General features: G+C 65.1%; 41 protein-coding genes. 24 read left to right on the forward strand and 17 right to left on the reverse strand.

Annotated features, from left to right (window positions below):
• The 14 genes from ACH2AT_RS04760 to ACH2AT_RS04825 form a co-directional block, all read right to left on the reverse strand.
• Positions 1–306: Gfo/Idh/MocA family oxidoreductase (locus ACH2AT_RS04760; protein ID WP_394964055.1), on the reverse strand; the 306-nt coding region annotated here is incomplete at its 3' end.
• A 31-nt stretch (positions 307–337) separates the two neighbouring features.
• Complete coding sequence (gene neuC / locus ACH2AT_RS04765) at positions 338–1519, reverse strand: UDP-N-acetylglucosamine 2-epimerase (protein WP_394964056.1); 1182 nt, start codon at positions 1517–1519, stop codon at positions 338–340.
• Between the two features lie 19 nt (positions 1520–1538).
• Positions 1539–2537 (reverse strand): N-acetylneuraminate synthase, encoded by a 999-nt coding sequence (gene neuB / locus ACH2AT_RS04770; protein WP_394964057.1) that lies wholly within the window; start codon positions 2535–2537, stop codon positions 1539–1541.
• Positions 2538–2541: 4 nt separating this feature from the next.
• Positions 2542–5031, reverse strand: a complete 2490-nt coding sequence (locus ACH2AT_RS04775) for a YfhO family protein (protein WP_394964058.1) — start codon at positions 5029–5031, stop codon at positions 2542–2544.
• A 25-nt stretch (positions 5032–5056) separates the two neighbouring features.
• Positions 5057–5668, reverse strand: a complete 612-nt coding sequence (locus ACH2AT_RS04780) for a hypothetical protein (protein ID WP_394964059.1) — start codon at positions 5666–5668, stop codon at positions 5057–5059.
• Entirely contained in the window at positions 5665–7629 is a 1965-nt protein-coding gene (locus ACH2AT_RS04785; protein ID WP_394964060.1) for a hypothetical protein, read from the reverse strand. Before ACH2AT_RS04785 ends, ACH2AT_RS04780 begins: the two co-directional genes overlap by 4 nt.
• Before the next feature lie 19 nt (positions 7630–7648).
• Positions 7649–8698 carry a sugar phosphate nucleotidyltransferase gene (locus tag ACH2AT_RS04790; protein WP_394964061.1) on the reverse strand — a complete coding sequence of 350 codons (1050 nt, stop codon included), beginning with the start codon at positions 8696–8698 and terminating at the stop codon, positions 7649–7651.
• Complete coding sequence (locus ACH2AT_RS04795) at positions 8695–9312, reverse strand: hypothetical protein (RefSeq protein WP_394964062.1); 618 nt, start codon at positions 9310–9312, stop codon at positions 8695–8697. Before ACH2AT_RS04795 ends, ACH2AT_RS04790 begins: the two co-directional genes overlap by 4 nt.
• Entirely contained in the window at positions 9309–11303 is a 1995-nt protein-coding gene (locus tag ACH2AT_RS04800; protein ID WP_394964063.1) for a hypothetical protein, read from the reverse strand. Before ACH2AT_RS04800 ends, ACH2AT_RS04795 begins: the two co-directional genes overlap by 4 nt.
• Positions 11304–11333: 30 nt before the next feature.
• Positions 11334–12491, reverse strand: a complete 1158-nt coding sequence (locus tag ACH2AT_RS04805; protein WP_394964064.1) for a LegC family aminotransferase — start codon at positions 12489–12491, stop codon at positions 11334–11336.
• Positions 12484–13128: a hypothetical protein gene (locus ACH2AT_RS04810; RefSeq protein ID WP_394964065.1), complete on the reverse strand. Its 645-nt coding sequence runs from the start codon at positions 13126–13128 to the stop codon at positions 12484–12486. Before ACH2AT_RS04810 ends, ACH2AT_RS04805 begins: the two co-directional genes overlap by 8 nt.
• On the reverse strand, positions 13125–15137 hold the full coding sequence (locus tag ACH2AT_RS04815; protein ID WP_394964066.1) for a hypothetical protein: 2013 nt from the start codon (positions 15135–15137) through the stop codon (positions 13125–13127). The genes ACH2AT_RS04810 and ACH2AT_RS04815 overlap by 4 nt, the downstream gene beginning before the upstream one ends.
• Positions 15138–15164: 27 nt before the next feature.
• Entirely contained in the window at positions 15165–16826 is a 1662-nt protein-coding gene (locus ACH2AT_RS04820) for a DUF2142 domain-containing protein (protein ID WP_394964067.1), read from the reverse strand.
• A 130-nt stretch (positions 16827–16956) separates the two neighbouring features.
• Positions 16957–17940 (reverse strand): NAD-dependent 4,6-dehydratase LegB, encoded by a 984-nt coding sequence (locus ACH2AT_RS04825; protein WP_394964068.1) that lies wholly within the window; start codon positions 17938–17940, stop codon positions 16957–16959.
• A gap of 175 nt (positions 17941–18115) precedes the next feature.
• On the opposite strand from ACH2AT_RS04825, the gene ACH2AT_RS04830 reads away from it, so the two are divergent.
• The 10 genes from ACH2AT_RS04830 (at position 18116) to ACH2AT_RS04875 (ending at position 29246) form a co-directional block, all read left to right on the forward strand.
• On the forward strand, positions 18116–19666 hold the full coding sequence (locus ACH2AT_RS04830) for an MBOAT family O-acyltransferase (protein WP_394964069.1): 1551 nt from the start codon (positions 18116–18118) through the stop codon (positions 19664–19666).
• 25 nt (positions 19667–19691) lie between these two features.
• A complete protein-coding gene (locus ACH2AT_RS04835) occupies positions 19692–20642 on the forward strand; it encodes a hypothetical protein (RefSeq protein WP_394964070.1) in 951 nt (316 codons plus the stop codon).
• Positions 20643–20666: 24 nt separating this feature from the next.
• Positions 20667–21980, forward strand: coding sequence for a surface carbohydrate biosynthesis protein (locus tag ACH2AT_RS04840; RefSeq protein ID WP_394964071.1), 1314 nt, complete (start codon positions 20667–20669; stop codon positions 21978–21980).
• Between the two features lie 13 nt (positions 21981–21993).
• A complete protein-coding gene (locus ACH2AT_RS04845) occupies positions 21994–23220 on the forward strand; it encodes a lipopolysaccharide biosynthesis protein (protein WP_394964072.1) in 1227 nt (408 codons plus the stop codon).
• Positions 23221–23302: 82 nt separating this feature from the next.
• Positions 23303–24421 carry an N-acetyl sugar amidotransferase gene (locus ACH2AT_RS04850; protein WP_394964073.1) on the forward strand — a complete coding sequence of 373 codons (1119 nt, stop codon included), beginning with the start codon at positions 23303–23305 and terminating at the stop codon, positions 24419–24421.
• Positions 24422–24526: 105 nt separating this feature from the next.
• On the forward strand, positions 24527–25564 hold the full coding sequence (locus tag ACH2AT_RS04855) for an acyltransferase family protein (RefSeq protein ID WP_394964074.1): 1038 nt from the start codon (positions 24527–24529) through the stop codon (positions 25562–25564).
• A 94-nt stretch (positions 25565–25658) separates the two neighbouring features.
• Positions 25659–26522, forward strand: coding sequence for a hypothetical protein (locus tag ACH2AT_RS04860; RefSeq protein WP_394964075.1), 864 nt, complete (start codon positions 25659–25661; stop codon positions 26520–26522).
• 392 nt (positions 26523–26914) lie between these two features.
• Positions 26915–27655 carry a methionine ABC transporter ATP-binding protein gene (locus tag ACH2AT_RS04865; protein WP_394964076.1) on the forward strand — a complete coding sequence of 247 codons (741 nt, stop codon included), beginning with the start codon at positions 26915–26917 and terminating at the stop codon, positions 27653–27655.
• Between the two features lie 5 nt (positions 27656–27660).
• On the forward strand, positions 27661–28329 hold the full coding sequence (locus ACH2AT_RS04870) for a methionine ABC transporter permease (RefSeq protein WP_394964077.1): 669 nt from the start codon (positions 27661–27663) through the stop codon (positions 28327–28329).
• A gap of 83 nt (positions 28330–28412) precedes the next feature.
• Complete coding sequence (locus ACH2AT_RS04875) at positions 28413–29246, forward strand: MetQ/NlpA family ABC transporter substrate-binding protein (protein WP_394964078.1); 834 nt, start codon at positions 28413–28415, stop codon at positions 29244–29246.
• A gap of 50 nt (positions 29247–29296) precedes the next feature.
• On the opposite strand, the gene ACH2AT_RS04880 is transcribed toward ACH2AT_RS04875, so the two are convergent.
• Positions 29297–29848 (reverse strand): hypothetical protein, encoded by a 552-nt coding sequence (locus tag ACH2AT_RS04880; protein WP_394964079.1) that lies wholly within the window; start codon positions 29846–29848, stop codon positions 29297–29299.
• Positions 29849–30008: 160 nt separating this feature from the next.
• Here ACH2AT_RS04880 and ACH2AT_RS04885 point away from each other — a divergent pair, with 160 nt between their 5' ends.
• From ACH2AT_RS04885 to ACH2AT_RS04920, 8 genes are all read left to right on the forward strand, one after another.
• A complete protein-coding gene (locus tag ACH2AT_RS04885) occupies positions 30009–30611 on the forward strand; it encodes a GNAT family N-acetyltransferase (protein ID WP_394964080.1) in 603 nt (200 codons plus the stop codon).
• 4 nt (positions 30612–30615) lie between these two features.
• Positions 30616–31875 carry a GTPase HflX gene (gene hflX, locus ACH2AT_RS04890; protein ID WP_394964081.1) on the forward strand — a complete coding sequence of 420 codons (1260 nt, stop codon included), beginning with the start codon at positions 30616–30618 and terminating at the stop codon, positions 31873–31875.
• 359 nt (positions 31876–32234) lie between these two features.
• Positions 32235–32681: an Lrp/AsnC family transcriptional regulator gene (locus tag ACH2AT_RS04895; RefSeq protein ID WP_394964082.1), complete on the forward strand. Its 447-nt coding sequence runs from the start codon at positions 32235–32237 to the stop codon at positions 32679–32681.
• A 73-nt stretch (positions 32682–32754) separates the two neighbouring features.
• Positions 32755–33300 carry a DUF4358 domain-containing protein gene (locus ACH2AT_RS04900; protein ID WP_394964083.1) on the forward strand — a complete coding sequence of 182 codons (546 nt, stop codon included), beginning with the start codon at positions 32755–32757 and terminating at the stop codon, positions 33298–33300.
• A gap of 109 nt (positions 33301–33409) precedes the next feature.
• Positions 33410–34399 (forward strand): glycosyltransferase family 2 protein, encoded by a 990-nt coding sequence (locus tag ACH2AT_RS04905; protein ID WP_394964084.1) that lies wholly within the window; start codon positions 33410–33412, stop codon positions 34397–34399.
• 225 nt (positions 34400–34624) lie between these two features.
• Complete coding sequence (locus ACH2AT_RS04910) at positions 34625–34831, forward strand: helix-turn-helix transcriptional regulator (RefSeq protein WP_394964094.1); 207 nt, start codon at positions 34625–34627, stop codon at positions 34829–34831.
• On the forward strand, positions 34828–35598 hold the full coding sequence (locus ACH2AT_RS04915) for a DUF3169 family protein (RefSeq protein ID WP_394964085.1): 771 nt from the start codon (positions 34828–34830) through the stop codon (positions 35596–35598). The genes ACH2AT_RS04910 and ACH2AT_RS04915 overlap by 4 nt, the downstream gene beginning before the upstream one ends.
• Before the next feature lie 18 nt (positions 35599–35616).
• Positions 35617–36729 (forward strand): CPBP family intramembrane glutamic endopeptidase, encoded by a 1113-nt coding sequence (locus ACH2AT_RS04920; RefSeq protein ID WP_394964086.1) that lies wholly within the window; start codon positions 35617–35619, stop codon positions 36727–36729.
• A 44-nt stretch (positions 36730–36773) separates the two neighbouring features.
• Here the strand turns inward: ACH2AT_RS04920 and ACH2AT_RS04925 are convergent, their stop codons facing one another.
• The gene (locus tag ACH2AT_RS04925; protein WP_394964087.1) at positions 36774–38069 is read right to left on the reverse strand and encodes an adenylosuccinate synthase; all 1296 of its coding nucleotides are present in this window, start codon (positions 38067–38069) and stop codon (positions 36774–36776) included.
• Positions 38070–38242: 173 nt separating this feature from the next.
• A complete protein-coding gene (locus ACH2AT_RS04930) occupies positions 38243–38923 on the reverse strand; it encodes a Crp/Fnr family transcriptional regulator (RefSeq protein ID WP_394964088.1) in 681 nt (226 codons plus the stop codon).
• Positions 38924–39147: 224 nt separating this feature from the next.
• Here ACH2AT_RS04930 and ACH2AT_RS04935 point away from each other — a divergent pair, with 224 nt between their 5' ends.
• The 6 genes from ACH2AT_RS04935 to ACH2AT_RS04960 form a co-directional block, all read left to right on the forward strand.
• The gene (locus ACH2AT_RS04935; protein WP_394964089.1) at positions 39148–39606 is read left to right on the forward strand and encodes a RidA family protein; all 459 of its coding nucleotides are present in this window, start codon (positions 39148–39150) and stop codon (positions 39604–39606) included.
• A 53-nt stretch (positions 39607–39659) separates the two neighbouring features.
• Positions 39660–40901: an aminotransferase class V-fold PLP-dependent enzyme gene (locus ACH2AT_RS04940; RefSeq protein WP_394964090.1), complete on the forward strand. Its 1242-nt coding sequence runs from the start codon at positions 39660–39662 to the stop codon at positions 40899–40901.
• Positions 40902–41179: 278 nt separating this feature from the next.
• Complete coding sequence (locus ACH2AT_RS04945) at positions 41180–42586, forward strand: Na+/H+ antiporter NhaC family protein (RefSeq protein WP_394964091.1); 1407 nt, start codon at positions 41180–41182, stop codon at positions 42584–42586.
• A 143-nt stretch (positions 42587–42729) separates the two neighbouring features.
• Positions 42730–43440 carry a hypothetical protein gene (locus tag ACH2AT_RS04950; protein WP_394964092.1) on the forward strand — a complete coding sequence of 237 codons (711 nt, stop codon included), beginning with the start codon at positions 42730–42732 and terminating at the stop codon, positions 43438–43440.
• A gap of 39 nt (positions 43441–43479) precedes the next feature.
• Positions 43480–43974, forward strand: coding sequence for a GNAT family N-acetyltransferase (locus ACH2AT_RS04955; protein ID WP_394964093.1), 495 nt, complete (start codon positions 43480–43482; stop codon positions 43972–43974).
• Positions 43975–44102: 128 nt separating this feature from the next.
• The coding region (locus tag ACH2AT_RS04960) for a sporulation transcriptional regulator SpoIIID (RefSeq protein WP_394964095.1) at positions 44103–44237 on the forward strand (135 nt) is incomplete at its 3' end.

Consider the following 44237-nt stretch of genomic DNA (forward strand, 5'->3'; position numbering starts at 1 on the left):
CATGTTCTCGGCGTAGCCGTCGCTGACCAGGTTCAGTTCGGTGAACACCGGCAGGCCCGCTGTGAGCAGCTGCCGGATGATGGCCGCATGGGAGAGAGGCGCGGTGCAGACCAGCGCGCCGTCGAATTTTTTCGCCGCCAGCGCCGCGTCGATGCTCTCAAAGCCTTCCACGCCCAGGGCCGCCGCCTCCTCCCGGCGGGAGGAGCTGGTGTCCACCCCAAAGAGGGCGATGTCCTTGTCGATGCCCTTCAAAAGCCGGGCGCGGCGCTTGCCCATGCTGCCCAGGCCCACGATGAGAAGTTCCATAGGTTCCACCTCGTTTGTATTGTTTGCGGCCTTACCGGCCGTCGTAAAACACTTTGGGCGCGCCGAAGTCCGGCCGGCGCACTTCCTTCAGAAGGATGTCCACGATCCTGCCGCTGGTGTCTCCCCCATTATAGGGGCTTTTCGCGCCCTTTGCAACGGCGGCGAAGGCCGGGCTGAGGGCCTTGCGCACCGCCGCGGCGACGGCATCTTTTTCCGCCGGGCAGCAGATCACGTTCGCGCACAGAGGGCGTCCCTCCTGCCGCCCGCCCACGTTCACCGCGGGCACCCCGAAGGTGGGGGTCTCCACCACGCCGCTGGAGGAATTGCCCAGCACCAGCGCCGCGGCGGCCATGGCGGAGAGATACCGCTTGACGCCAAGGCTGGCGCGCACCGCCGCCGTGTCCGGGTGCTGTTCGCCCCATTCGTCCCACATGGCGTTGATGGCAAGGCCGCCCGCGTCGGCGTTGGACTTGGTCACCAGCCAGACCAGGCCCTCGGTGCGGCTCACCTCGTCCATGGCGTTCAGCAAAGCGCGCATCTGGGCGGCCACATCCGCGCCGCCCGCCGTTTCGGGATGGAAGGTGACGAGGCCGAAGGGCCGCGTTAAATCAAAGCCCACGCTTTCGCTCAAAGCGGCGGGGGGCAGCTTTTCCATCGTGCGGATGTTCTCGTCCCCCAGGCCCCCCACGTTGAACACGGCGGCGGGCGCTTCGCCCATGCGGACGAGGCGGGCGGCGGACTCGGCGCAGCTGGGGAAGTGCAGATGGGCGATTTTGGTGATGCAGTGGCGGTACCAGTCGTCCTGCGCCCCCAGGGTCACGTCGCCGCCGCTGATATGGGCCACCGGCACGCCGGCGAAGGCCGCGCCTTGAGCGGCGGCCAGAATTTCGTATCGGTCGCCCAGCACAAGGCAGCAGGCGGGCTTGTTTTCTGCGAACCACTGGGAGAAGCCCCGGATGGCTTTTTCCACCGCCCTGGCGGTGGCCAGGGGCCCCTCGTCCTCCTCAAACAGGATGGGGATGCGGGCCGCGATGGGCATGCCGTCCGCTTCTATCTCGCTGACAGTGCCGCCGTATTTTTCCGAAAGGTGCGCGCCGGTGACCAGCAGGGCCAGCTTCGCGTGGGGCCGGGCAGCCAGCTTTTGCAAAACGGGGCGCAGCAGGCCGTACTCCGCCCGGGTGCCGGTGACGACGGCGATGAGGGGCTGTTCCATGGCCCTTCCCTCCTTTTCGTTACAATTCGATGGGCTCGTCCTCGGCGAAATCCCGCTTTGCGGCGCATCCCAGCACCTCGTGCCAGCGCATGGGGGACACGCCGTCGCCCGGGCGCTTGGTGGTGAGGTTTTCGGCGGTGAAAATTTCGCCCTGTTTGATGGCCTTCGCGGCCACGATGCTCTTGCGGGCCACGGGCTTGTTCTTGGCCTCGCTGGCACTCACCGCCTTGCGGCCGGTGCCGAGGGCGGCCTGGGTGCGGCGCACTGCCTGTATCATAGCGGCAAGCTCGGGCACGTCCAGGCTGGCCTTGTGGTCGGGGCCGGGCAGGGTCTTGTCCAGCGTGAAGTGCTTTTCGATGACCACCGCCCCCAGGGCCGCCGCGGCCACGTCGCACTCCCAGCCGGGGGTGTGGTCGGAAAGGCCCACCGGCACGCCGAACTGCTCCGCCAGTTCCAGCATGGCCAGCAGGTTCGCGTCCTCATAGGGGGTGGGGTACTCGGTGTTGCAGTGGAGCAGCGTCACCCCGGGGCAGCCGCCGTCCTCCAGAACGGAGAGGGCGTCCTCGATCTCCGGCAGGGTGCTCATGCCGGTGGAGAGCACCACCGGCTTTTGGGCCGCCGCCACCGCCTCAAGATAGGGCAGGTTGGTGATCTCGCCGCTGGGGATTTTAAAGAAGGGCAGGTCCAGCCCCTTCAAAAACTCCACGCTGGGCAGATCGAAAGCCGCCGAGAGGTACTGGATGCCGATGGAATCGCAGTATGCCTTCAGCTGCCGGTGGCCCTCAAAATCAAAGTGCAGCCGCCGGATCATCTCCAGCTGGCTCTCGCCGTCCCCCGTCCGGGCCTTCTGATACTCGGCCTTGGGCGCGAATTTCGACACCACCAATTCCGGCACGGCGGTCTGGTATTTCACTACGTCCGCCCCGGCGTTTTTGGCAGCCAGCGCCATCTGTTTTGCCATTTCCAGGCTGCCGTTGTGGTTGACGCCCGCCTCGGCAATGATGAGAACGTCCTGCATATCGTTATCGCTCCTTACCCTTTGTTTTCTTGTGCCAGAATGCCAGCGCCGCAAGGCCCAAAGCCCCCGCCAGCGTCAGGCCAAGGCCCGCCGCCGCGCCCGGCTGGGTGTAGGCCAGCGTGAGGGTGTGGCTGCCCGCGGGCAGTTCCACCGCCAGCAGCGCCCCCGCCGCTCTCTGAATTTCAGCGGGCGCGCCGTCCGCTTCGGCCCGCCAGTTTTCGTCATAGGGCACCGTGAGCACCGCAAGGCCCTCCGCCTGCGCGCCCGTTTCCAGTGTGATGGCCCCGTCCTTCCAGGCCGTCACCGCCGGGGCCGCCGAGCGCAGCCGGCCGCAGGCGGCTGCAAGGGCTGCCTCGTCCAGCACCGCGAAGCGGGCAAAGTCCACCGCCGCGCCCAAAGCGACGTTCACGGTCTGCCCTGCCTCAAACCGGCCCAGGTCCACCGCTGCGTCCGCCGAACGGCCAATGGAAAGGATGCTGCCCTTCTCCTGGCCGTTCACCGCCAGGGGCACATCCGCCCCCGCGCCGGAAAAGACAGCGTAGAGGATGCCGCTTTCGGGCATCGTCAGGTCGAATGCCCCGCCGCTTTCGCCGCTCTCCACCGGGGTGAACAGGGCCGCTTCCTCGCCCAGCAGGGCGGTATAAAGGGCCTCGGCCGCCTCAAAGGCGTCCAGGCCTTCCGCCAGTTCGAAGGCCCCGGCGTCCGAGGGCGACCAGAGCGCCCGGGGCAGAGCGTTGGGGTTTTGGTACACCTGCCAGGGGGCGGCAATGTCCGTCTTTTCAAAGTGGGTGGGCGCCGCGTCCCCCTCCTGGGCCAGGAACCACCTCACCGACAGAAGGCTGTCGGCGGCGGCGGTGCTGCCCGAAAGGTAGCCATAGCTGGAGCCGTAATTGCGGTAGCCCAGGGCCATCAGCAAAATCGACGAGGCCCCGTCCTGCACGCTGCTGAAATGGGTCAGCCCCTCATAGCCCAGCAGCATGGGGTCGTTGAGGGTGCGGAAAAAGGTCTTTTCCACCCGGTAGCGTCCGGCGTTCTCTTTTTCCACCGCCTGCACCGTGGCCCGCCCGGCCCGCACAAAACCGGCGTAATCCGCCACGGGGTAAACTTCAAAAAGGCGCAGCGCCCAATACCCGTTCAGCGCCAGCTCCCCGGCGGTGAGGGCGGCCAGGGCCAGGGCGGCCAGCTTATTTTTGCCGCCTTTGAGGCGCCCCCACAGCCAGACGAGGCCGATGCCCGCCGCCAGCAGGCAGCAGGCCAGCAGCCAGCGCCGCCTGCCGTAGGTCTCGGCGCGGACGAAATACACCAGCACCCCCAGCGCCGCCGCCAGTGCCCCGGCGGCAAGGCCGGTTTTGAGGCTCACCGGCCCGGCGAGGGCCCCCGCGCCCAGGGTGAGCAGCAGGAACACCAGCAGAAAACTCTCCCGGTAGGGGAACCAGTTGGGGGCGGCAAAGCCATGCCACGCAAAATCCAGCGGCCGCCACCAGAGGCTGGCCAGCAGCAGGGTGGCGAACAGCCCATAGACCAGCTTTTCCCGCCGGGGCCTCGCGGAGAAGAAATAGAGCAGCGCCGCCCCAAGCCCCAGCATGCCGCAGTAGACCGGGGGCAGGCCGCTTTGCACGTCCGCCCAGACAAAGTTTCCGGTGAAGAATTTCTGGGCAAGGTCCAGCGGCGAAAACTGCCCGCCGCCGGAAAAATCAAGGCCGGTGCTCTTCACCCGCAAAATCTCGGTCACGGCAGGCAGCAGCACCGCGCCGGCCAGCGCCGCCGCCGTCGCCCCCGCCGCCGCAAAGCGGCCAAAAGCCGAAAAAACGGCCTTCCGCCCTGGGCGGGGCAAGCGCGCCGCGAGCCCCGCAACAAAATACAGTGCGGAGAAAATGCACAGCATATACCCCATGTAGAAGTTTGTGAAGATGGCCGCGGCCAGCGCCAGGGCGAAGCCCACGGCCCCTTTGCCCGCCAGCAGACGGTCAATACCGGCGCAGGCCAGCGGCAGCAGGATCACCGCGTCCAGCCAGAGGACGTTCTGGGCGTAGGCCACCGAATAGCCCATCAGGCCGTAGCACCAGCACAGGGGCAGCCAGAGGGCTTTTTCGCCGCCCCAGCGCCGCTCAAGATAAAAGCAGAAGGCCGCCGCCGCAAGGGTCACCTTGGCCGCGTAGACGATGCAGCACAGCTGGCCGTAGAATTCCGGCGCGACGATGAGGTAAAGCCAGGCGAAGGGGCTGGCGAAGTAGTAGGCAAAAAGGGCGAAGGCCCCGCCGCCCAGGCCCAGATCGCCGGCATAAAGCAGGCTGCCGCCTTCCCGCACCGCGTCGTAAAAATGGGCGTAGAAGGGGATGTACTGGCTGTTGAGGTCCCCGGTCATCACCGAGTTCGGCCCGAAGGGCCAGAAGCCGCAGGCGGCATAGACGGCGCAGACGATGAGCGCCATGCCCCCCGCCGCCACAAACAGGCGGCCCCGGCGGCCCTTAAAAAAGCGTTTTGCTCGTTCCATTCCAAACCTCTCGCGGCGGGGCGCTTCAGCCCCGCTTTTTCAAAAGCCGCCCCTTCCAGAAAAGGCCCAGGTCCAAAAGCACCGCCGCCGCGGCAGGCAGCGCCGCCAGCGCCAGCGCCTGTTCGGCCCGGGGCACGAAGTACCGCCAGAAGGCCACCGGCACGTTCACGGTGAGGGCGGCGTCCTCTCCCTGGGCCAGCACCACGCCCGCCCCTGCGGCGGGGTCGATGCGGATGGTATCCGCCGTTTCCGGGAACACCAGCAGCACGCCGTCCTCCACGCCCTGGGCAAACACCCGGCGGCGCAGGCTGAAGTCCTGCCCGGCGGCGGCCCAGTAGCCCTCAAAGCCGGAGGCCGGCGCATCGGTCTTCAAAAACACGCTGCGCACCGGCCGCCCGCCGGCGAAAACAAACTGCGGGTCGGCCCCGGTGGTGACCCAGAGGCCGTCCCCGGTGAGGGCGATGTCCTGGCTTTGCAGCGAGGAAAGGGGCACTTCCCCCGCGGCCAGCCGCCCGGCGGCAAAGCGGAGGGCGTCCTGCCCGGCGTTGCCCAGGGCCCACAGCGCCCACAGCGCCAGGGCCAGCAGATAGCAGGCGGCCACCAGATGGGCCGCCGCCCATGCAAACACTCGTTTCATCCTTCGGCCCCCACATTGCAGACAAAGTCAAATTGGCCCAAGGCCCCGTTCCAGGCGTACACCGCCGAACCCGTCTCACAGCCCGCCAGCCCGTCGCTGAACAGCGCCGCGTAGCCATCGGCAAAGAGGCCGTCGCTGCGCTCCACGAACACATAGTCGCAGCCGCGCCCGCGGATGCACTCCAGCAGTTCTTCGGCGGTGTAGGGGTGGTAATAGGGGGCGCCCTCTTCCAGCGCCCCGGGCACAGCGAAGGTGCCGCCGCCGCCCTGGCCGTCGTTGCCGCTGTAGTCCAGATACCAGGGGTAAAGCTCATAGGAATAGAGGAACCAGCGGCTGCCGTCGTCGCCCTGGCTGACAAAGAAGATATGGGCGTCCTTCGGCACCGCCGCCTGCACCTGGGCCGCCTCGTCCCGGGCAGCCCGGCGCGCGGCGTACGCCGCGTCGCCGCCGCCGAACACGGTGAGGCTGAAGGGCAGCCGCAGCCACACCAGCGCCGCCAGCGCCAGCGTCAGGGCGGCAAAACCCGTCTGCACAAGGCCCTGGATGCGCTCGGAGCCCATGGCCCGCAGCACCAGCGCCGCAGAGGCCAGCAGCCAGCCCAGCAGATAAGGGTACATATACCGCTCAAAGCCCACCAGCCCGCCGGACACCTCGTCCCGGAACACATACAAATAGGTCAGGCCGATGAAGAAAAAGTAGGCCGCAAAGCCCGCCGTGCCCAGCACGGCAAAAAGGCCCGCCTGCCGGCGCAGGGCTTTTTCCTTTGTGAGGATGGCCGCCCCCGCGGCCATGGCCACCGCCAGGGCCGCGGCCACTGCAAAGGGCCCTACCATGGTGGTTTTGGAGGTAAACAGCGCCCGCACAAGGCCCCCCATGATGGCGGCGAATTTCTCGGTGCGGCCGATGCCAAGCAGCTCCTTCACGCCGGTGAGCACCATTTCGGCCATGCCCATCTGCTGGGTGCCGCCCACGTTGGTGGTATCCGCCGCGCTTGCCACCGAGAGGTATTTCTGCCAGCTCCAGAAAGAAAGGCCGCAGGTGGCAAAAAGCCCGGCCCAGCCCGCCGCGGGCTTTGCCCAGCGGCGCAGGGGAGCCTTTTCCAGCAGCAGGGCGAAGGCCCCGTCGGCGGCGATGAGCCCCGCCGCCACCAGCGCCAGGGCAAAGCCGGTGTCCTTTTCCAGGCACAGGGCCGCCAGCGCCAGGGCACTGGGCCACAGCGCCTTCTTTTCATTGATATAATAGGCCGCCAGCGCGCCGCCGAAGGTCAGGCCCAGGGGGATGTCCGACAGGGCCGAGGCGTAAAGGTCGGTGGGGCGGGCGACGCTGCCGTAAAGGGTGATGACGAAGGGCAGCAAAAAGCCGAAGCCCAGCGCCGGCACCCACTGCCGGGGCCTGCCTTTTTCGCAGCCGGCGGTGAGGGCGGCGAAGATGGAAAGAAGCAGGATGTCATAGCCCGCCAGCACCCGCCACTCGGCGTAATCGCCGAAGAACTGGAAGAACCAGCCCAGCACCACCAGGGCCGGGCGGTGGGTGCCCACCCAGGCCCAGCCGATGTCGGCGTTCACATAAAGGCCGCCGCTGGTTTTGACGATCTTGGCGGCGGTGCCCCAGAAGGAGAATTCGTCCCAGGTGGAGAACATGGGCTGCCGCCAGGCGAAAAAGGCCAGCAGCGCCGCCGCCAGCGCGAAAAAGGCGGCAAAGCCGGGGGCTTTCAGCGCGGCGGCGGGCTGTTTTGCCCCCGCCGGCCAGACCGCGAGCGCCCAGGCCGCCGCCGCCAGCGCAAAATAGAGCCACCCGGCTGCCGCCAGCACGCCCAGCATGCCCGCGGCGGAAAACCACACCATGGTGGCGCACACAGCCGCAAAGGGCGCAAGCGGCGCGGGCAGCTTTGTGCGCCGCGCCAGGAGCACGGCAAAGCCCGCCAGCGCCGCCAGCGACAGATAGCTGTAAAAAAGTTCCATACGCAAAGCTCCCTGCGCGTCAGGCCTGCTGTTCCAGGCGGCGGCGCATCTTTTCCAGTTCTTCCATCTGGCCCATGTCCATCCAGGCGGACTCGTTGATGGGATACACCCCCACCGGCAGGCCCCTTTGGCGGTATTCGTCGATCACGTCGGGGAAGCCCACCTTGCGGCCCTCCTCCATCTCCTCCACCACCTGCGGCTCCACCACGTAAACGCCGGTGTTGGTGAGGAAGTTCAGCTCCGGCTTTTCCCGCATGGCGGCGATGGCGCCGTTCTCCCCCATCTCCACCACGCCGTAGGGCACGGTGTAGTGCTTGTAGGCGCAGATCATGGTGATGAGGTTGCCGTGCTTTTTGTGATACTGATACACGTCGCCGTAATCCACGTCCAGGAGGGTGTCGCAGTTGGAGAAGAAGAAGGTGCCGTCCAGCTTGCCCTTCAAAAGGCTCAGGCCGCCGCCGGTGCCCAGAAATTCCGTCTCGTCCACATATTCCACCTGATAACGCAGGTCCTCCAGGTCGTTGAAATAGGACTTGATCATATTCTTTTTGTAGTTTACCACCAAAACCATGCGGCGGCAACCGAAATCGGAAAAGCGCTCCAGGATGAGCTCGCAGATGGGTTTCTCCCCCACCGGGATCAGGGGCTTGGGCAGGATCTTGGTGTAGGGATAAAGCCGGGTGCCCAGGCCCCCGGCCATCACCACTACCGGGATGTTCGCCTGCTTGCGGTTGTCCACGTCAAGGCCGGTGGCGAACACCACGTCCGCCACATGGCCGTCCCGGTCCAGAAGGGGAAGCGCGTCGATGGAATGCCGCTCCAGCATGGATTTGGCCCGCCCACGCTCTTCCAGCGGCAGGCTTTTGGGGGAATAGTTCGCCGCAAGGCGCACCGGGTCCTCCAGCCTGCCGCCCCGCAGCAGGAACTTGCGCAGGTCGCCGTCGGTGAGCACCGCCTGCAGCCTGCCCTCCGGCGCGATGAAGAGGATGCGCTGGCCGGTCTCGTCCAGCTGCTTCATGGTCTGGAGGATGGTGGCGTCCTCCCGGATGAACAGTTCTTCCAGTTTCAATCGTCTTCCCCCTTTTCCCGTTTCAGCGTCAGGGCGCACCCGGCAAGGCCGGGCAGCACCGCCAGCCAGAACAGCTGCCATGGCGACGGGATGAAGTATTCCTGCAAAGGCACTCGCTCGTTGAGCAGGATGGCGTCCAGCTTCACCGCCACGCCGGCGGTGTCCGCCAGGTCCAGCCGCACCCCCTGCCCGGCAAACCGGGGCAGGGTGTAAAGCCAGCTGCCGTCCTCCTGCCTTTCGGGCCACACCCGCAGGCGGGGTGTGTAACCAAAGCCCGGCAGGTGATAATAAAGGTCCTTTTCGGCGGAGGCCTCCCCTTCATACCGCGCCGCAAGGCGCAGCCGCCGCACCAGCGTGCCCGGCGCCAGCAGCAGCTGGGCGTCGCCGGTGGTGCTGGTGAGCGTGCCGCCGGTGTTTTCCATGTTCACAAGGGCGCATTGCCCCGCATCTTCCAGCGTGACGGTCTTTTCCTGCAAAAGGCCCGCGGCGTAGAGCAGCTGGTCCAGGGCGAAATTGCCCACGAGGGTCAGCGCCAGCAGGCAGGCGCCCAGGGCGTAAAGGGCCCGGAAGGGCCGGCGGCGCGCCGCCGCCCAGAGGTTTTTCAGCCGCTTCATCCCGTCACCTCCCCGGCAAGGGGCGCGGCGGGCGTCCAGCCCGCTTCGCTTTTTTCATAAAGGGCGGGGCCCTGCTTCGCGGCGGCCAGGCCGTCGGTGAAAAGGGCAGCGTAGCTCTCTTCAAAGATGCCGTCCACCCGGCTCACCAGCAGCAGGTCCACCTGCTCGGCCTTTAGCAGGGCGGAAAACTCCTCTTTTGTGTAGGGCGCGCTGTAAGGCATGCCCTCCACCAGCGCCGGTTCGCCGTAGGTGGCGCCGCCCTCGCCGTAAACAAGGGCGGGGCACAGCTGCTGATTGAACAAAAACCAGGAAAAACCCTCGTCCCCCTGATGGATGAGGAACACCCTCTGCTCCGGCCGGATGGCCGCTTTCGCGGCCTTCGCCACCGCCAGCTCCTGCCGCACCGGGGCGTACTCGCCGCCGCCCACCCCCAGCAGGGTGAACTGAGGCTCTGTGCCCGCCGCCAGCGCCGCCGCAAACGCCGCGCCCGCGGCCAGCGCCGCCGCCCGGCCAAGCGCCGGGCGCTTCGCCGAAGCGCAGCTGACCGCCAGCACCGCCAGCGCCAGCAGCAGCCAGCCGGTGTAGTAAGAAGCAAAATACCGGGGATAGCTGGCAAGGCTTTCGGGGGTGGAATCTTTTAAAAGGAAAGCATAGCTCAGCCAGAGCATCAGCCAGTAGCCGGCAAAACACACGCTGCTGCCCACGGCGAAAAGGGCGGCCCGCAGCCGCGCCCGTTTGCCGGCCGCCAGCAGCACGGCGGCCAAAAACACCGCCAGCGTCAGCGCCGCCACCGCCGCGCCGGTGCCGAACACCGACACCTTGCGGTGCCAGAAGGCGTCGGCCATGGCGCTGCCGTACTGCCAGAAGATCTCGCTGCGGGCCTCGAAGTAGCTTTCCACCGGCAGGCCCAGCAGCAGCTTCAGGCCATTGGCCACCACCGCGGGCAGGCTGGCGGAGGCGGTGTCGCCCATGCCGCCGGCGGCGGCATTCTGCCGCACAAGGCCCGCGATGTATTGATTCCAAAGCAGATATTGGGCGGTGGGGGCGGCAAGGCAGGCCGCGCCGAAGCCCAGCCGGGCGGCAAAGCCTTTTGCCCCCCGCGTTCCGCCGGGGGCAAACAGCGCCGCGTCCAGCGCCACCAGGCCCGCCGCGGCGAGGCCCAGCACAAAGGTGTTGCTTTTCACGTTCGCCGCCGCCAGCAGCACCGGCAGGGTGAGCCACCGGGCCGCAGAGCCCCTGTCTTTGGCCGCCAGCCAGAAGGCCGCGGCCCCGCCAAAGAGCATGCCGGCGGGCAGATCGCCCAAGAATTCCAGCCAGGCGGTGTTCAAAAGGGCGGTGTGGCCCGCCACCGTGACCAGCGTGGGCGCCGCCAGGCCCGCCAGAAAGAGCGGGCAGGCCAGGCGGGCGCGCTTTGCACAGCCCGCGGCGGCGGCCAGGGCCGCCAGCATCAAAAGGTCGGCGGCGAAGATGGCCCGCCAGGGCGCGAAGGGCCCGAACAGCTGGAAGAAATAGCTTGCCAGCGGCAGGGCGGCCAGTTCGGTCATCTGCCAGGGCAGGCCGGTCTCGCAGACGGTGTAAAGGGCGTCGTTCTCGCACGTGAGCTTCGCCGCGGTGCCCCAGAAGGAGTATTCGTCAAAGTTCAGAAATTCCGGCCGCAGCACCCAAAGGCCCAGGGCCAGCGCCAGCGCCAGCGCCCAGAACAGCTTTGCGGCGGGGCTTTCCAGCGCCGCCGCCAGCGGGCAGGTCTCCCCTTTTTTCTTTGCCAGAGCGGCCTCAAGGCCGCCGCCCAAAAGGCCCAGCGCCGCCAGCCCGAGGCCCGCCGGGCGCAACACGCCCAAAAGCCCCGCCGCCAGCAGCCAAAGTTCCGCCAGTGCCAGCGCCGCCAGCGGCGCGGCGGCGCTGCCCACGCCGGCGCGGCGGGCAAGCACCGCGCTCATGCCGAAGAGGGCCGCCAGCATCGCCAGCAGGCCGAACAGTTCGCCCCAGGCCACGGCAGGCCCTCCCTTCTGTTTTTGGTCTGTTTACAGGGCCAGAACGGCCTCGATCACCCGGGCGCACTGGGCCTCGGTGAGATTGGTGGAGCAGGGGATGTTCACGATGCGCCGGCGGTACTCCCGGGCGACGTCCATGGCGTGGGTCTCGCAATCGCCATAGTCGCACTGCTCGTTGATGAGGGACCAGACCGGGCGGGTCTGGATGCCCTGGGCCTGCAGGCGGGCGATGACGCTGTCCCGCTCCAGGCGGTCGGGCAGCAGCAGGCTGTAGAACCAGTAGTTCGGGCGGGTGCCCTCCCGGAAGGGCAGCATGGAAAAGCCCTTCACGCCGTCCAGCGCGGCCTTGTACTGCTCGTAACGGGCGGTCTTGTGCTCAATGAAGCCCTCCAGCAGTTCCATCTGGGCAAGGCCCAGGCAGGCGTCGATGTTGGTCATGCGGTAGTTGTAGCCCACCTCGTCGTGCCTGAACTGCAAGAGATCCGTTTTGGCCTGGGTGGACAGGTGCTTTGCCCGCGCCGTCCACTCCGGGTGGCTGGACACCACCGCGCCGCCGCTGCCGGTGGTGATGATCTTGTTGCCGTTGAAGCTGTAGACGCCCACGTCGCCCATGGTGCCGGCGAATCTGCCCGCCAGCGGCCCTTCGGTGTATTTGGTGCCCAGGGCCTCGGCGGCGTCCTCGATGAGGGTGAGCTTATAGTCCTTCGCGATGCGCAAAAAACGGGGCATGTCCGCCATGTTGCCGAACACATGCACCAGCACCAGCGCCGAGACCCTGGCCCCGGTGCGCTTGTTGTAAAGGCCGTCCGCCCTCAGCTCGCACTGGTTGGCGCAGAAGTCCTCCACCGCGTCCGGGTCCATGGTGGCGGTGGCGTCGCAGCCGAAGAACACCGGCTGGGCGCCCACGTACCGGGTGGTGGGGTTCACCGAGGCGATGAAGGTCAGCGCGGGCACGATCACCTCGTCGCCCGCCTTCACGCCCGCCGCCAGCGCCGCCAGATGCAGCCCGGCGGAGCCGGAAGCGCAGCACACCGCCGCAGGGCTTCCCACATAGTTTGCGATGCACTCTTCCATCTCGCCCACCTTGGCGCCGCTGGTGGACACCCAGGCGCCGTCCAGCGCCTCGTCCACATATTTGCGCTCGTTGCCGCAGAAATTGGGTACCGAAAGGGGAATGAACTCACTCATGGTTATGACCTCGCTTTTCGTTGGATCGATCGTCTTTTTTCAAAAAAGCGCCCAGCGCCCGGCGCAGTTGGCAAAGCGCCGCCAGCGCCAGCGGGGGCGCGAACAGCAGAAGCATCCCTTCGCCCGCGCCGGGCAGGAAGGCCGCCAGCGGGGAGAGGCCCGGGTCAAACACGACGCCGTCCAGCCGGGTGACCACGCCGCCCTGGCTGTCCGGGTCGATGCGCACCTCGCTCACCTTCACGCCGCCCACATCGAAGGAGTAGACGCCGGGGGCGGTTTGGACCCCATAGACCGACTGGCGGGGGGAGAAGTCCGTCTGGCCCGGCGTTTTCCAGTAAAGCATCACCGCCTGGGGCGGGCTTTTATGCTCTGCAAAAAGCTGCACGGTGTCAAGATAGGCTTCGCCCTGCCACAAAAGCTGGGGGTCGCCGTCGGTGGAGATGTACCAGTCGCCCTCCTCCCCCGCGTCGTAGGGCTGGATGCCCACCGGCGTGAAGTCCGCGGCGGCAAGGCTTTGGGTGGCGGCCAGGCCCTGCCGGGCGTACCAGGCGGCCCTGGCAAGGCTCACACAGCCCAGCAAAAGCCAGAGGGCCAGGCCCGCCGCCCAGGCGATGAGGAGCGGTCGCAATTTTCTCATGCCGCGCCTCCTTCCACCCGGCTCCAGCGCACATCGCCGCCGTCGTATTCGACGGCCAGCAGCACCGGCTGGGCGGGCTTGTCGTCCGGCAGGCCCTCGCAGCCGAAAGCGGGGCCGATCACGTCGGCGATGTAGTCGTCGCTGGCGTCCACCAGCACGTGGGTGTATTTTTTGTCCAGCAGGAACAGCCGCAGGTCGTCGGCGTCCGCCACCGTCTGGTAGCTGTAGACCTCCGGCACGCCCTCCCCCGCCGCCTCGGGCGAGACGAGGTTCATGTGGGTGGTGTCCCAGTTATAATCGCCCTCGTGGCCGTAGCCGAAGCCGCCGAAGCCCCGGGCGAGGGTGGCGTTCAGCTCAAAGCCGTAGTAGTTCCAGCGGATGGCGGTGTCGCCCTGGCTGATGAGCAGCACCGTATCATCCCAGTCCAGCATGCCGTTCACCGTCTCCGCCCGCTCCTTCACGTCCTGGCGCACGGAATACACCGAGTGAGGGTAGTTCCAGAAGCCGGCGGTGGGCATGCCCCGCCAGACGATGAGCGCGCAGAAGCCCAGCAGCACCCCGGCGGGCACCGCGCCCGCCAGCTTCGCCGCCCGGCTTTCGGCGGCGGCGTACCGGGCCAGAAGGCCCAGCGCCATCAGGAAAAAGCCCATGTAATAGGGGCCGATGTAGCGGATATAGTCCTGAAGGTTGGCCGCGTCGGTCTCCCGGAAGTTGTAAACATAGAGGAACAGATGAAAGATGAGGAAAGCCCCCAGCGCCAGGGTGCCGAACACACCCAGGCACACCGGGCGCAGGCGCTCGCCTTCCGACGCGGCCAGCGCCGCCGCGCCCAGCAGCAGCCAGATCAGGGCCAAAGCCAGCGCGCCGCCGCCCAGAAGGCACACCGGGATGGTGAAGGGGCTGGCAAACATCGCGTCCCGCACCTGGGCGAACTTTTCGGTGGGTTCCATGAAGCCCAGCAGCTGGGCCACGCCCTCGGCCATGGCCTGGCCCTGGGTGACCTCGTGGATCTCGCTGCCCACGGTGGTCTTGCCCAGGCCCGTCACCGCCGCCACATAGCGGCTCCAGCCAAGGTAGGCAAGGCCCCCGGGCAGGATGGCCAGCAGGGCCGGCAGCGTGTCTTTCAGGCGGCGGGAAACTTTGCGTTTCGGCCCGCAGAAGAGCCGGTCGGCGCAGACGAGGCCCACCACGATGCACCCGTAGGCAAGGCCCACGTCCTTGGTGAGCACCAGGAAGGCCGCCAGCAGCGCGGTGAGGCCGAGGGCCGCGGCGGGCCGCTGGCGCAGGGAGAAATAGACGCACAGGCTCGCCCCGAACACAAAGCCCAGGGGCAGGTCGCCCATGAAGGAGAGATAGACGTTGGAGATGCCGCCCAGAGAGGGCGCGCTGAAAAAGAAGGGCGTCAGGAAGCCGCAGGCGGCCGCCACCGCCGCCCCCGCTTTGGAGCGGCGGGGCAGGCTGGCCACGGCGGCCACGGCGGAGGCCAGCAGGGCATCCAGCGCAAAATAGGCCGACCATTCAGAGAAGCCCTCGCCGAAGAACTGGAAAAGATAGGCCACCAGCATCAGCGCCGGGGTGGCGGTGCGGGCCAGGAGGTTGCCCGGCGCCGCCGGGTGCAGCATGTCGTGGAGCTTGGTCAGCTTTGCCGCCGAGCCCCAGAGGCTGAACTCGTCGGTCTGGGTGAACATGGGCCGGGTGGCGGCGAACACGGCCAAAAAGAAGGCCGCCGCCAGCAAAAAGGTCATGAAGCCGGGGGTCAGAAGCTCCTTGAGCGCCCCGGCAAGTTCCTTTTTGAAGAGGAGCCACGCCGCCAGCGCCGCGGCGGCCAGATAGAAGGCCCAGCCCCCCGCCTCCAGCAGCCCCAGCATGCCGAAAAGGCACAGCCAGAGAGCCCCGCCGGCGATCACCGGCAGGGCCAGCAGGCCCGCGTCCAGCTTGAAACGACGGGCCAGCACGGCGCTGTAAAGGCTGATGGCCAAAAGCGCCAGTATCCCACTGAGCAGCGGCAAGCGCGCCGCCCCCTTTCGTTTTGGAAATCAGCCGATGACGTACACCGGCCCGATGAAGTAGTGCTGGAACAGCAGCACCGCGCCCAGGGCCCCGAACACCGCCGAGACCCCCAGCGCCACCCGCCGGGCCCTGGCCTGCCCTGCGGCCAGGCGGGGCTCCAGCACATGGCTCAAAAGGGCCGCCACCAGCACGAAAAGCATCAGAAAGGCGGGCAGGAAGTACCGCGCCTGCAAGCCGATGATGCGGATCATGCCCACCGGGGTGCTGGTGATGTACATCGCGGTGGCCGCGCCCGCCATGTAGACGATGCTCAAAGCGCCGAGGCCAAAGGCGGGCATGGGCCGAAGGCTGCTCTTCTCATGCACCGAAAGGGCCGCCGCGAAGAGCAGCACCAGGGGGCTGACCAGGCTGATGAAAGGCACTTCCAGGTCCAAAGCCCCGAAGAGGCCCAGCTGCCCCAGGAAGAAGTCGTTTTCATAGAAGCTGCCCAGCAGCACCGAAGCGTAGCGGAAGGGATTGGCCAGGATGCCCAGCAGCTGGGGCACCTCCGCCGCGCCCTCGATCTGGCGGCCCACATAGGGGTAGTTGAAGCGGAAGGCGGTGCCGTACCAGTCGAACAGCTTGCCCAAGGCAAGGCCGCCCGCAAGGCACCCGGCGGCCAGCTGCCACTTTTTGACCCGGGTCTTCCAGGCCGAGCGGGGCAGCACCAGCGGCAGCACCACCCAGAGCAGGCTGATATAGGGCTTGGCCAGGTTCATCATCAAAAAGGCCGCGGCGAACACGAGGATGTCCCTGTCCAGAATTTCGTCCTTGCAGTAGAAGCTGGCCACCAGGTAGTAAAAGCCCAGCAGGGTGGCGTCGTAGCTCACCGAAGCGGCCATGTAAAGGCTCAGGGGCAGCAGCATGAAGGCGGTGAACACCGGCTTGTAGCGCTTGCAGTTTGCAAGCGCCAGCCAGCACAGGGCGGCGTAGGCCAAAAGGTTTGCCAGCCGCGCGGCGTAAAGGCAGCCCAGCGCCCCAAAGCCCAGGGTGCGAGCAAGGAGGATGCCCAGCGCCTGGGGCAGCATGGAGAGGGTCATGAAGAAATAGGGCTCGCCCACTTCCTCTTTGGCGGGCCGGCCGTCAAAATAGGCGGCGAAGCCGTCGGCGATGCTCTCCACCCGGCCGTCCTCCCCCCGCTGCTTGAGGGCATAGCCCGCGGTGGTGTAGCTGCGCTCCTCGCCCTCCTCGGTGTAGGTGAGGCCCTGGCTGGTGTGGCTGGCCACCCACGCGCCGGGGAAACTCTCCACCAGCTTTGCCACGTCGTCGGGATAGAGGCGGTCGTGGTCGAAGGTGAAGCGGCCCTGGCTCAAAGAATAGCTGCGCAGGAAATGGGCCGTCTCGTCCGGCGCCTGCAAAGGCGGGTCGGCAAAGCAGAACAGCGCCCCGCACAGCACGATGGCCAGCGCCGCCTTTGCGTCAAAGCTGCGCAGCTTCGAGCCGGCCCAGACCGCCAGCGCCGCGGCCAGCACGAACACCGCCGCCGCGCCATAGAGCAAAAGGGCGGGTACGCCCCGGTCGTCGAGATAATACACCACCCGCCAGTAGTACATGAAGCCCACGGCGGCGGCCAGCGCGGCCAGAAGGCCCAGGGCGGCGAGCGCCGGGCGGGGCGGGCGCTTAAAATATTTTGAAAGCACGTTTTGCACGAAATGACCTCGCTCGCTCAGTTTGCGGCCCCTTTGGCAAAGGGCCCTTTAAAAACGGCACAAGCCGGGCCGCCCCTCGCCCGAGGGCCCGCCCGGCAGCCGGAACAGCCCGGCGGCAGCCGGGCCTTTTTTACAGATTGTAGACGTCGGGCTTGTACCGCTCCATGTTCCCGCGCAGAAACTCGATGGTGGCGGCAAGGCCCTGTTCAAAGGTATAGGCGGGCTTCCAGCCGGTGAGGGCGCGCATCTTGGAAGCGTCGCCCAGCAGGCGCTCCACCTCGCTGTTTTCCGGGCGCAGGCGCTGGGCGTCGCAGACGATCTTCGCCTCGGGGTTGATCTGGCGGATCAGCTCGTTCGCAAGATCGCCGATGGAGTGCTCCTCGCCGGTGGCGATGTTCACCTCCTGGCCGATGGCCCCTTCGCAATCGCCCAGGGCCATGAAGCCGGCGGCAGTGTCCTTGACGTAGTTGAAGTCGCGGGTGGGCTCCAGGCTGCCGAGTTTTATCTCGGTCCTGCCCGCCAGCAGCTGGGTGATGATGGTGGGGATGACCGCACGGGCGCTCTGGCGGGGGCCGTAGGTGTTGAAGGGCCGCACGATGGTGACCGGCAGCCCGAAGCTGCGCCAGAAGCTCTCGGCCAGGCGGTCCGCGCCGATCTTGGTGGCGGAATAGGGGCTCTGGCCCTGGAAGGGGTGCTTTTCGTCGATGGGCACGTACCGGGCGGTGCCGTATACCTCGCTGGTGGAGGTGACCAGCAGGTGCTTCGTGCCCACCTGGCGGGCGGCGTTCAGCACGTTCAGGGTGCCTTTGATGTTGGTGTCCACATAGCTGTCGGGGCTGTGGTAGCTGAAGGGGATGGCGATGAGGGCCGCCAGATGATAGACGATCTCCTGGCCTTCCATGGCGCAGCGCACGCCGTTGGGGTCGCGCACGTCGCCCATGAACACCTCGATCTCGTTTTTGATCTCGGGGGGCAGGGTGTCCAGCCAGCCCCAGGTGCCGAAGGAGTTATACAGGCAGAAGGCCTTGACCCTTTCGCCCTTTTTGACCAGTTCCTCGGTGAGATGGCTGCCGATGAAGCCGTCGGCGCCGGTGACCATGACGGTATGTGCCATACTTGCGCTCCTTTTTGACGCCGGGCCCTGGGCCCGGTTTTTCACAAAATCAGGTAAAAACAGTATACCCCATTTACGGCCGGATTTCAACCGCCTGCGCCCTTTACACCGCCGCGCAAAACAGATATAATAGGTTAGATATTGCCCGCATTTGCGCTGAAAGGAGGCCGCCGGGGTGAGTTTTCAGAGCTTTTCCTACTTTGCGTTCCTGCCCGCGGTGGCTTTTTTGTATCTGAAGGTCTGCCCGGCCCGGTTCCAGAACGGCCTGCTTCTGGCGGCAAGCGTCCTGTTCTACTGGGCGAACCGGCCCACCGGGGCGGACTGGCCCGGCGCGTGGCCGCTGGCGCCGCTGGCGGTGCTGGCGGCGGTGTGCTTTTTCGTCTGGCGGGCCGCCCTCGTCCTCGCCCGCAGGGAAAAGGGTCAGAGAGGCCGGCTGCTGGCCGCCGCCGTCGCCGCCCTGCTGGCGGTGCTGGCGGCGTTCAAATACTTTAACTTCCTTCTGCCGGTGCTGCCCCTGGCCCCCGGCGTCCTCCACGCCCTGCCCTTTCCGCTGGGCATCAGCTTCTACACCTTCGCCGCCGTGAGCTATCTGGTGGACGTGGCCCGGGGCGACATGGAGCCGGAAAAAAGCTTCGCGACCCTTGCGGCCTTCCTCTGCTTTTTCGGCACCATCACCGCCGGGCCCATCTGCCGCGCAAGGCAGCTGCTGCCGCAGCTGCATCAGGAGCACCGCTTTGACGCTTTTCGCACCGTGCGGGCGTTGCAGCTGTTCGCCTTGGGCCTGTTCAAAAAGGTGGCGGTGGCGGACGTCATTATGATGTATGTCCAGCCCATCTACGCCGACCCCGCCGGCCACGGCGGGGCGGCCCTTGCGGCGGCCACGGTGGGCTACACCCTCTATCTCTACTTCGATTTCGCGGGCTATTCCGAGATGGCCCGGGCCAGCGCCCTTTTGCTGGGGCTGGACATCCCCGAAAACTTCAAGACCCCCTTCTTCGCCTCCAACTTCTCCGGCTTCTGGAGCCGCTGGCACATCAGCCTTTCCAGCTGGCTGCAGGACTATCTCTTCACCCCCCTCGTCTGGGCGGACGCCTCCAAGCTGCCCCTCATCGGGCGGCGGGTGAGCCGCCTGTCGCCGGTGCTGTGCGTCTTTCTGGTGTTCTTCGTGTCCGGCTTCTGGCACGGCAGCACCCTGCCCTTCGTGGTCTGGGGCTTTTTGCAGGGCGCTTACCGCGCCGGGGAGGAACTCATCCACCAGAAGCTGGGCAAGCCCAAAAAGAAGGCCCCCGCCCGCCTGCTCTGGGCCAAGCGGGCCGGCGTGTTCCTTTTGTGGGCCTTCGGCATGGTGTTCTTTGCCGCCGGGTCCAGCGTGGGCGGCGCCGGCCTGGGCCAGGCCTTTGCCGTGCTGACCGGCTTTTTCCGAGGCTGGAGCCCCGTGCGCTTTGCCGCCGAGAGCTGGCAGGCGGTGCTGGACGGCTTCTACGCCCAGAACATGATGGCGGCGGCCTGGTGCGCCTTTCTGGCCTTCACCCTGGCGCTGGCGTTCTGGCTGGACTGGCAGCGGGCGTTCCGCTTCAAAAACAAAAGCGCCGAGCTGGTGCTGCAAGCGCAAAAGGGCGCGGTGCGCTGGGCGCTCTATTACGCGCTGGTGCTGGCCATCTTCGGCGGCCTTTTGATGGCCAGCGGCGGTTTCGGCGGCGCGAGCTTTGCCTACGGCGGCTTTTAAAACATAAGCGAAAGGGGGCGCGGGAATGCGCGGTATCTTAAAAAAGCTGGCGCTGCTGGCGCTGCCGGTGGCGGCGTATTTCTGCGTCTTTGCCGCTTTCGAGCCCAACAACTACTTCGGCCTCAAAGCCTCCACTTCCAGCGAGGCCCCGGTGGCCCGGCTGAAAAGCTACGCCGCCGAGCCCGGCGAGCGCATCATCGTGGGGGATTCCCGCCTTGCCCACTTCGATATGGAGCAGGTGGAAGAGGTCAGCGGCCGCCCCTGGCAGAACCTGGCCTTCGGCGGCGCTTCCCTGCGGGAGGGCGTGGACGTGGTGAACTGGGCGCTGGAACAGAACCCGGATCTCGAGGAAGTGGTGTTCGGCCTCTCCTTCTACACCGTCACCGAGACCTACGACGCCGACCGGATGAGCACGCTGGAAAAGACGCTCAACAACCCCCTGGCCTACATGTTCAACCTGGAATACAACGTGAACATGCTCACCGCTTTGTCCGAGCGGCTGCGGGGCATCCCGGGCGGGGCCGCCGAGGAGACCGGCGACTGGGTGTACCCCGAAGACTACACCGGCCCCGACGGCACGGTGTACCAGCTGCACGCCCGCCTTGCCACCTACCCCGAGGCCCTTGTGCCCCGGTGCAAAGGCTGGCGGCTCAACGCCGAGCAGCTGGCCCGCTTTTGCGAGATGGCCGCCGCCTGCCGGGAGAAGGGCGTGGAACTGACGGTGGTGCTGCCCCCCATGGCGGACATCGTGCTCACCGACGCCTGCATGCCCTTTGGCATCGACGAGGCCATGGCCGCCGAGTTTCTGCCGCGCCTTGCCGAATGGGCCGGGGAATACGGCTTCGCCGTGCTGGACTACGAGTGGGCGGACCGCCCGGACTTTGACGACGACAAGCAGTTCTTCGACGGGTTCCATCTGGACACCCGCTACGGCCTGCCCCAGTGGGTGGACCAGCTGTTCACCGACATCGGATAACTTTGCAAAAGGGAGGCGCCCGGAATGGGCCTTGACTTTCTGATTTTGTACGAGCACACGGTGCGGGAGTACGAAAGCGACCTGCTGCTCAAGCTCGAGCTGGAGCGCCGGGGCTACACCGCCGAGATCCGCCAGCTGCTGGACCGCAAAAAGCTCAAGTATTTCACCTGGAAAAAGCCGAAGGTGCTCGTTTCCAGCTGCATGTACGACAACGAGGCCATCAACAGCCACGTCTACAACAACGTCGGCCGGTGCGACAGGATCGTGAACCTCCACTGGGAGCAGATGCTCAGCGACACCCAGGAGGCGGGCGACTGGTTCAACATGAACGGCAACGCCAAAAAGTGCGTGCAGACCTGCTGGGGCCGCCGCACGGCCCAGCGGCTCATCGACCACGGCATGGAGGAAAAGAACACCCCCGTCACCGGCGCGGTGATGATGGATTTTCTGCGCCCGGAGTTTGCGGGTTACTTCAAATCGAAGGAGCAGCTTTGCGCCGAGCACGGCCTCGACCCCGCCAAAAAGCTGCACCTTTACATCTCCAGCTTCGGCTACGCCAGCATGACCGACGCCGAGGTCAAAGAGCTCAGCGAGATGGCGGGCACCGATTTTTCCGGCTTTGCCGCCACCAACCGGGTGAGCATGGCCGAGACGCTCGACTGGTTCGACCGGTACCTGGCCGGCCACCCGGAGGTGGAGCTGGTCTACCGCCGCCACCCCAGCGAGTGGAACAGCCCCGCGCTGGCCGGCCTCAGCCAAAAGCGGCCCAACTTCCACGTCATTTTTTCCGACAGCGTGAAGCAGTGGATCGTGGCGGCGGACTCCATCTCCATCTGGATGAGCACCGCCATCGCCGAGGTGTACATGGCGGGCAAAAGCTGCCACATCCTGCGCCCGGCGCCCATCGAGCACGAGTACGACCCGGTGATCTACGCCGGGGCGAAGTACGTCACCAATTACGAAGATTTCGCCGCCGCCCTGGCCGAGGACGCGCCCCCCTTCCCCATCGAAAGGCAGGTCATCGAGGGCTACTTTGACCCCAGCCCCGTCCCCGCCTACAAGCGGATGGCGGACCTTTTGGAGCAGGTGCGCAACGAGCCGCCGCGCGACGCGCCCATGGGCGAGGGCTTCACCCCTCATTTCAACTGGCTCAAATTCTTTGCTTTGTGGGGGGTGCACATCCTGTTTGCTTTGCGCCTGGAGCCCAAAAAGGTGTTTTTCTTCCACAAGGGCCTCGCCGGTTTCGCCCAGCGCATCTACGGCTATGTGGAGAAGGCCTATGTGCCCAAAGCCGACGCAAAGGCCATGGAGGCGCGCATCGCGCCCTTTGTGAAGTAAAGGAGGCGGCGCTTTGAACCCCCAGCTGCGCAAGAATCTTTTGTTCAACACGGCGGGCAGCCTGCTGTTTTATCTGTGCCAGGCGGCGCTGAACCTGCTGGTCACGGCGCTGGCGGGCGTTGCCGCCAACGGCATGCTGGCCACCGCCATGACCATCGCCAACGTCTGCCTCTCGGTGGCCAGCTTTGGCATGCGCACCTTCCAGGTGTCGGACCTTGCGGGAAAATACGCCGACCGCACCTATCTTTTAAGCCGCTATGCCACCCTGGCGACGGCAGGCGCGGGCTGCCTTGTGTTCGCCTTCGTCAACAGCTATTCCGCCGAGCAGCGGTGGGTCATCGCCCTCTACACCGCCTACCGCCTCATCGAGAGCTGGTCCGACGTGTGGCACGGCTTTCTGCAAAGGGGAGAGCGGCTGGACGTGGTGGGCGTCAGCTTCGGCGTGCGGGGCCTGGTCACCGCGGGCACGGTGACCCTGGGCCTTGTGCTCACCGGCAGCCTTGTGCTCACCCTGGCGGCGCTGCTGGCGCTGAACGCCGTTTATGTTCTGGCGGTGGATATGCCCCTGGCCCGCAGATACGCCGACCTTGCAAAACGGGGGGGCGGCAGCGTGCCGGCCCTTTTGGCCGAGTGCGCGCCGCTGGCGGTGTATGCCGCGCTGAACACCGCCATCCTCTCGGTGCCCCGCTATTTCTGCGAGCGGGTGCTGGGCGCCGTGAAGATGAGCTATTTCAACAACGTGTTTCTGCCGGTGCTCGTTTTGCAGGTGGCGGTCGTCTATCTCTTCGTGCCCTTCATCACCACCTTTGCCCGGCTGTGGAGCGGGAAGGACAAGGCGGGCTTTTTCCGGGGCCTCCTTCTGCTGGCGGCGGCGCTGGCCGCCATGTGGGCCGCCGGGGCCGCCGGCGCGGCGCTGCTGGGGCGCTGGGGCCTTTCGATCCTCTACCCCACCAGCCCGGAGATCCTGGATTATGCGCCCCTTTTGCAGCCGCTGGTGGCCGCCACCGTCTGCACCGTGGCTTCCACCGTTTTGTGCCACCTGCTCACCATCGCCCGCGACATGCGCGGCCTCATCCTGGGCAACCTGGCGGGCCTGGCCGCCGCCGCTGTGGTGAGCGTGCCGCTGCTTTCCGCCTTCGACATTTACGGCGCGGCCTTTGCCACCATCGCCGGCATCGGCGTGCAGGGACTGTGCCTGCTGGCGTTTTTGCTGGCGAAATGCCGCAAACAGTTCGCCTGACGCGGGTTTGTAATCCGCCGTCCGCCGTGGTATAATAACGCCATCGGAACCATTCGATTTTTTTACAGGGAGGTACCCACCCGTGAAATACTGCAAAAAATGCACCATGCCCGACACCCGGCCCGGCATCACCTTCGACGCCGAAGGGGTGTGCAGCGCCTGCCGCCATTACGAAAGCCGCTCCAGGGTGGACTGGGACGCCCGCTGGAAAGAGTTTGAGGCCCTGTGCAACAAATACCGCGGCATGAACGGCCCCGGCGGCTACGACTGCGCCGTGGCGGTGAGCGGCGGCAAAGACAGCCACTTCCAGGTCTACATCCTGAAAGAGGTCATGAAGATGAACCCCATCCTCTTCAGCGTGGAGGACAACTTCCCCATGACCGAGGCGGGCAAACACAACCTGAAAAACATCTCCGAGGCCTTCGGCTGCACCATCATCAGCTGCAAGCCCAACATCAAGGCCCAGAAGACCCTGATGCGCGCCTTCTTTGAAACGTACGGCAAGCCCACCTGGTATGTGGACCGGCTCATCTACACCTTCCCGCTGCACATGGCCCTCAAGTTCAACACGCCCCTGCTTTGCTATGGCGAGAACGTGAGCTTTGAGTACGGCGGCAACGCCGACGAGGAGACCTACTCCGCCCGCGGCCAGATCGAGAACGGCGTGGCGGTGGGCTTCCCCACCGAGGAGCTGCTGGGCTACGGCGTGAGCGAAAACGACCTGGCCCTGACCAAGGCCCCCACCGCCGAGGAGCTGGCAAAGCTCGACCCCTTCTACCTGAGCTACTTTTTGCCCTGGAACAGCTACAAAAACTACCAGCTGGCCAAGAGCCGCGGCTTCCACGACCTGACCCACGAGTGGGACCGCACCCACCACGCCGAGAACTTCGACCAGATCGACAGCCGCGCCTATCTCGTGCACAGCTGGCTGAAGTATCCCAAGTTCGGCCACGCCGCCGCCACCGACTACACCGCCCGCTACATCCGCTACGGCATGATGACCCGCGAGGAGGCCATCCCCATCATCAAGGCGCGGGACGGCGCGCTGGACCCGCTGAGCGTGCGGGACTTCTGCGAGTTCTGCGGCTACAGCGAGGCGGAATTCTGGTCCATCATCGACAAGTTCTACAACCGGGACATCTTCTATAAGGACGAATTCGGCCGCTGGATGCTGAAAGAGCCCATCTGGGAAGAGAAATAAGCCGCCGCGTTTGCGGGCGCTCTTCTGCCGGGGCGCCCGCTTTTTTCGTCTGCCACGAAATCAATGGCATGTAGGGCAAAACCCACTGCCGAAAGGATGAACGGTATGTCAAACTCACGCGGGGGCTACGCCTCCATCGACATCGCAAAATTCGTTGCCGCCCTGCTGGTCATCATGCTGCATCTGGCACCGGGATTGGGGCTGTTCTGCCAGCTGTTCAGCCGGCTGGCGGTGCCCTTTTTCCTGGTCTGCGCCGGATATTTTCTCTTTTGCAAAATGCCCGACGGCCCAGACGGCACCGCCATCCTGCGCTATCTGGGCCGGGTGCTGCGGCTGTATCTGGTGTGGACGGCTCTCTATTACATTGCCCTGCCCATCCTCACTCCTCCCTCCGGTCGTGAGGAGATCGCCTTTCTGACACGGCCCGCTGAGCTGCTCTGGCGGCTAGTGATCGATGGGAGCTGGTCGGTGCTGTGGTATCTGCTTGCACTGCTCTGGGCGGTGCTGCTGTGCTGGGGCTGCTTGCGGGCAGGCCTGGGCGCAGGCAGCACGTTGGGCGTGGCGGGCATCTTTTACCTGCTGGGCCTTCTGGGCCAGGCCTATTCCCCGCTCTTGGCCTCCCTGCTCGGGTTTGAGATGTTCCAGGCCTGCATCGAGGCGCTGGGCGGCAGCCGCAACGGCCTGTTCTTTGCCTTCTTCTATGTGGCACTGGGTCTGGCGCTCTCCCGCGCAAAACCGGTACCCCTGCCCCGGGCGCTGGCGGGCCTTGCGGTCAGTCTCCCGCTATTGCTGGCGGAACTGCTGCTGGTCGGCCGTCTGGCCCAGACTGCCGGCATGGACTCCCTTGCGCCGGATTTCTATTTCTTCACCGTCCCCGTCACCTTCTTCCTGTTTTCGGTGCTGCTGCAGACCGGCGGTGAGAGTCGCCCTGTGCATCGGCTGCTGCGAGTGATGAGTACCCTTTTGTATTGCAGCCACATCCTGTTCTGGAAGGTGGTCGGCTTTTTCTGCTGGCTGCTGGGCGTTCCCATCAGCGGCGCGGCGCTGTTCGCCGCTGTGCTGGTTCTCTCGCTGGTGTTCTCCCTTGTGGTGGCGCTGGCGGGCCGCAAAAAGCCTTTGGCCTGGCTGAGCTGGCTCTACTGACACGCCTTATGACAAAGCCGTTACAAAAGGCCCCGGAAGGCTGTTTTTCCGCTGCCGCCGTGCTATGATGAAGGCAGAAAAGGAGGCGCGCGGTATGGTGAAAAAGAAGCTGTGTTCCCTGCTGGTGTGTTTTCTGCTGGCGCTGGCTCTGCCTTTTGCCGCCTTTGCGGACATGGGGCCCAAACCCAGCGTGGAGGTGCAGACCAAGGGCCTTTCGCAAAGCTGCTGGGTCACCCTGCTGGCCCAGGAGACCGTCATCGGCCCCTGGGGCCTGCCCGGCAGCGAGCCGCCGGAGTGGTTCACAGCCGAAGAGCGCCCCGCCTGGGAGGCCTTCGCCGCCTATGAAGACGGGGACGGCTTCCACTTTTTGGAGTGGCAGGCACAGGTGGCGGACAACTCGCCCGCCACCTGGAGCTACATGGCCCCAAGGCACTTCAAAATTCTGTTCTGGTTCCCCGAAAGCGGCGGCTACGCCGTGACCGAAACGCTGGACCGCTATGCCTATTCCGCCGTCTACCGGGTGGACTTTTCCGGCGTTGACCCGGCGGCGGGCGGGGTGCAGGCGGTCGCCGCCCAAAAGAACTACGACTACGCCGGTGAGCTGCTGGGCCTTGCCGCCCGCTTTGTGCTGACGCTGGCGGTGGAACTGCTCATCGCCCTGCCCTTCGGCTACTTAAAGCGGCGGCATCTGCGGGTGCTGCTCGTCACCAATCTGGCCACCCAGCTGGCGCTGAATCTCGCCCTCAACCTCACCTGCTATTTCTCCGGGTCGCTGGCCATGTGGCTGCTCTACCCTCTCCTGGAGCTGGCGGTGTTCGCCGTGGAGGCGGTGGTGTTCCGGCTGACGCTCAAAAAGCCCGAGGGCAAGGGCCATCCGGTGCTCTACGCCTTCGTTGCCAACGCCGCTTCCTACGCCTTCGGCCTGTGGCTGGGCAACCTGGTGCCGGAGCTGTTCTGAAAAAAATGCTTGACAAACCCCACCGCTGTGGGTATCATAATGCATATACGCAAAGACGTTGACGAGAAGAGTAGATTTTCGGCATCGGCCTTTTCCAGAGAGCCCGGCCAGGTGGAAGCGGGCAAGGCACAGGAAATCGAACATGGCCTCCGAGTCGCGCGGGTGAGAGGCAGGAGCCTTAAATCCGCGACGGGCGCGCCCGTTAAAGCGCCAGGCTGTAACCGGCTTTTTGGCCGCCGCAGCCGCGAAGGCTTTTCCCCGCGAGGGGGAAGGCGAACCAAGGTGGTACCACGAAGCTTTTTATGAGCTCTCGTCCTTGCAGCCGTGCAGGGACGGGGGCTTTTTTGTTTGCCCGTTCGGGCCAACACCGGGTGGGAGTGAGAAGAAAAACCATGATCGAGATCAAGAACTTAGGCAAAGTATTCACCGAAAAGAGCGGCAAGGTGGTGGCGCTGCGCAACGCCTCGGTCACCATCAACGACGGCGACATCTTCGGCGTCATCGGCATGAGCGGCGCGGGCAAAAGCACCCTTCTGCGCTGCCTGTGCCTTTTGGAAAAGCCCTCGGAAGGGCAGATCCTGCTCAACGGGCGGGACCTGGCCGCCCTCTCGGGCGCGGACCTGCGCAGCGCCCGGAGGCAGATGGGCGTGGTGTTCCAGGGCTATAACCTGCTGATGCAGAAGACCGTGGCCGAAAACGTGGCCTTCCCCTTAAAGCTGGGCAAATACGACAAGGCCGCGGTGGACGCCCGGGTGAAGGAGCTTTTGGAGCTTGTGGGCCTGGCGGACCGGGCGGGCAGCTATCCCAGCCAGCTTTCCGGCGGGCAGAAGCAGCGGGTGGCCCTGGCGCGGGCGCTGGCCAGCAAGCCCCAGGTGCTTTTGTGCGACGAGCCCACCAGCGCCCTGGACCCCCTGACCACCAAGAGCGTGCTGGAACTTTTGAAGGACATCAACCAGAAGCTGGGCGTCACCATCATCATCATCACCCACGAGCTGGCGGTGGTGCGTTCCATCTGCAACCGCATGGTGGTCATCGACAACGGCCTGTTCGTGGAGCAGGGCGAGACCGCCGAAATCTTTGAGGACCCGCAAAGCGAAGTGGCCCGGCTTTTGCTGGGCAAAGGGGAGGTGTGAAGAGCATGGCGCAGTTTTTCGCGGAATACGGCGGCCTTCTTTGGGAGGGCACGCTGGAGACCCTGTACATGACCTTCGTGCCCACCCTGGCGGCCTACCTCATCGGCCTGCCCATGGGCGTGCTGCTCACCACCACCAAGCCCGGCGGCATCATGGCCGCCCCCACCTTCAACGCGGTGTTCGGCTGGCTGGTGAACCTCTTCCGCAGCATCCCCTTCATGATCTTGATTTTCTTTGTCCTGCCCGTCACCCGCCTCATTGTGGGCACCTCCATCGGCGCCACCGCCGCCAACGTGCCCCTGGCCATCGCCGCGGCGCCCTTCGTGGCCCGCATGGTGGAGCAGAGCCTGGAAGAGATCGACCAGGGCGTGGTGGAAGCCGCCCGCTGCATGGGCGCCACCAACTGGCAGATCATCACCCGGGTGCTGCTGGTGGAAAGCGTGCCCAGCCTGCTGCGGGGCCTTTCCATCACCATCATCACCATCTTCGGCTACACCGCCGTCACCGGCGCGGTGGGCGCGGGCGGCCTTGGCAACATTGCCTTCCGCTTCGGTTACCAGCGGTATCAGACCGATGTGATGTACGCCACCGTGGTGCTGGTGGTCATTCTGGTCTGCATCATCCAGAGCGTGTGCAGCTTTTTGGCCCGCAAGTCGGACAAGCGCAACCGCTGAACTTTCGCTTTAAGGCTGCCCGGCGCAGAGGGATGCCGGCGGCTTTTAAGAGATACACTCAACAGAAAAGGAGAGAGAAGAACATGAAAAAGATCGTTGCACTGGCCCTGACCCTGTGCCTGGCGCTGGGTCTGGCTGCCTGCGGCTCCTCCGGCGAGCAACTGCAGATCGGCATCCCCGCCGACGCCACCAACGGCGCCCGCGCCCTGCTGCTTCTGCAGGACCTGGGCATCATCACCCTGAACGACGGCGTGGGCCTTGCGGCCACCGAGCGGGACGTGAAGGACAACCCCTACAACGTGAAGATCGTGGCCATGGAGGCCGCGAACCTCCCCAGCAGCCTGCCTGACCTGGACTTTGCGGTCATCAACGGCAACTACGCCTCCGGCGCGGGCATCGGCGACACCGTTCTGGTGACCGAGGATGCCGAGAGCGTGGCCGCCCAGACCTACGGCAACGTGCTGTGTGTCAAGGAAGGCCGCGAGGAGGAGCCCGCCGTGCAGGCGCTGCTGGCCGCCTTGATGAGCGAGGACACCCAGAACTGGATCGCCGAGAACTACAACGGCGTGGTCATGCCCATGGGCGCGCAGGAGCTGGCCTGGCCCGAGATCGCCGAGCCCGTCACCCTGAAGGTGGGCGCTTCCCCCAGCCCCCATGCGGAAATCCTGGAATATGTGGCCCCCCTCCTGGCCGAGCACAACGTCACCCTGGACATTGTGGAGTTTGACGACTACGTGATGCCCAACACCGGCGTGGAAGATGGCAGCCTGGACGCCAACTACTTCCAGCATCAGCCCTATCTGGACGACTTCAACGCCGAGAACGGCACCCACATCGCGAGCGTGGGCGTGGTGCATTACGAGCCCATGGGCCTGTATCCCGGCAAGACCTCCAGCCTGGACGTGTTCAACAAATAAGCGGCTCAAAAAAGGAGCCTGCGCGCCGCGCAGGCTCCTTTTTTTTGTATTCACGCCGCGGCGGGCAGGGCGCGGCGCCGGTCCGCCCAGGCCAGCGGCCCCCGGTAGACCACCCGGAACCCCGGCATGCGGGCAAAGTCCTCCGGGCGGATGAGGCTGGAGTGGCAGGGCAGGGTAAGCGCCCCGGTGCGCTCCAGCACGTCCGCCACGAACTGGCTGCAAAAGTATTTGCCCGGCCGCACGTGGGGGATGCCCAGCCCCGCCAGCGCAAGGCCCAGCACATCGTAGTCCCAGCAGGAGCCGGCGGAGGCCATCACCGTCATCTGCCGCTCGATGGCCTCGTATGCGGCGCGGCTCACCTCCAGCTCCAGCAGCAGGCTGTCCGCCCCGCCGCAGCGTCCGAACACCCCGGCGTGGATGTCCTCCCGGATGAAGCCGCCGGGCAGCATGAAGGGCTCGTAGCGCCGGGCAAAGCTGTACATCCGCACAAGGTCCCGGTCCAGCGCCAGGCTGGCGTGGGTGTAGCGGCTGCCGCCCACGCCGTGAAGCAGCCGGGCGAACAGGGTGTCGGTGCGGGTGAGAAGGATGTAAACACAGGGCATGGGGGTCTCTCCTTTGGGGCAGCGCTTGCCGGTTTTGACGTCTTGTTCATAAAAACGAGACTGCGCCCTCAATTTTTTCAACGCCCCGACAAGGGATTTGACAAGGTTTTTCGCCGCCACTATAATGAAGGAAATCTCGCACCGAAAGAAGGCCTTCGCCATGCGCCATCTGGGCACCGTTCCCCTGCTCACGCCCCGCCTCTCGCTGGCGCCGCTGCGCGCGGCGGACGCGGAGGAAATGTTTCGGAATTGGGCCGGCGACGAGGCCGTGGCCCGGTTCATGCGCTGGCCCGCCCACAAAACCAGCCTGGAGACCTTTCAGCTTCTGGCCGCATGGGAGTGCCTCTATTCCAGCGCCGGCTACTACAACTGGGGCATCCGCCGCCGCGCGGACGGCGCGCTGATGGGCACCATCGGCTTTGTTTTGGGCGAGGAGCAGAGCCCGGAAGCCTGGCGCGCGCCGGGGCTGGATTTTTCCGCCGGGGTGTGGGAGCCGGGCTACTGCCTGGGCCGTGCCTTCTGGGGGCAGGGCTACGCCGCCGAGGCGCTGGCCGCCGTGCGCGATTTCTGGTTCGACGAGGTGGGCGGCGCCTGGCTGGCCTGCTGCCACGCGGAAGAAAACCCCGCCAGCGGCCGGGTGATGGAAAAGGCGGGCTGGCGATTTGACCACGCCGCCGCCTATCACAAAGCCGACGGCACGCCGGTGGCCTGCCGGGCATACTATCTCAAAAAGGAAGAAAGGCCGAAAACGCCTTTGAGGTGAAACGATGAGCGAACAGATCACGCAAAACGCCCCGCCGGTGAAGGTGCTGCTGCTGGGGCTGGACATGGGCCAGTTCGACGCCGAGCGCAGCATGGACGAGCTGGCGGCGCTGTGCGAAGCCAACAACATGGAGGCGGTGGCCAGCCTCCTCCAGAAAAAGGGCGCCCCCGAGGCGGGCACCGTGCTGGGCGAGGGCAAGCTGGCCGAGGCGCGCCTTACCTGCGAAAATCTTGGCGCCGAGGCCGCCGTGTTCGACGGCGAGCTGTCCGGCAGCCAGCTGCGCAACATCTCCGACGCGCTGGGCGTGGAGGTCATCGACCGCACCATGCTCATTCTGGAAATTTTCCGCAGCCGGGCGGTCACCGGCGAGGGCAAGGTGCAGACGGAGTTGGCCCTTCTGCGCTACCGCCTGCCGCGCCTTGCGGGGCTGGGCGAGGCCTTGAGCCGCCAGGGCGGCGGCGGCGGGGGCGGCGGCGGCGCGCGGCGCGGCGCCGGCGAGAGCAAGCTGGAATACGACCGCCGCCATGTGCGCCGGCGCATCGAGGCGCTGGAGCAAAAGCTGGCGGAGCTGGAAAAGCGCCGGGGCGAAAACCGCCGCGCCCGCCAGCGGGCGGGCACCCCGGTGGTGAGCCTGGTGGGCTACACCAACGTGGGCAAATCCAGCCTTTTGAACGCTTTGTGCGGCTCCGACGCGCTGGAGGCGGATATGCTTTTCGCCACGCTGGACCCCACCGCCCGCAAGCTGACCCTGCCCAGCGGCCTGAATGTCGTCGCGGTGGACACGGTGGGCTTTGTGAGCCGGCTGCCCCACAAGCTGGTGGAGGCCTTCAAAAGCACTTTGGAGGCGGCCGCCTATTCCGACGTGATCGTGAAGGTGGCGGACGCCGCCGACAGCGAGCGGGAGGCCCAGCTGGAGGTGACCGACCAGGTGCTGGCGGAGCTGGGCTGCGGCGGCATCCCCCAGATCACCGTCTACAACAAGTGCGACAAGGCGGGGGCGGTGCCCTTCCAGCCGGGGGTTCTGCTCACCAGCGCCCGCACCGGCCGCGGGCTGGACGCCCTGCTGCAAAAGCTGGACGAAGCCCTTTCCGACCGGGTGCGGGCGGTGAAGATGCTGCTGCCCTACGGCAAGCTCTCCCTGGCCGAGGCCATGCGCAGCCGGGGCAGCGTCACGGTGGAGGACTACCGGGAAGACGGCGTCTGGTTCGAGGGCTTTGTCAAAAGCACCGACCTGCACCTCTATCTGCCCTATCTGGAACAATAAGCGAACGGGGCCGCGGCGCGGCCGCGGTCCCGCTTTTCTTTACAATGCAACAGGACCCGCCTTGCGGCGGGTCCTGTTGCATAGAGGGGTGGGAAAGTATAAATAAGGTGAGAAAGCATTTGAACGAGCACCCGTCGGGTGCTGTGATTATCATTATACGGGTTTTGCTTTAAATGTCAAATTGAAAATCCCGGGTTTTCTTTTATATTCTTCTTTACAATCTGGTTTTTTATTTATATAATTAAGCTGTTCCCCAAATCTCTGCTCTGTTTTTTATTTTGTTAATCTTTACAGGCAAAACCCTTTAATTTATCAGTTTTTTATCACTATTGCCACTATGTCGTCGGGAGGGAGACACGATGGACAAACTGGACAAAAAGATACTCGGCCTTTTGGCACAAAATGCAAGAATGTCGGTGAAAGAGATCGCGGAACACGTTTCGCTCACCAGCCCGGCGGTGTCCAGCCGCATCCACCGGATGGAAAAGGAGGGCATCATCGACGGCTACACGGTGCTGCTGAAAAGCCCCGAGAGCCAGCAGACGGTGAACGCCCTCATCAGCGTGTCGGTGGCCCCCGCCGGCCGGGAGGAATTTCTGGCGGCGGTGCACGCCGAGCGGCAGGTGACCCAGTGCTTCCACGTCACCGGCAGCCACAGCTACATCGTCAAGGTAGCCTGCGACACCATGCAGTCGCTGGAGCACCTCATCACCCGCTGCCAGCGCTCCGGCCCCACCAGTACCCAGATCATCCTGTCCACCCCGGTGGACCGCCAGCCCGACCCCATGGGCAGCCCGGTGCAATGATCGGCCCTGCCGGCGCGTTTATGCATCAAAGCCTCCTTCGGGGGGCACAGTATTCAAAAAGGAGATTTTTATCATGAAACGTATTTTCAGCCTGATGGCTGTCTGCCTGCTGGCCCTGGGCCTTGCCGCCTGCGGCTCCTCCCCCGCTTCCTCCGGCGAGCCGAAGGACTATGTGGCCATCCTCACCGGCGCCCGCCCCGCCAAAGACAACGAGGACCTGGTCATCTTCCACCTGAAAGACGGCGCCTACACCGCCACCGGCGGCTACGCCGGCGAGCTGACCGAGGAGGACATTGCCAGCCAGGGCGCCATGTGCCTGCAGGTGCTGGGCCTGGCCGAAGAGGACGTGGAGGAGGCCGCCTTCAGCGTGAGCATGATGAACGTGCAGTCCTACGGCCTTGCCATCGTCAAGCCCGCCGAGGGCAGGCAGGCCGCCGTGACCGAGGGCCTGCAGGCCTTCATCGACAGCCAGAAGGCCGCCCAGGAAAACTACCTGGCCGACCAGTACGCCATCGCCAAGGCCGCCAGGCTGGACGCCGTGAAGTCCGGCGAGGTGGTGCTGGTGATGTGCGCCGAGCAGGACGCCGTGTTCTCCTCCATCAAGGACGCGCTGGCGTGATCGCGCAAACCTGCCGCCGCCCGGGGCGTTGCCCCGGGCGGCGTTTTTTGGTATAATGGTGCGGGCGGGGCGTGCCCCGCCGAACTTCTGCAACGAAAGGCGGCGCGCCATGAAAGCCACCGTTGTGATCCCCAACCTGAACGGCGCGGGCTGGCTGCGGGACTCCATCGAGTCCGTCTGGGCCCAGACCGAGCAGGATTTCGAGCTCATCGTGGTGGACAACGGCTCCACCGACGAAAGCCTCGCCATTGCCCGCAGCTACCGGGGCCGGGCGAATTACACCCTCATCGAAAACGCCGAAAACACCGGCTTTTCCCATGCGGTGAACCAGGGCATCCGGGCCGCGAAGGGCGAGTTTGTGGCCCTTTTCAACAACGACGCCTTTGCCGAGCCGGGCTGGCTTGAAAACCTGCTGGCGGCGGCCGAAAAGGACGGGCGCATCTTTGCGGTGAGCAGTTTGATGATCCGCCACTTTGAGCGCAACCTTGCCGACGACGCGGGCGACTACGTCACCCTCCTGGGCTTTGCCTGCAAGCGGGGCGACGGCATGAAGGCCAGCCGCTATCAAAAGGCATGCCGGGTGTTTTCCGCCTGCGGCGGCGCGGCGCTTTACCGCAAGAGCATCCTGGACAAGATCGGCCTGTTTGACGAGCACTTTTTCGCCTACTTCGAGGATGTGGACATCAGCTGGCGGGCCAACAGCCTGGGCTACAAAAACGTCTACTGCCCCACCGCCCGGTGCTACCACATCTGCGGCGCCACCACCGGCGCGGTGCGCTACAACCCCTTCAAAAGCGTGCAGAGCGGGCGCAACAGCATCCTGCTGCCCTACAAGAACATGCCCATCCTGATGTTTTTGCTCAACCTGCCCTTTTTGGCCCTGGGCTATCTGATGAAGGCGGTGATGTTCCGCCTGCGGGGCTACGGCCCGGCCTACTTCCAGGGCTTCAAGGAGGCGCTGAAGGTCATGGGCAGGCTGGAAAAGCCAAAATTCCGCCTGAAAAACCTGCCCAACTACGCCCTCATCCAGCTGTGGCTGGCGGCGGGCGCCGTGCGCTACTTCATCTACCGCGCCCAGCGCGCTTTGCACATCACCTGAATTTTTCCCCTGCCCTTTCTCGGGCGGGGGAGTTTTTTGCCCCCGCCAGACTTTGTTCCCTTCCGCCGCCTTTTTCCCCTTCCCCGGCGCTTCCGAACATTTTGACAAAAAAAGTTGTCAAACCCTATTGACAAAGAAAGTTGTCATGCTATACTGGTATTGACAACGATACTTGTCAATTTGACAATTATCTTTTGCAACAATGAAAGGAGGCCGCCTATGCCGCTGGCAAACCGCGTGAAGGAGCTGCGGGCTGCGAAGGGGCTGAACCAGCAGGAGCTGGGCGCGATGGTGGGGGCGTCCCGCCAGACGGTGAGCCTGATCGAGCGGGGAGACTATAACCCCTCGGTGACGCTGGCTCTGCGCATCGCCCGGGTGTTTTCGGTGCCCGTGGAAGAGGTATTCACATTGACCGGGGAGGGAACGGAATGAACAAACAGACCGGAGCGCCCAAAGCGAGAAAGGGCGTTTACATCAAATTCACTCTTTTAATGATCGCCAGCGCCCTGACGGGCGCGTTCATCAGCATCTTCCTGTTTGGCCGGGAGGACGGGCTGCTGCAGCTGACCCGGCAGGTCAGCGACGGGCTCATCCTTGCGGGGCCCTGGCTGCTGGCGGCAGGCCTTGTGCCCTGTGCCGTGGCCCACGGGCTGTACCGCTCCGCTTTGAAGGCCGCCGCCCGGGCCGACGAGGACGACGAAGCCTTTGAGACAGCCAATCGGCGGCTGAGCCTCTCCATGGCCTTTTCGGCGGTGGTGATGCCCTGGATGATGCTCACCTCCTGCCTTGCGGTGCCCGCTGTGACCCTGTGGGAAAGCGCCGTTCCCGCCCTGGCGGTGGTGCCGCTTATGATCGCCGAACTGGCCTGGAGCTACGGGCTGCAGGCGGTGGTGGTGCGCACGATGCAGCGCCTCGCGCCGGAAAAGCGGGGCAACGTGTTCGACCTGCGCTTTCAGAAGGACTGGTACGCCAGCTGCGACGAGGCCGAGCGCCAGCGCATCGGCGAGTGCGGCTACCACACCTATCTCACCATGACCAAAATTTATCCCTTCACCCTGCTGGCGGCGCTGCTGGCGATCATGTACGGCGGCGCCAGCGTGCTGTGGGCCGTGGTGCTGGGCGGGCTGTGGCTCACCCAGACCCTCAGCTATCTTCTGCGGGCCTACAAGCTGGAACATGGCAAAGCCAAAACGGAATAAACGGGGAGGAAACGAACCATGGAATGGACCAGAACCGAAAAACGGCAGCTTGCCATCTTCTTTGCGGTGGCCTTCGGCGTGCCCTGTCTGATGGGCGTGGCGATGGCCCTGGTGCACAGCATGGGGGGCAGCACCGCGGTGTTTGCCAACGCCCAGATGTTCTACCCCGCCGCCGGCGCGATGCTGGCGCTGCTCGTCACCCGCCGGGGGGATAAGCTTCTGCCCCGCCGCTTTTTCGTCGGCTTTCTCGCCCTCACGGCGGTGATGGCGGCCGTCTCGCTGGCCACCTTCATGCAGCCGGAGGCGGCGCTGCTGCTCGCCAACCTTGTCATCATTCTGGGCAGCCTGGTGTGCCTTGTGCTTTATTTCCTGGACGGCAGGGCCCGCCGCACCGCCGGCGGCCTGCGCCTTGGCGGCGCCGGCGGCGGCAGGGCCATCGTGCTCACGGTGCTGCTGTTCCTGGCTTTGTATCTGGGGCGCTATGCCATCCTCATCGCCGCCTCCAAGCTGGCCGACCCCTCCGCCACCCTGGCGGACATGGGCTTTACCACCGACTGGCTCTATCTGGGCATCAATCTGGCTTTCCTGCCGCTGAATTTCTTTCTGGTCTACACCCCCTTTCTGGGCGAGGAATACGGCTGGCGCGCCTTTTTGCAGCCGCTGCTGCAAAAGCGGTTCGGCCCCCGGCGGGGCGTGCTGGCGCTGGGCGTTTTGTGGGGGGTGTGGCACCTGCCGCTGAACATCTTTTTCTACAGCCCCAGCACCTGGCTGCAGAGCCTTGTCAACCAGATCGTGCTCTGCGTGTGCCTGGCGGCCTTCTTCGGCTATGCCCAGCACAAGACCCGCACCGTGTGGGTGCCGGTGGTGCTGCACTATCTGAACAACAATCTCATCGCCGTGTTTGCCGGCACCACCTCCGTCATCGAGAACCAGGTCATCGGCTGGGCCGACGTGGCGGTGGGCGCCGTGCTGCTGGCGGCCCTCTATCTGCCCAGCCTGGCCAGCCGCTTCTGGAAAGAGCCGCTGCCCTGCCTGCCTTTGGACGCCCCCGCGGAGCCTGCGGCCCCCGCCGCAAACGCCGAAGCGCCCAAAGCCGGCAAGCAGCCGCCCCCGTATGGGCCTTTGAACTGAACGCAAAAAAGAACGCCCCGCGGGGCGTTCTTTTTTGCGTCTTTTTAGTCGCCGTCTTTCAGGATGCAGGCGTCCCGGTCGGGGCCCACCGAGATGTAGCGGATGGGCCGGCCCACCGCCTTTTCGATGTAGCGCACGTAGTCTTTCGCCGCCTGGGGCAGCTCGGCCCAGCGGCGGCAGCCGCTGATGTCGCAGCGCCAGCCGGGCAGGGTCCTGACCACGGGCTTCGCGTTGTCCAGCTGGGTGCCCAGGGGGAAGCGGCCGGTCTCCACGCCGTCCACCAGATATTTTTCCACCACCGGCACCTGGTCCATATAGCCCAGCACGTCCAGCAGCGTCAGGGCCAGTTCGTCCGCGCCCTGGCAGGCGGCGCCATAGCGGCTGGCCACCACGTCGAAGGGGCCCACCCGCCGGGGCCGGCCGGTGGCCGCGCCGTACTCGTGGCCCGCCTCCCGCAGCAGGTGTTTTTCCTCCTCGGTCATGGCCAGCTCTGCGGTGAAGGGGCCCTCGCCCACGCAGGAGGAATAGGCCTTCATGATGCCGATGCTCTTGTCCAGCTTGTGGCCGGGCAGGCCGGCGCCGATGGGGGCGTAGGCGCCGATGACGTTGGAGGAACTGGTGTAGGGGTAGATGCCGAAGTCGATGTCCCGCAAGGCGCCCAGCTGGGCCTCGAACAGGATCTTTTTGCCCGCGTCGTCCGCCTCGGCGAGGTACGCCCCGGTGTCGCAGATGTAGCCCCGGAACATCTCGCCGTACTTCTGGCACCAGGCCCAGGCCTCTTCCAGGTCGATGGGTTTTGCGCCGTAGACCCGCTCCAGCGTCAGGTTCTTCCACTCCACGATGGTGGCCAGGTGGCGTTTGCGGCCCTCGTCCAGGTGCGCCAGGTCGCCCATGCGCAGGGTCTTTTTCATGTATTTGTCGCCGTAGGCGTAGGCGATGCCCCGCCGGGTGGAGCCGAACTGGCTGCCGCTGGCGGAAAGCCGGTCCTCCTCCAGGCCGTCCTCCGCCGCATGCCAGGGCATGCAGACGGTGGCCCGGTCGCTGATCTTCAGGTTCTCGGGGCTGATCTCCACGCCCTTTTCCCGCAGGGCGGCCAGCTCCTTTTCCAGATGGGCCGGGTCGATGACCATGCCGCCGCCCATCACGCAGACCACGCCGGGCCGCAGGATGCCCGAAGGCAGCAGGTTCAGAACAAACCTGCCCCGCTCGTTTTTCACGGTGTGGCCCGCGTTGTTGCCGCCCTGATACCGGGCCACGATGTCATAGTCGCGGCTGAGCAGGTCCACCATGCGGCCCTTGCCCTCGTCGCCCCAGTTCACGCCAGTGATCGCTGTCAACATGCCTTGTTCCCCTTTTCCCCGTCTTGAATATCGTATGGCCAAAAAAAGATGCAGCGGCTGCCGGATCGTGAGATCCGGCAGCCGCTGCATGCCCTTTTTCACGCCGATTAGGATACCACCTTAAAGCGCGGATGTCAACCGTTTTTTTGCATTCCCGCTGGGGCGCGGCCCTCTCAGCCGCCGCAGAGCCTGCGCATGGCTTCCGGGTCGGTGAGGATGAAATACTTCCCCTCCCGGGCAAGCAGACCCTGATCGATGAACATATTGAACACATTGCCCACCGTCACCCGGCTGGCGTTGACGATGCCCGCGATGTCCTGCTGGGTGAAGTGGATGGAGATGCGCACGCCTTTTTCGTGCTCCTTGCCGTACTGGCGGCAGAGGTTCAGCAGCTGGCTGGCGATGCGGTGGGTGGCCTGCTTGAAGGACAGGTCCAAGATCTGCCGGTAGAACACGTCGTTTTTGCGGCACAGCAGGGAGATGACCCGCTGGGTGAGCTGCCAGTCGCGCTCCATCGTCTCCCGCAGTTCCGCCGCCGGCACCTTCCAGACCAGGCTGTCCACGATGGCAACCGCCGAGAATTGATGCGCCGCGCCGGTCAGGCAGGAGGACTCGCCCACCATCGCCCCCTTTTCGGCGATGTAAAGCTGCTTTTCCGCCCCGTCCTCCTGGTAGGAGGTGATGCGAAGCCGGCCGGACTTCACGATAAACACCGCGTCCGCCGCGTCCTCCTGGTGGAAAAGGATCGCCTTTTTCCGGTACTGCGCCGGGGTGCGGCCCTCGGTCAGGGGCGCCCAGCCCTCCGGATCCAGAGTGATCCAGGGAGAATCCTTCCATTCGCTGCTCTCGTACATATTTCTCGACCTGCCTTTCCGCAACAGCGACTGAGCCAAAACCTGATATCACTTCATGATACTTTTTCCCTTCTTTCATGTCAAGACAAGTATTTTACATATCTTCCGGGCGTTTTATGCACAGCGCACGAAACTTTTTATCAAAATGTCAAATACTTTATAGAACTTGACACGCATCAGAGGGTATCATGGAGCCAGAGGTCAAACAGGAGGTGACAGTAGAAATGACAGTGGAAACAAAGCTGGAACAGCTTGGCCTGACGCTGCCTGCGGTGCCCGCGCCGGTGGCCGCCTATGTGCCGGGCGCGGCGGACGGAACGCTGGTGTTCACCAGCGGCCAGCTGCCCACGGAAAACGGCGTGCTGCGCAAGGGCAAGCTGGGCGAGGACATGACCGTGGAAGAGGGCTATGAAGCCGCCCGCATCGCGGCGCTGAACTGCCTGGCGGTGGTCAAGAGCCTGGCGGGCAGCCTGGACCGGGTGGAGCGCGTGGTCAAGGTGGTGGGGTTCGTGAACTGCACCCCCGATTTTGAAGCGCAGCCCAAGGTCATCAACGGCGCTTCGGAATTGCTGGGCCAGGTTTTCGGCGACGCCGGCCTGCATGCCCGCAGCGCGGTGGGCGTGAGCAGCCTGCCGTTGGGCGCGTGCTGCGAAGTGGAGCTCATCATTCGTCTGAAGCCTTGATGGAGAAGGCTTGCAATACATCATCATACAATAAAAAACGGAGGTAAGCTGCAATGAGTTACGATTGGGAGAAACTGAGAAAAGAAGAATGGCCCGTTCTGGAGACCATGACCTTTTTGGACGCCGCCTGCGTCAGCTTTGCGCCCCAGCGCACCGTGCGCGCCGTCAAGGAGTTTGCCGACATGACCGCCCGCCAGGACGAGGCCAACTCCAGCGCCCACCACATCGCGCTGGACGACAAGCGCCACAAGGCTTATGTGGAGGCCGCAAAGCTGCTGAACGCCGACCTCGATGAGATCGCCCTGGTGGAGAGCACCTCCCACGGCCTGAACATCGCCGCCCAGGGCATCGAGCTGAACGACGGCGACAACATCGTGACCACCAACCTGGAGTTCATCCAGGTGGCCCTGCCCTGGTGCGTCATCCGCAAGGAGAAGAACATCAACATCCGCGTGTGCAAGCCCGCCGACGAGCGCTTCACCGCCGCCGCCTTCGAGCCCCTGGTGGACGACAAGACCCGCGTGCTGGTGATGTCCACCCTGGAGTGGTGCAACGGCTGGCAGAGCGACATGAAGGAGATCGGCGACTTCTGCAAGGAGCGCGGCATCTACCTGGTGGTGGACGCGGTGCAGCAGCTGGGCGTGACCAAGATCGACACCAAGGCCTGCCACATCGACATCCTCACCGCCGGCGGCCACAAATGGCTGAACTCCCCCTACGGCACCGGCGTGCTGTATGTGAACAAGGAGACCCTGCCCAAGCTCAAGCAGAGCTACGCCGGCTACCTGAACACCACCGTCCCCGAGGGCGGCTGGGGCGCCTACTGGGAGAATCCCGCCGCGCCGTCCGTGCACGACTGGACCTTCCCCATGACCGCCCGGCGCTTTGAGATCGGCGGCACCTCCAACTACACCGGCGCCATCGCCCTGGGCGAGAGCCTGGGCCTGGTGAACGAGATCGGCATCGAGAACATCGAAGCCCATGTGCGCGAGCTGGCCAGCTACTGCATGGACCGCATCGAAGAGATCGGCGGCACCCTGATCACCCATCGTGACCCCGGCCATTTCGGCGGCATCGTCATCGCCCGCCTGTATGACGATCTGGACACCGACCGCATGATCCTCAAGAAGCTGCACGCCCGCAAGATCTTCATTGCCCAGCGCTTCACCGACTATGTGGGCGGCTTCCGCATCTCCTGCCAGTACTTCAACAACAAGAAAGACATCGACACCATGATCGAGGGCATGAAAGACCTCATCAAAGAGATCGGCCGCGAGCCCGATTACAAGGGCTGAGCGGGCCTTCGCAAAGGACACGCGTTGAACGTTTCATAGCGCATTTCAGCCCTGCATAAGCGCAGCACAGATGCTTCGGGGCGCCGCCCCGGGGCATCTGCTTTCTTTTTTGCGCCCTTTTTCCCCGGCCGCGCTTTGCGGCGCAAGCGGAGGGAGCCCGTCCACACCCTGGCAGGTTTTGCCTTATTGCGGACAGGGACGGTCCCGTTCCCCCGGCCCGCCGGCAGGCGCTTCCGGGTCAAAAAGCCCGCACAAATCCATTTATGAGGAGGGTACCTATGTTCACTGCGTCTGAGAAAGACACACGGATCCAATTTCGCGGCGGTATGTTCGGCCTGCTCGTTCCGTTCATTGTTCTGTTTGCGGGCATCATCCTTCTGTCTGTAAGCGGCCAGGCGCTGCCCATGGCCTTCTGGGCCCCCACCCTGGCGGCGGTGCTGGTGGCGCTCATCATGGCCAAAAAGCCCACCCAATGCGCAGACCTGCTGATTCAGGGCATGCCCTCCGAGATGGTCTCCATCATGCTGATGGCCTGGTTTTTAGCCGGCATCGTGGCCCAGCTGATGAAGGAGACCGGCCTGATCGAGGGCCTGATCTGGCTGAGCATCAACATCAACCTGAGCGGGCGCTTCTTCCCGCTGATCGCCTTCATCTGCGGCAGCCTGCTGTCCACCGCCACCGGCACGGCCCTGGGCACCGTCATCGCCCTGGCCCCCATCCTCTACCCCGTGGGCGTGGCGCTGGGCGCCAATCCCCCCGTGATGGCGGCGGCCATCGTCAGCGCCGCCTACTTCGGCGATAACATCGCCCCCGTGTCCGACACCACCATCGCCTCCGCCTACACCCAGGGCGTGGACGTGTCCGCCGTGGTGCGCTCCCGTCTGAAATACGCCTTTGCGGCCGCCGCCATCGCGGCGGTGGGATTCTTCATCTTCGGCGCCGGCGGTTCCGGCGACGGCGATCTGTCCTTCGTGGGCGAGCTCTCCCCCAAGGGCCTCATCATGCTGGCCGTTCCCGCGCTGCTCATCATCCTGATGTACCGGGGCGTGCACCTGATCGTGGCGCTGATGGGCGCGGGCAGCGTGGGCATCGCGCTGGGCCTGGTCACCGGCCTGCTGCCCTTCTCCCGCCTGCTGGTGGTGGACATGGACAACTTCGTGGTGAGCGGCGTGCTGGTGGAAGGCATCCAGAGCCTCATCGACATTGCCATCTTCGCCATGCTGCTGATGGGTCTGGTGAACCTTTTGGACAAGGGCGGTTTCTTTGAATGGCTCATCAACGCCTGCGCCAACTACACCAAGGACGCCCGCTCCTCCGAGCTGATGGTGGCCCTCATCGACATCATCCTCTGCCTGCTCACCGTGGCCAACAGCGTGGCCATCGTGATGGAGGGGCCCATCGCCAAGCGCCTGCTGGTGGAAAAGCACCACATCACCCCGGACCGCAGCGCCAACATCCTGGACGCCGTGTCCTGCGCGGCAATGTGCCTGATTCCCTACGGCTTCGCCCCGCTGCTCACCTTCATGTTCGCGGGCGGCTCCGGCGCGCCGGTGAACTTCTCGGTGAACGAGATGGTGCTGTACTCCTTCCACGGCTGGGGCCTGGCCGTCGTCATGCTGTTCAGCATGATCACCGGCTGGGGCCGCACCTTCTCCACCCCCGCCCAGGAGGAAGCCCAGGCGTAACGGCCTTGCAACACAAGATCCATCCCCCTTGCCGGCCCCGCCGGCAAGGGGGCCCCGAAAATGCCCGCGCAATGCCGCCGGGCATTTTCTCCATCCGGCCGGGCGGCGTGCCCGGCCATGACTGCTGATAGGAGATGTGTCTTATGTTCCCCACCGGTCACCCCTTCTACGGCCAGGATGTGGGCATCCTGGTGTTCTCCACCGTCACGCCCCGCGCCCCCGGCGACGCGGGCAACGCCGCGAGCTTTTCCTACCCCGTGCGCTATGAGGTCGTGCAGGGGGGCTTTGCCGACCTGGTGGAGGGCGGGCCCGCCATCAAGGCGAACCTGCTGGCCGCCGGGCAGAACCTGGTGAAGGCAGGCATCAAGGCCATCGTGGGCGACTGCGGCATGATGAGCCTTTATCAGGACTGCCTGGGCGCCGAGCTGGGCATTCCCTTCGCCGGGTCCTCCCTGTGCCAGATCCCCATGATCTGGCAGCTCATCGGCTGCAGCGGCAGCATCGGCGTCATCACCGGCCACTCCGGCCTGCTGAAGGAGGCCCACCTGCGGGCCTCCGGCTGGACGAAGGACATCCGCCTCTCCATCCAGGGCATGCAGGACGAAGCCCATTTTGACGAGATCGTCATCCGGGGCGGCCTTGCGCTGGACGTGGACCGCATGCGCGGCGACGTGCTGGCCGCAGGCGAAAAGCTGCGGGCAAAGACGCCCGACCTGCGGGCGGTGATCTTTGAGTGCAGCAATCTGGCCACCTACTCGGCGGACCTGGCCGAGGCGCTGGGCGTGCCGGTGTTCGACACCCTTTCCGCCGCGAACCTGCTGGCCTACGCCGTGCGCCCGCCCCGGTATCTGTGAAGCGGCACCCGCGCCAATGCTCAAACAGGAGGGACAATGATGGATTTTTCATTTTACACCTTTGACCAGCTGGACGCCGCGACCCTGTACGAGATCCTTGCCCACCGCATGGAGGTGTTCGTGCTGGGCCAGGGCAACATCTACCGCGACCTGGACGGCTTTGACCAGAAAGCCACCCACCTGCTGGCCCGGGACGAGACCGGGGCGCTGGTGGGGTATGTGCGGCTGCTGCCCGCCGCGCTGCACTACGACGGCCACGACCACAACAGCTTCGGGCGGCTTTCGGTGAAGGACGCCGCCCGGGGCAGAGGCCTCGGGGCCGAGCTGGTGCGCCGGGCCTGCGGCAAGCTGGCGCAGGATTCCGGCGACCCGGTGGTGGAGATCTCCGCCATGGCCTATCTGGAAGATTTTTACCGCCGGCTGGGCTTTGAGCGCATTTCCGAAGAATACGCCATTGCCGGCGTGCCCCATGTGAACATGATTTTCTCTCCCTATGTCCATCCCCGGCTGAAACGCACAAGCGGAACGCTGTGACCTCCTTTCGCGCTCCTACTCTCTCCCGGAAGAGGCCGGGCAGGCTGTGCCTGCCCGGCCTCTTCATATCCCTCCCGCCCGGCGCATATACATTCTCCGTGAGAACTCATCACGGGGAGTGACGCTGTGTGAAAGGGAACATCGACGAGCGCGCCATCCAGCTGGCGCTGTACATCACCGAACACCGTGCCACCGTGCGCAGCGCCGCTGGCGCCTTCGGCGTCAGCAAGTCCACGGTGCACAAGGATGTGACCTGCCGGCTG

The organism is Candidatus Allofournierella excrementigallinarum (assembly GCF_944388085.1).
Taxonomy (GTDB): Bacteria; Bacillota; Clostridia; order Oscillospirales; family Ruminococcaceae; genus Allofournierella_A; species Allofournierella_A excrementigallinarum.

Coding starts and splice junctions, on each gene's coding strand:
- neuC (WP_394964056.1), bottom strand. CDS start 1,519: ATGGAACAGCCCCTCATCGCCGTCGTCACCGGCACCCGGGCGGAGTAC.
- neuB (WP_394964057.1), bottom strand. CDS start 2,537: ATGCAGGACGTTCTCATCATTGCCGAGGCGGGCGTCAACCACAACGGC.
- ACH2AT_RS04775 (WP_394964058.1), bottom strand. CDS start 5,031: ATGGAACGAGCAAAACGCTTTTTTAAGGGCCGCCGGGGCCGCCTGTTT.
- ACH2AT_RS04780 (WP_394964059.1), bottom strand. CDS start 5,668: ATGAAACGAGTGTTTGCATGGGCGGCGGCCCATCTGGTGGCCGCCTGC.
- ACH2AT_RS04785 (WP_394964060.1), bottom strand. CDS start 7,629: ATGGAACTTTTTTACAGCTATCTGTCGCTGGCGGCGCTGGCGGGCTTT.
- ACH2AT_RS04795 (WP_394964062.1), bottom strand. CDS start 9,312: ATGAAGCGGCTGAAAAACCTCTGGGCGGCGGCGCGCCGCCGGCCCTTC.
- ACH2AT_RS04805 (WP_394964064.1), bottom strand. CDS start 12,491: ATGAGTGAGTTCATTCCCCTTTCGGTACCCAATTTCTGCGGCAACGAG.
- ACH2AT_RS04810 (WP_394964065.1), bottom strand. CDS start 13,128: ATGAGAAAATTGCGACCGCTCCTCATCGCCTGGGCGGCGGGCCTGGCC.
- ACH2AT_RS04825 (WP_394964068.1), bottom strand. CDS start 17,940: ATGGCACATACCGTCATGGTCACCGGCGCCGACGGCTTCATCGGCAGC.
- ACH2AT_RS04835 (WP_394964070.1), top strand. CDS start 19,692: ATGCGCGGTATCTTAAAAAAGCTGGCGCTGCTGGCGCTGCCGGTGGCG.
- ACH2AT_RS04840 (WP_394964071.1), top strand. CDS start 20,667: ATGGGCCTTGACTTTCTGATTTTGTACGAGCACACGGTGCGGGAGTAC.
- ACH2AT_RS04855 (WP_394964074.1), top strand. CDS start 24,527: ATGTCAAACTCACGCGGGGGCTACGCCTCCATCGACATCGCAAAATTC.
- ACH2AT_RS04860 (WP_394964075.1), top strand. CDS start 25,659: ATGGTGAAAAAGAAGCTGTGTTCCCTGCTGGTGTGTTTTCTGCTGGCG.
- ACH2AT_RS04865 (WP_394964076.1), top strand. CDS start 26,915: ATGATCGAGATCAAGAACTTAGGCAAAGTATTCACCGAAAAGAGCGGC.
- ACH2AT_RS04870 (WP_394964077.1), top strand. CDS start 27,661: ATGGCGCAGTTTTTCGCGGAATACGGCGGCCTTCTTTGGGAGGGCACG.
- ACH2AT_RS04875 (WP_394964078.1), top strand. CDS start 28,413: ATGAAAAAGATCGTTGCACTGGCCCTGACCCTGTGCCTGGCGCTGGGT.
- ACH2AT_RS04880 (WP_394964079.1), bottom strand. CDS start 29,848: ATGCCCTGTGTTTACATCCTTCTCACCCGCACCGACACCCTGTTCGCC.
- ACH2AT_RS04885 (WP_394964080.1), top strand. CDS start 30,009: ATGCGCCATCTGGGCACCGTTCCCCTGCTCACGCCCCGCCTCTCGCTG.
- hflX (WP_394964081.1), top strand. CDS start 30,616: ATGAGCGAACAGATCACGCAAAACGCCCCGCCGGTGAAGGTGCTGCTG.
- ACH2AT_RS04895 (WP_394964082.1), top strand. CDS start 32,235: ATGGACAAACTGGACAAAAAGATACTCGGCCTTTTGGCACAAAATGCA.
- ACH2AT_RS04900 (WP_394964083.1), top strand. CDS start 32,755: ATGAAACGTATTTTCAGCCTGATGGCTGTCTGCCTGCTGGCCCTGGGC.
- ACH2AT_RS04905 (WP_394964084.1), top strand. CDS start 33,410: ATGAAAGCCACCGTTGTGATCCCCAACCTGAACGGCGCGGGCTGGCTG.
- ACH2AT_RS04915 (WP_394964085.1), top strand. CDS start 34,828: ATGAACAAACAGACCGGAGCGCCCAAAGCGAGAAAGGGCGTTTACATC.
- ACH2AT_RS04920 (WP_394964086.1), top strand. CDS start 35,617: ATGGAATGGACCAGAACCGAAAAACGGCAGCTTGCCATCTTCTTTGCG.
- ACH2AT_RS04925 (WP_394964087.1), bottom strand. CDS start 38,069: ATGTTGACAGCGATCACTGGCGTGAACTGGGGCGACGAGGGCAAGGGC.
- ACH2AT_RS04930 (WP_394964088.1), bottom strand. CDS start 38,923: ATGTACGAGAGCAGCGAATGGAAGGATTCTCCCTGGATCACTCTGGAT.
- ACH2AT_RS04935 (WP_394964089.1), top strand. CDS start 39,148: ATGACAGTGGAAACAAAGCTGGAACAGCTTGGCCTGACGCTGCCTGCG.
- ACH2AT_RS04940 (WP_394964090.1), top strand. CDS start 39,660: ATGAGTTACGATTGGGAGAAACTGAGAAAAGAAGAATGGCCCGTTCTG.
- ACH2AT_RS04945 (WP_394964091.1), top strand. CDS start 41,180: ATGTTCACTGCGTCTGAGAAAGACACACGGATCCAATTTCGCGGCGGT.
- ACH2AT_RS04950 (WP_394964092.1), top strand. CDS start 42,730: ATGTTCCCCACCGGTCACCCCTTCTACGGCCAGGATGTGGGCATCCTG.
- ACH2AT_RS04955 (WP_394964093.1), top strand. CDS start 43,480: ATGGATTTTTCATTTTACACCTTTGACCAGCTGGACGCCGCGACCCTG.